Origin of the sequence: Nonomuraea sp. 3-1Str, assembly GCF_031570565.1 — a bacterium.
GTDB lineage: Bacteria > Actinomycetota > Actinomycetes > Streptosporangiales > Streptosporangiaceae > Nonomuraea.
The window spans coordinates 1-40,891 of the sequence record NZ_JALHBK010000047.1; the positions used below are offsets into that span (position 1 = coordinate 1).

At 72.7% G+C, this 40,891-nt stretch carries 40 protein-coding genes; 16 read left to right on the forward strand and 24 right to left on the reverse strand.

Annotated features, from left to right (window positions below; genetic code table 11):
• From MTP10_RS40395 to MTP10_RS40425, 7 genes are all read right to left on the reverse strand, one after another.
• On the reverse strand, positions 1–466 hold a 466-nt coding region (locus MTP10_RS40395; RefSeq protein ID WP_310717101.1), incomplete at its 3' end, for a hypothetical protein.
• Between the two features lie 123 nt (positions 467–589).
• Complete coding sequence (locus tag MTP10_RS40400) at positions 590–2,197, reverse strand: phospholipase A2 (RefSeq protein ID WP_310717103.1); 1,608 nt, start codon at positions 2,195–2,197, stop codon at positions 590–592.
• Between the two features lie 424 nt (positions 2,198–2,621).
• Positions 2,622–3,896 (reverse strand): cytochrome P450, encoded by a 1,275-nt coding sequence (locus MTP10_RS40405; protein WP_310717105.1) that lies wholly within the window; start codon positions 3,894–3,896, stop codon positions 2,622–2,624.
• Entirely contained in the window at positions 3,893–4,501 is a 609-nt protein-coding gene (locus tag MTP10_RS40410) for an ATP/GTP-binding protein (protein WP_310717107.1), read from the reverse strand. Before MTP10_RS40410 ends, MTP10_RS40405 begins: the two co-directional genes overlap by 4 nt.
• Positions 4,482–4,838, reverse strand: coding sequence for a DUF742 domain-containing protein (locus tag MTP10_RS40415; RefSeq protein WP_310717109.1), 357 nt, complete (start codon positions 4,836–4,838; stop codon positions 4,482–4,484). The genes MTP10_RS40410 and MTP10_RS40415 overlap by 20 nt, the downstream gene beginning before the upstream one ends.
• A complete protein-coding gene (locus MTP10_RS40420; RefSeq protein ID WP_310717111.1) occupies positions 4,838–5,254 on the reverse strand; it encodes a roadblock/LC7 domain-containing protein in 417 nt (138 codons plus the stop codon). Before MTP10_RS40420 ends, MTP10_RS40415 begins: the two co-directional genes overlap by 1 nt.
• Complete coding sequence (locus MTP10_RS40425) at positions 5,251–6,609, reverse strand: ATP-binding protein (protein WP_310717113.1); 1,359 nt, start codon at positions 6,607–6,609, stop codon at positions 5,251–5,253. The genes MTP10_RS40420 and MTP10_RS40425 overlap by 4 nt, the downstream gene beginning before the upstream one ends.
• Positions 6,610–6,871: 262 nt before the next feature.
• Here MTP10_RS40425 and MTP10_RS40430 point away from each other — a divergent pair, with 262 nt between their 5' ends.
• On the forward strand, positions 6,872–7,645 hold the full coding sequence (locus tag MTP10_RS40430) for a glucose 1-dehydrogenase (protein WP_310717115.1): 774 nt from the start codon (positions 6,872–6,874) through the stop codon (positions 7,643–7,645).
• 9 nt (positions 7,646–7,654) lie between these two features.
• Here the strand turns inward: MTP10_RS40430 and MTP10_RS40435 are convergent, their stop codons facing one another.
• Complete coding sequence (locus MTP10_RS40435) at positions 7,655–8,419, reverse strand: SDR family NAD(P)-dependent oxidoreductase (protein WP_310717117.1); 765 nt, start codon at positions 8,417–8,419, stop codon at positions 7,655–7,657.
• Complete coding sequence (locus MTP10_RS40440; protein WP_310717120.1) at positions 8,416–9,051, reverse strand: GntR family transcriptional regulator; 636 nt, start codon at positions 9,049–9,051, stop codon at positions 8,416–8,418. Before MTP10_RS40440 ends, MTP10_RS40435 begins: the two co-directional genes overlap by 4 nt.
• Positions 9,052–9,098: 47 nt before the next feature.
• Here MTP10_RS40440 and MTP10_RS40445 point away from each other — a divergent pair, with 47 nt between their 5' ends.
• Together MTP10_RS40445 and MTP10_RS40450 are read left to right on the forward strand one after the other, a co-directional pair.
• Entirely contained in the window at positions 9,099–10,289 is a 1,191-nt protein-coding gene (locus MTP10_RS40445; protein WP_310717123.1) for an aminotransferase class V-fold PLP-dependent enzyme, read from the forward strand.
• 51 nt (positions 10,290–10,340) lie between these two features.
• A complete protein-coding gene (locus MTP10_RS40450; protein ID WP_310717125.1) occupies positions 10,341–10,955 on the forward strand; it encodes a helix-turn-helix domain-containing protein in 615 nt (204 codons plus the stop codon).
• Between the two features lie 28 nt (positions 10,956–10,983).
• On the opposite strand, the gene MTP10_RS40455 is transcribed toward MTP10_RS40450, so the two are convergent.
• Positions 10,984–11,667 carry an SDR family oxidoreductase gene (locus MTP10_RS40455; protein ID WP_310717127.1) on the reverse strand — a complete coding sequence of 228 codons (684 nt, stop codon included), beginning with the start codon at positions 11,665–11,667 and terminating at the stop codon, positions 10,984–10,986.
• 235 nt (positions 11,668–11,902) lie between these two features.
• Between MTP10_RS40455 and MTP10_RS40460 the strand changes: the two genes are divergently transcribed.
• The gene (locus tag MTP10_RS40460; protein WP_310717129.1) at positions 11,903–12,505 is read left to right on the forward strand and encodes a class I SAM-dependent methyltransferase; all 603 of its coding nucleotides are present in this window, start codon (positions 11,903–11,905) and stop codon (positions 12,503–12,505) included.
• 24 nt (positions 12,506–12,529) lie between these two features.
• On the opposite strand, the gene MTP10_RS40465 is transcribed toward MTP10_RS40460, so the two are convergent.
• The 7 genes from MTP10_RS40465 to MTP10_RS40495 form a co-directional block, all read right to left on the reverse strand.
• Entirely contained in the window at positions 12,530–13,486 is a 957-nt protein-coding gene (locus MTP10_RS40465) for a sensor histidine kinase (protein WP_310717131.1), read from the reverse strand.
• Positions 13,483–14,466, reverse strand: coding sequence for an MEDS domain-containing protein (locus tag MTP10_RS40470; protein WP_310717133.1), 984 nt, complete (start codon positions 14,464–14,466; stop codon positions 13,483–13,485). Before MTP10_RS40470 ends, MTP10_RS40465 begins: the two co-directional genes overlap by 4 nt.
• An 88-nt stretch (positions 14,467–14,554) precedes the next feature.
• Positions 14,555–15,418 carry a sugar phosphate isomerase/epimerase gene (locus tag MTP10_RS40475; protein WP_310717135.1) on the reverse strand — a complete coding sequence of 288 codons (864 nt, stop codon included), beginning with the start codon at positions 15,416–15,418 and terminating at the stop codon, positions 14,555–14,557.
• The gene (locus MTP10_RS40480; protein WP_310717137.1) at positions 15,415–16,578 is read right to left on the reverse strand and encodes a dihydrodipicolinate synthase family protein; all 1,164 of its coding nucleotides are present in this window, start codon (positions 16,576–16,578) and stop codon (positions 15,415–15,417) included. The genes MTP10_RS40475 and MTP10_RS40480 overlap by 4 nt, the downstream gene beginning before the upstream one ends.
• Positions 16,575–17,720, reverse strand: coding sequence for a Gfo/Idh/MocA family oxidoreductase (locus MTP10_RS40485; protein WP_310717140.1), 1,146 nt, complete (start codon positions 17,718–17,720; stop codon positions 16,575–16,577). The genes MTP10_RS40480 and MTP10_RS40485 overlap by 4 nt, the downstream gene beginning before the upstream one ends.
• 74 nt (positions 17,721–17,794) lie before the next feature.
• The gene (locus MTP10_RS40490; RefSeq protein WP_310717142.1) at positions 17,795–19,069 is read right to left on the reverse strand and encodes a ribonuclease D; all 1,275 of its coding nucleotides are present in this window, start codon (positions 19,067–19,069) and stop codon (positions 17,795–17,797) included.
• Positions 19,070–19,114: 45 nt separating this feature from the next.
• Positions 19,115–19,711, reverse strand: a complete 597-nt coding sequence (locus MTP10_RS40495; protein ID WP_310717144.1) for a DUF3000 domain-containing protein — start codon at positions 19,709–19,711, stop codon at positions 19,115–19,117.
• A gap of 588 nt (positions 19,712–20,299) precedes the next feature.
• On the opposite strand from MTP10_RS40495, the gene hemE reads away from it, so the two are divergent.
• Positions 20,300–21,322, forward strand: a complete 1,023-nt coding sequence (gene hemE / locus MTP10_RS40500; RefSeq protein ID WP_310717145.1) for a uroporphyrinogen decarboxylase — start codon at positions 20,300–20,302, stop codon at positions 21,320–21,322.
• 17 nt (positions 21,323–21,339) lie between these two features.
• On the opposite strand, the gene MTP10_RS40505 is transcribed toward hemE, so the two are convergent.
• Positions 21,340–22,338 carry a DUF4349 domain-containing protein gene (locus tag MTP10_RS40505; protein ID WP_310717148.1) on the reverse strand — a complete coding sequence of 333 codons (999 nt, stop codon included), beginning with the start codon at positions 22,336–22,338 and terminating at the stop codon, positions 21,340–21,342.
• Between the two features lie 170 nt (positions 22,339–22,508).
• On the opposite strand from MTP10_RS40505, the gene hemG reads away from it, so the two are divergent.
• From hemG to MTP10_RS40520, 3 genes are all read left to right on the forward strand, one after another.
• Positions 22,509–23,915 carry a protoporphyrinogen oxidase gene (gene hemG, locus MTP10_RS40510; RefSeq protein WP_310717150.1) on the forward strand — a complete coding sequence of 469 codons (1,407 nt, stop codon included), beginning with the start codon at positions 22,509–22,511 and terminating at the stop codon, positions 23,913–23,915.
• A 4-nt stretch (positions 23,916–23,919) separates the two neighbouring features.
• The gene (hemQ, locus tag MTP10_RS40515) at positions 23,920–24,621 is read left to right on the forward strand and encodes a hydrogen peroxide-dependent heme synthase (RefSeq protein WP_310717152.1); all 702 of its coding nucleotides are present in this window, start codon (positions 23,920–23,922) and stop codon (positions 24,619–24,621) included.
• Between the two features lie 98 nt (positions 24,622–24,719).
• Positions 24,720–26,165: a hypothetical protein gene (locus MTP10_RS40520; protein ID WP_310717154.1), complete on the forward strand. Its 1,446-nt coding sequence runs from the start codon at positions 24,720–24,722 to the stop codon at positions 26,163–26,165.
• A 213-nt stretch (positions 26,166–26,378) separates the two neighbouring features.
• Here MTP10_RS40520 and msrB read toward each other — a convergent pair whose 3' ends face one another.
• Positions 26,379–26,780 carry a peptide-methionine (R)-S-oxide reductase MsrB gene (gene msrB / locus MTP10_RS40525; RefSeq protein ID WP_310717156.1) on the reverse strand — a complete coding sequence of 134 codons (402 nt, stop codon included), beginning with the start codon at positions 26,778–26,780 and terminating at the stop codon, positions 26,379–26,381.
• Between the two features lie 359 nt (positions 26,781–27,139).
• On the opposite strand from msrB, the gene ligD reads away from it, so the two are divergent.
• Positions 27,140–28,147: a non-homologous end-joining DNA ligase gene (gene ligD, locus MTP10_RS40530; RefSeq protein ID WP_310717158.1), complete on the forward strand. Its 1,008-nt coding sequence runs from the start codon at positions 27,140–27,142 to the stop codon at positions 28,145–28,147.
• A 261-nt stretch (positions 28,148–28,408) separates the two neighbouring features.
• Here the strand turns inward: ligD and MTP10_RS40535 are convergent, their stop codons facing one another.
• Both MTP10_RS40535 and MTP10_RS40540 read right to left on the reverse strand, forming a co-directional pair.
• Positions 28,409–29,323 (reverse strand): tetratricopeptide repeat protein, encoded by a 915-nt coding sequence (locus MTP10_RS40535; RefSeq protein ID WP_310717160.1) that lies wholly within the window; start codon positions 29,321–29,323, stop codon positions 28,409–28,411.
• Positions 29,324–29,341: 18 nt separating this feature from the next.
• Positions 29,342–30,781, reverse strand: coding sequence for an aldehyde dehydrogenase family protein (locus MTP10_RS40540; protein WP_310717163.1), 1,440 nt, complete (start codon positions 30,779–30,781; stop codon positions 29,342–29,344).
• Between the two features lie 129 nt (positions 30,782–30,910).
• On the opposite strand from MTP10_RS40540, the gene pgeF reads away from it, so the two are divergent.
• The 3 genes from pgeF (at position 30,911) to glgX (ending at position 34,416) form a co-directional block, all read left to right on the forward strand.
• On the forward strand, positions 30,911–31,618 hold the full coding sequence (gene pgeF, locus MTP10_RS40545) for a peptidoglycan editing factor PgeF (protein ID WP_310717165.1): 708 nt from the start codon (positions 30,911–30,913) through the stop codon (positions 31,616–31,618).
• A gap of 189 nt (positions 31,619–31,807) precedes the next feature.
• On the forward strand, positions 31,808–32,233 hold the full coding sequence (locus MTP10_RS40550; protein WP_310717168.1) for an OsmC family protein: 426 nt from the start codon (positions 31,808–31,810) through the stop codon (positions 32,231–32,233).
• Between the two features lie 59 nt (positions 32,234–32,292).
• The gene (glgX, locus tag MTP10_RS40555; protein ID WP_310717171.1) at positions 32,293–34,416 is read left to right on the forward strand and encodes a glycogen debranching protein GlgX; all 2,124 of its coding nucleotides are present in this window, start codon (positions 32,293–32,295) and stop codon (positions 34,414–34,416) included.
• A gap of 10 nt (positions 34,417–34,426) precedes the next feature.
• Here the strand turns inward: glgX and MTP10_RS40560 are convergent, their stop codons facing one another.
• Entirely contained in the window at positions 34,427–34,828 is a 402-nt protein-coding gene (locus MTP10_RS40560; protein WP_310717173.1) for a hypothetical protein, read from the reverse strand.
• Positions 34,829–34,971: 143 nt separating this feature from the next.
• On the opposite strand from MTP10_RS40560, the gene MTP10_RS40565 reads away from it, so the two are divergent.
• The 3 genes from MTP10_RS40565 (at position 34,972) to MTP10_RS40575 (ending at position 37,276) form a co-directional block, all read left to right on the forward strand.
• Positions 34,972–35,697 (forward strand): pyrimidine reductase family protein, encoded by a 726-nt coding sequence (locus tag MTP10_RS40565; RefSeq protein WP_310717175.1) that lies wholly within the window; start codon positions 34,972–34,974, stop codon positions 35,695–35,697.
• 106 nt (positions 35,698–35,803) lie between these two features.
• Positions 35,804–36,871, forward strand: a complete 1,068-nt coding sequence (locus tag MTP10_RS40570; protein WP_397334588.1) for an ATP-dependent DNA ligase — start codon at positions 35,804–35,806, stop codon at positions 36,869–36,871.
• Positions 36,872–36,934: 63 nt separating this feature from the next.
• Positions 36,935–37,276 carry a hypothetical protein gene (locus MTP10_RS40575; RefSeq protein WP_310717180.1) on the forward strand — a complete coding sequence of 114 codons (342 nt, stop codon included), beginning with the start codon at positions 36,935–36,937 and terminating at the stop codon, positions 37,274–37,276.
• Between the two features lie 112 nt (positions 37,277–37,388).
• Here the strand turns inward: MTP10_RS40575 and MTP10_RS40580 are convergent, their stop codons facing one another.
• Entirely contained in the window at positions 37,389–38,750 is a 1,362-nt protein-coding gene (locus tag MTP10_RS40580; RefSeq protein WP_310717182.1) for an ankyrin repeat domain-containing protein, read from the reverse strand.
• 83 nt (positions 38,751–38,833) lie between these two features.
• The gene (locus tag MTP10_RS40585) at positions 38,834–39,412 is read right to left on the reverse strand and encodes a TetR family transcriptional regulator (RefSeq protein WP_310717183.1); all 579 of its coding nucleotides are present in this window, start codon (positions 39,410–39,412) and stop codon (positions 38,834–38,836) included.
• 79 nt (positions 39,413–39,491) lie between these two features.
• On the opposite strand from MTP10_RS40585, the gene MTP10_RS40590 reads away from it, so the two are divergent.
• Positions 39,492–40,712 carry a cytochrome P450 gene (locus MTP10_RS40590; protein WP_310717185.1) on the forward strand — a complete coding sequence of 407 codons (1,221 nt, stop codon included), beginning with the start codon at positions 39,492–39,494 and terminating at the stop codon, positions 40,710–40,712.
• The last annotated feature ends 179 nt before the right edge of the window (positions 40,713–40,891 follow it).

Below are 40,891 nucleotides of genomic sequence, written 5' to 3' on the forward strand. Positions count from 1 at the left end.
TCTTGCCCGCGGCTCTGGTCTTGTCGGCGCCGATCAGTGGGACGCTTTCGGCCAGTACCGGCGGGACCGGCCGGTCCTCGGTCACGCTGACCACGCTGGGCAGTTTGGCCAGGCGGTCCAGTCCGGCTTGGTCGACGTGCAGGGGGAGCATGGGGAGGCGGGACAGTTGCTGGATCACCTGGCCGCCGGCGGCCGCGTCCGGCAGGTCGGCGCGGGTTCTGCTGACGACGTTGACTCTGATCGTGCCCGCCGCGGCCGCCCGCTCGCTCAGCCGGGGCTCGATCCAGGGCGCCGCCGGGGTGGCCTGCTGCGAGGTCGAGGCGGTGGCAGCGGTCGCAGCGGTCGCAGCGGTCGAAGCGGTCGCTGCGGGCGTCGTGGGGGAGGGCTCCGCCGCGTGGACCGGCCCGGTCGCGATCACCGTGGTCGCCAGGGCCGCGATGACACAGGATAAGACTCGTAATTTCATGACGTACCGCGCCTTACATTAAGGGCATGAGGGGTGGCCGGACGGCGGTCGGAGCCGCCATCCGGCCGAGGGAAGTCCCCGAAAAAGTCAGAGCTCAGGTGTCACGTCGGGCCGGCGCCGTTCTCATGGGTTGCCGTACTTTTTGACGAACTGGTAATACGTCCACGCCAATGCCCTGCAGTCCGGCCGGACCAGGATGAAGTAGCCGCCGCACACCTTGTCGCGCAGGGTGATGTAGAACCGGTTGTCCACATCAAGCTTTCGCGTACGGGTGTTGTCGAGGTAGTACTTGTAATGCTTCTTCCGGTTGGCTATCAGGCCGTATCCGTAGTCGTGGGAGTCACAGGCCGGCCGGAAATCGAAACTGTGAGGCTTGTCCGGGGACGACGTGCAGTGGTCGTAGTAGATGCCCCTGACCTTGAAGCCGCTGGCGGTCCGCTTCCAGTCGGGCTTGCGCCATTTGCCGCCGTGAAATGCCCAGGCCGAGCAGCCCGACTTCGTGTACCACATCCAGGTCACGGCGGTGCTGCACTTCTTCGGGTAGGACTGCGGGGGATCCACGCCGTCCGGCAGGAAGTCACTGGCCGGCGGCTCGGTCGCGTCGGGGTCGTCCAGCCCGGCCGCGCCCTCGGTCGTCCCGCCGTTGGCCGGCATGTCGGTGCCCGTGGCGGTCACCTGGGGAGCCGCGACGCCCGCCGGGAAGCTGAGCTGCCACCCGCCGTTGGTGACGGACTCGATCGACGACAGGCGTCCCACCGCGTCGTAGGCGTAGGTCCCCTGGACGGCGCCGACGCTGGGATCGCTCACGGTGCGCAGCAGGCCGTTCGGGTCGTAGGCGTAGCTCGCCTCGATCTGCGGCGCCTCGGTCCCGTAGGTGACCGCGACCTCCTTGAGCCGGCCCGCGTAGTCGCCGTTGGAGGTGCCGGAGGCCGTGGTGGTCGTGGCGTAGGTGAACTTCGTGACCGATGCGGGGTCCGTGGCGCCGGCCGGCTCCTTCACGGTGCTGACGCGGCCCTGGGTGTCGTAGGTGATCGTGGACTTGCCGAGGGCGGTGCTGCCCACATCCGTCACCCGCCAGGGGTCGGCGCTCGGCGCACCGGCCGGCCGGGCCCAGGCGTAGGTGAGCTGGAGGTCGCCGTTGTTGATCGGGGTGCCGTCGGCGGTGACGAAGGTGTCGTCGCCCGCCTCCACGGGGCCCGGATCCATCGGGATCGTCTCGATCGTCGTGGTGCGCATCGCTCCGACGTTCGCGTCCCACTTGGTGGTTTCGGTGATCTTGGATCCGTTGTCGGCCTGGTACGTCTGGATGCCGCCGCCGTCGGGGAAGGAGACGCTGCTCTTCAGGGGATAGCGCGTCGACGTCCCTCCCTCGAGCTCCGTGACGACGATGGTGCCGTTCTGGTTCTCCAGTTTCCGGTTGATCTCCCCGCCGGCGAACTCCGCCTGCCAGCCGGGCCCGAAGACGCCGAGCTCGGGGCGGGTGGCCGGGGCCGACTGCGGCCGGGCCAGATCGCCGGCGGTCAGGGCCACGCCGTGCTTACGGCTGATCGCGCCTGCGGACACGTCCAGCTCGGTGAGCTTGAAGGTCTTGGTGTCGGCGGAGTACTGGCCGGGGCCGATCTCCTGCACGTCGGCCGGCGGCGGATCGGTCAGCGCGGCGGCGGAGACGTCCGGGGCCAGGAAGGGGAGGAGCATGGCCGCGAGGGCGGCGGACAGAGGTAATCGGCGCACGTGGTGCCTCCAGGGTGAAGAGAGAAAGTGATCTGATCACCTGGAGAGTAAGTGCTGATAAATCCCTTGACAAGATATGGACAATTCCGTGGAGTGGTGCTCCAATCGCGTATGGAGCTGCGTCCCCGCTGCCATCCCCTCGTATGAAATGTGCAGGCCGCGAAGGCAGTTCGGCGAATGCTGCCGAATTTATACAGAATTTATGGCGACAGTTCGGTGGCCTGCGAAAAAAAGAGAATCGCCGGCCCGCCGGTGCTCTTCCGCGCCGACTTGGAGGTCGAAGTGCATAGGAATCAGCGGTGGCAACGCCTCGACGTCAACGAATTTCGATTTCACGGCGGCCCGTAGCGGCAGGCCGGCGCACCGCGGCGGCGCGAGAGGGCCGGACGGCACCCCGGCGAAGAGCGCCGCCGCGGGCCCGTGATCACATCGGATAGCCGGGCGTGAACTCGACCGGCAGCGACTCCAGGCTGCGCATCTGGATCGACGACCGCCACTCCAGCGACTCCGGCGGCACCGCCAGCACCACGTCGGGCAGCCGGTCGAGCAGCATCTCCACCGCGATGTGCGCGATGACCTCCGCGAGCTCCGGCGCGGGGTGCGGGCAGCCGTGCGCGCCGTACCCGAACGACATGTGCGCGTGATTGCTCACGGAGTCGCCGTAGAGGTCCGGGCGTACCTGGGGGTCGAGGTTGGCGGCGGCCAGGCCGCAGACGAGGAGGTCGCCGGCCTTGATGCGGCGGCCGCTGAGCTGGGTGTCCATGACCGGCCACCGGCCGATGGCGATCTGCCCGGGCGCCTCCTTCCACAGCACCTCGTTCAGCGCCTGGCCGATGCTGCGCCGGCCGCCCGACAGCGTCATGGCGAACCGGTCGTCCGTCAGCATGAGCTGGATCGTGTTGCCGATCCAGGTGGCCGTCGGGTCGTGGGCCGCGGTCAGGGTCAGCAGCAGGTCCTGGGTGAGCTCCTCGTCGGTGAGCCCGGCGGGGTGGGCGAGCAGCCGGGAGGGCATGTCGGGCCCCGGGTACTGCCGTTTCATCTCCAGCAGCCGGCTCATGATGGCCTGTACCCGCTGGTACGCCTCCATCGCGGCCGGCCCGCCGTTCAGGGTCGTGGCCACCTCGCCGACCAGCGCGCGGGTGTCCGGGTCCGGCAGGCCGAGCATCGAGGCGAGGACGAGCAGCGGGATCGGGTTGGCGTACTGCGCCATCAGGTCCGCCCGGCCGGAGCCGATGAAGGTGTTGATCAGCCCCTCGGCGACCCGCTCGCAGCGCGCCCGCAGCTCGAACTGGTCGGCCGCGGCGAGGGCGTCGCTGACCGCGCCCGCCCGGCGCTCGTGCGCCGCGCCCACCTCGAACAGCATGGACGGCTGGTAGGCGACGTACGCGTTGAGGGGCCAGTCGGGCGGGATGTTCTTCCACTGGTTCCAATGGCGCGAGTCGCGGACGAACAGCTTGGGATTGCTGAGCACGTAACGCAGCTCCCGGTAGCCGAGCACCAGCCAGCCGGGTACGTCGCCCTCCAGCAGGATCGGGACCACGGGGCCCTGCTTGCGCATCTCCTCGAAGGCGCGGGCGGGGTTTCGGTGGTACTCCCTGCCGTACATGGGGAAGGCGCCCTCGAACGCGCTCCGCTCAGGGACCGTGGGAGGGGCGGCGAACCAGTGGACGGGTTCGGAGGAATGCGTGGCGTCGGTCATGAGGTCACCTGCCGGGCGGAGGACAGAGCATAGAGGTGGTTGACCAGCGTGATCAGCACGGCCTTGCTGGACTCCCGCTGCCGCGCGTCGCACGCGATCAGCGGCACGTCGCTGGAGAGGTCGAGCGCGTCACGGATCTGGTCGAGCGTGTGGGTGGACTCGCCGAACCGGTTGTGGGCCACGATGAACGGCATGCCGTGGTGTTCGAGCCGGTCGATGGCGTACCAGGAGTCGGCCAGGCGACGCGTGTCCACCAGCACGACGGCGCCCAGGGTTCCGGTGAACAGGCGGTCCCACAGGAACCAGAACCGCTCCTGACCCGGCGCGCCGAACAGGTAGAGCACCAGCTCGGCGTTCAGGCTGATCCGGCCGAAGTCGAACGCCACCGTGGTGGTGGACTTCGCCTCCACCCCGCGCGCGTCGTCCACCCCGATCCCCGCCCGCGTCATGGTCTCCTCGGTGCTCAGCGGTCGTATCTCGCTGACCGATTTGACCAGGGTCGTCTTCCCCACGCCGAAGCCGCCGACGATCACGATCTTGAGTCCGGTGGTCGCGGAGCTCGGCAACGGGGTGCGCGCGACCGATTCAGAGGTTCTGGAGTCCAACGAGTACCTGCTTCAGCATGTCGGGATCGGGCAGACGCGTCGCGGCAGGCGCCGGACGCGGGTTCCTGGCGGTGATGCGTCCGGTGTCCAGCAGGTCGCACAGCAGGATGCACACGACGCTGACCGGCAGCCGCAACTCCGCCGCGATCTCCACGACCGCCGTCGGGCTCCTGCAGAGCCGGAGAATGCGGGCATGCTCGGACTGCATGCCCGGAGTGGGATCGCACTCACTCACGATCAGCGTGACCATGTCGAAGGCGTCGTCCGTCACGCTGCTGCGCCCGCCGGTCACCATGTAGAGGCGGTCCGGATTCTCGTCCTCCAGGCGCGGCGACATCAGAGCCGGCTGCTCTGCTGCGGTGCGCGGGGTGGCGCGGTCAGGTGTTCGCCGATCTGCTCCACCAGCTCGTTCATGTTGTGGCCGATGACCCCCGGATCGGCGTCCTCGCCGGCCACCACGGCGAGGTGCGCGCCCTCTCCCGCCTCCACGATGAACAGCAGCCCGCCGTGGAACTCGGTCATGGACTGCCGCAGCCCTCCCGTGCCGTCGCCGAACTCGATGGACGCGCCGTACGACAGGCTCTGGATACCGGAGGCGATCGCCGCGAGCTGGTCGGCGCGGTCCACGGTGAGCGCGGCGGTGTGGGAGAGGCGCAGGCCGTCTCTCGACAGCACCAGCGCGTACCGGGTCTGCGGGGTCCTCTCCAGGAGGTTCTCCAGCAGCCAGCCGAGTTCCTGATCTGAGCTTCTCATCGAGGTCCGTCCTCTCCAATCTGTCGTGCCCTGCTCGCCTGGTGGAAGGCCGCGAACTTGGCTGCGGCGTCGGAAGGTGGCCGCGTGGGCCGGGGCTCGGGGCCGGCGGCCGGCGCCGGCGACGTGGGTGCGGCGGCCGCGAGCGTCTGCCCCCGGCGGCGTCGCGGCAGCCCGTGCAGCTCCTCGTCCTGCTCGGGGGCCGCCGGCGGCGCGGCCTGCCGGCCGTGCGGGGCCGCCGCGGGGGAGTGCGTCACCCGCGGGGCCGGGATGTTGTGACTGATGAGCTGCTGCGGGATCATGACGACCACGCCGGTGCCGCCACGCGAGGACGGGCGGAAGGACACGGTCAGACCGTGCTTGCGGGCCAGGCAGCCGACGACCGCCAGCCCGAGCCGGGAGCCGGACAGCGTCGTGAAGTCCAGCGGCTCGGCGGACACGGCGCGCTCCGCCCGGGCCAGCGCGGCGGGGCTCATCACCAGGCCGCAGTCCTCGATCGTGATCACGATCCCCGTGCTCACCTCCTCCACGTACACGTGGACCTCTTCGGTGGGCGGGGAGAAGCTGGTGGCGTTGTCCATCAGCTCGGCGAGGGCGTGCATGACGCCCTCCGCGGCGTGCCCGGCGATCGCGACGGTGCTGACCGAGTGCACCCGGACCCGCTGGTAGGCGCTGATCCTGCCGATCGCCCCCCGCAGGATGCTCTCCATCACGATCGGCTTGGTCCAGCGCCGCCCCGACCTCGCCCCGGTCAGCAGGGCGATGCTGTCGGCGAGCCGGCCGGCCTGCGCGGTCGTGTGGTCCAGCTTCAGCAGGTCGCCGAGGGTGATCCGGTCGTGCCGGTCCTCCATCTCACGCAGGTCGGCCAGCATGCTGGTGGCCAGGGCCTGCACCCGCCCGGCGGCACTGGCGCACGCGGACGTCGTGGCGGCGCGTACCCGCTGCTCCCGGCTGACCTCGTTGACGAAGACGTACAGGAGGTGCTGCTGGGCGGTGCTCGCCGGCCGGGGGATGCCCGCGAGCACGGACTCCGCCGACATCCCCTCCCTGATCCGCGCCACCGTTCCGGGCATCGTCTCCGTGGCCATCCGGATGAGCTCCGCGTCGCCCGCGGCGAGGCGGCTGCGCAGCTGCCGGATCTGCTGGCTGCCGTACGTCGCGAACGTGACCGAACCGCACACGAGGACGGCCGCGACACCGAGGGTCCAGGCCAGGAATGTCCGGGCCGAGAGGGGGGCGGTGAGCACGGCCGTCAACGACGCGGCCCCCGTGATGACGGCCGTGGCCGCCAGGACGACCAGGGATTCCCCCAGCGGCAGGCGCGCCGCGCGGTGGCGTGTTGGTACCTGTACTGACATCGATGAGCTCCTCGTCGGCGAGTGGAGCCCGGTCATCGCGAACGCGACGCGACCGGGGCCGAACGCGCGACGACGGACCTGTTCCGGCCGATCTCCTTGATCGCTGGGCGAGCGACAAAAGATCTTACAGCACTTTACTCTGCGTCATAAGACCGCATCTGACGGCAACGCGTCAGATCCTTCCGAAACTCGACACGTTGATCAACCCTCCAGTACGGTGCCAGTTCCTATCGCCTTGACACAGGACGGGAGTCGGCTCTCCATGGCTGGTTCACTACTCGATGGCAAAGCGGCGTTGATCACGGGCGCCGGATCGGGCATCGGAGCCGCCACGGCGGTGGTGTTCGCCCGGCACGGGGCCAGGGTGGTGGTCGCCGACATCAACGAGGAGGGCGGCAAGCGCACGGTCGCCGAGGTCGAGGCGGCGGGCGGCGAGGCGGCCTTCGTGTGGGTGGACGTGCGGCGGTCCGACGCGGTCAAGGACATGGTCGACTTCACGGTCGAGCGGTTCGGCCGCCTGGACTGCGCGGTCAACAACGCGGGCGTGGACACGGCGGGCGACGGCCGGCTCCACGAGGTGGGCGAGGAAGCCTGGGACGCCTCGATCGGGGTCAACCTCAAGGGCGTCTGGTGGTGCATGAAGCACGAGCTCGTCCAGATGCTGGAGCAGGGCTCGGGCTCGATCGTCAACGTGGCCTCGGTGGCCGGCCTGGTCGGCATCGAGGCGCCCTTCGTCTCGCCGTACGTCGCCGCCAAGCACGGGGTGGTGGGGCTGACCAAGGCGGCCGCCCTGGAGTATGCGACCTCGGGGATCCGCGTGAACGCCGTGTGCCCCGGCGCCGTGCGCACCCAGATGGTGGACGACCTCATCCAGCAGGGGATCATGACGCTGGACCAGACCGCCGCCTACCATCCGGTCGGGCGGTACGCCAACCCTCCGGAGATCGGCGAGGCGATCGCCTGGCTCAGCTCCGACGCCGCCTCGTTCGTGACCGGCCTGCCCATGGCCGTGGACGGGGCCATGACCGCCCGCTGACGGGGCTGCTCAGTGGGCGGTCCAGCCGCCGTCCACCGGAAGGATCGCGCCCGTGATGTACGACGCGGCCGGGCTCGCCAGCAGGAGCGCCGCCGCGGTCAGCTCGGTCGTCTCGGCCCAGCGTCCGGCGGGGACCTGGTGGTCCAGGAAGTCGCGCACGCGGGGGTCGTCGTCGGCGCCCTCGTTCAGCGGCGTGCGGAACGGGCCCGGAGCCAGGGCGTTGACGCAGATGCCGGTGCCGGCCAGCTCGACCGCCAGGCTCCGGGTGAGCTGCACGACGGCGCCCTTGCTGGCGGCGTACCCGGCCCGGCCCGCCGCGCCCACGAGGCCCAGCGCGCTGGCCAGCGTGACGATGCGGCCGTACCCGGCGGCCCGCATCACCGGGACGGCGGCCTGGCAGGCCAGGAACGTGCCGACGACGTTGACCTCCAGGCAGCGCCGGAGGTCCGCGGCGGTGAGGTCGGCGAGCGCGCCGCGGGCCTGGACCCCGGCGCTGGTCACCAGGACATCCAGCCGGCCGTGCCGGTCGACGGCCTCGTCCACCATCCGGCGCACCCCGGCGTCGTCGGCCACGTCGCAGGCCAGCGCCAGGGCGGGACGGCCGGTGAGGGCGGTGATCCGGCCGGCCGCGCTCTCGGCGGTCTCCCGTCGCCGCCCGGCCACCGCGACGGTCGCGCCCGCCCGCGCGAGGGCGAGCGCGATGGACTCGCCCAGGCCGGACGAGCCGCCGGTGACCAGGGCGACCTGCCCGTCGAGATCGGTTCCCGGAATCATGGCTGCTCGCCCAGGTATTCGGCTCCGTTGACCCAGTTGCGGGTGAGCCAGCGCGCGGCCTCGCCGAGATCGTCGTCGCGGATGGCGGCGACGATGCGCCGGTGCTCGGCGAGGCTCTGCTCCGCTCGTTCCCGGCCGCCGAAGTAGAGCACGTCGTACCGCTTGACCAGGGGCTTGGTCTGGGCGATGAGCCGCATCAGGTGGTCGTTGGCGCAGGCCGACAGCAGCAGCGCGTGCCAGGCGTCGTCGAGCGCGGCCAGGTCGCCTCCGGTGTCGAGGGCGGCGCGCATGTCGTCGTTGAGCCGTTCGAGCCGGTCCGTGACGCCGTGGAGGGCCTGCGGCGGGGACCAGCGCAGCGCGAGCGCCTCCAGCTCGCCCACCAGCGGATAGAGCTCGCGAGCCTCAGCCGGGTCGAGGGGCGGCACGCGGAAGCCGCGCCGGGGCTCGGACACCAGGAGACCCCGGTCGGTGAGCTCCACCAGCGCCTCCCGCAGGGGAGTGCGGCTGACGCCCAGCTCGGCGGCCAGACGGACCTCGTTGACGCGCGCGGTCGCCGGGAACCGGCCGTCCAGGACGCGCGCCGTGATCTGCTCGGCCAGGTCCCGGCGGAGAGGACTCGCGTTGTCTGTCACACTCGCATCCTATTGCATGCAATCGCCAATTTCTGTATTCAGTTTCTATGAACTGCATGCAAGACGTGGACGTCGGGCGGGCGCGGGCGGAGACTCCCGGGTGCGCCCGGGTGACCCACCTCGACAACGCGGGGGCCGCGCTCCCGCCCGCGATCGTGACCGACACGGTGATCGCCCACCTGCGCGAGGAGGCCTTGCGCGGCGGCTACCGGGCGGCGGCCGAGGCCGCGCCGCGGCTCGACGCCGTACGGGAGTCCGTCGCCACCCTGCTGCACGCGCACGGCGACGACATCGCACTGACCGACAACGCCACCCGCGGCTGGCAGGCGGTGTTCTACGCCCTGCCGTTCGGTCCCGGCGATCGCATCCTGACCAGCCGGGCCGAGTACGCCAGCAACGTCATCGCGTTCCTCCAGGTCGCCGAGCGGACCGGGGCGCGCGTGGAGGTGGTCGACGACGACCCGAGCGGGCAGCTCGACGTCGAGGACCTGCGGCGCCGCCTGGACGAGCGGGTGCGGCTCATCGCCATCACCCATGTCCCCACCCAGGGCGGCCTGGTCAACCCCGCCGAGGAGGTGGGCCGGATCGCCGCGGACGCCGGCGTGCCGTACCTGCTGGACGCCTGCCAGTCGGCCGGGCAGCTCGACCTCGACGTCGAACGGCTGCGCTGCGACGCGCTGAGCGCCCCAGGCCGCAAGTACCTGCGCGGTCCCCGGGGCACCGGCCTGCTCTACGTCCGGCCCCGGCTGCGCGAACGCCTCACGCCCGCCGTCCTCGACCTGCACGCCGCCACCTGGACCCATCCGGACCGGTACGAGGTGGAGGAGACGGCGCGGATGTTCGAGACGTGGGAGCGCGACGTCGCCGCCATCCTCGGGCTGGGCGCCGCCGTCGACCACGCGCTGTCGTGGGGCCTGCCCGCCATCGAGCGGCGGGTCGGCACGCTGGCGGGGCGGCTCAGGGACGCGCTGCGGGAGGTGCCGGGCGTGCGGGTCCACGACCAGGGGGTGCGGAAGTGCGGCATCGTCACGTTCACGGTGGAGGGAAGACCCGCGGCCGAGGTCCACGGCCGGCTGGCCGCGAGGGGCGTCAACACGTCGGTCTCGCTGCGGCGCCACGCCCGCTACGACCTGCCCGCGCGCGGCCTGCCCGACCTGGTCCGGGCCTCGGTGCACTACTACAACACCGAGGAGGAGCTGCACCGGCTCGTCGAGGCGGTCGGCGGGATGAGCCGGTGACGCGCCGGCAGGGTGGTTCACCTCGGCGATGAAACGGACTATAGTCCGGCTATGGCGCGCGATAACAACGGACCGCAGTCCGATTCTGCGAGGCCGCTGGAGCTGCTGCTGAGCCGCCCGCCCAAGGAGCGGGCCGACGCCTCCCGCAACCGCGCCACCGTGCTGGACGCCGCCGCGCGGCTGTTCGCCGCGCACGGGGTCGAGGCGGTGTCCATGGACCAGGTCGCCAAGGCGGCCGGCGTCGGCAAGGGCACGCTGTTCCGGCGCTTCGGCGACAAGTCGGGGCTGGCGGCGGCGCTGCTGGACGCCCGGGAGCGGGTGTTGCAGGAGGCGATCCTGTACGGGCCGCCGCCGCTGGGGCCCGGGGCCGGGCCCGCCGAGCGCCTGGCCGCCTTCGTGGACGCCTACCTCGACTACCTGCTGGAGCACCTGGCGGTGATCCGCATGTCGGAGACCGGCTCCCCCGGCGCCCGTTACCGGATCGGGGCGTACCGGTTCTGGCACCGCCACGTGGCGATCCTGCTCGGCGGCACCCCCGACCCCGACCACTCCGCCCATGCGCTGCTCGCCGCCCTGTCGGCCGTGCACGTGACGGCGCTGCTCCCGGAGCTCGGCGAGCGGCGCATCCGCGCGGGGGTCCTCCGTCTGGCCCGCTCGCTGGGGTGACCCAGGCGTTCCCTGCCGAGAGGCGCGCTCAGGCGGCCGGCGGCGCCGCCAGGTCCCGCTTCGCCGCGCGGCTCAGCTCGTCGGCGAGGATCTCCGGCCGGCCCGCGGCCAGCCCGTCCAGGGCCGCGGCGGCCACCTGCGCCGGATCCACTTTCTGCCCCGGGTCCACGTAGGACGCCATGTCGGTGTCCATGTAGCCGACATGCACGCTGGTCACCCCGATGCCCCGCGGGGCGAGCTGCTGCCGCACCGCGTCGGTCATCGCCCACGCCGCGGCCTTGCCCGCGCTGTAGGCGCCGTAGTCGGGCACGTGCACCCACGACAGCACGGACAGGACGTTGATGATCCCGCCCCCGCCGTTCGCCTCGATGACCGGTGCGAAGGCGCGCGTGACGGCCAGCGGGCCGAAGAAGTGGGTCTCCATCTCCAGGCGGATCAGGTCGAAGTCGCCGCCGAGCAGAGTGGCGTGGGTGGAGATGCCGGCGTTGTTGACCAGCACCGTCGTGTCCGTGGCGACCCGGGCCGCCTCGGCCACCGACTCCGCGTCGGTGATGTCCAGCCGCAACGGCACCGCGCCGGGCACGTCCACCTGCCCGGGATCGCGGGCGGCGGCGTACACCTTCGCGCCGCGCTCGAGGAGCTGGGTGACGAAGTGCCTGCCCAGCCCGCGGTTCCCGCCGGTCACCACCGCGACCGCGTCCTTGAGGTCCATACCTCCAGGGTGCCCCGCTGGTCACGGCGGGAGCCGGACGGTAAAGCAAAAGGGCCCGGCGGCAGGCTGCCCCTTTGTGAGGAGCGCGTAGCAGCAGTGGCGGGGAGACCGGGTCAGGGGGGTACGTCGGCGTCCGCGCCGAGGGCCGTCGCGCAGGCCCGCCGCCTTTGCGGTCGTCGTGCCGGGCGGAGCTGTCCGGATCGCCTCAGCGAAGCGTGTCCGGCAGGATGATCACATGACGGCCGAGGACAGCAGGCGATGGAACCACAACATCCATTACCACCCCCGCATCCTGAGCTCGATCCCTGAGGGAGCCAGGCGCGCCCTCGACGTCGGCTGCGGCGAGGGGATGCTCGCCCGCGAACTCCGGCGGACCGTGCCGCACGTCACCGGCATCGACCTGCACGCGCCCAGCATCGAGCAGGCCCGCTCACACCCCGACGACGTCGGCTACGTCGTCGGCGACTTCCTCACCCACCCCTTCGAGCCCGCCTCGTTCGACGTCGTCGCCTCCGTGGCCACCCTGCACCACATGGACGCCGCCACCGGGCTGGCCCGCATGCGCGACCTGCTGCGCCCCGGCGGCGTCCTGGCCGTCGTCGGCCTCGCCCGCAGCACCATGCCCGGCGACCTGCCGCGCGTCCTGGCCGGCGTCGCCGTCGGCACCTTCCACCGCGCAGTGAAGGGCCTCTGGCAGCATGCGTCGCCCACGGTGTGGCCGCCGCCGGTGAGCTACCCGCAGATGCGGGAGCTGGCCGCCGAGATCCTGCCCGGCTCCGAGTACCGCCGCCACCTGCTGCTGCGATACAGCATCACCTGGCGCAAACCGCAGGACTGAGCCGGCGGCGCTCCGGGAGCGGCGTCAGCCGAGCACGAAGTGCAGGCGGGTGGTGGTGCCGGCGGCGTGGTCGTGGCGGCGCACCAGATCGCTGAGCTCGTTGACGAGGATCAGCCCGTGACCGCGCGACTGCAGGTCCACCGGCGGGATCCGCCCGGCCATCGGCTCGACGAAGTGACCGGCGTCGTCGATCTGGTACACGAGCGTCGCGGTCTCGGTCCACACGGTGATCGTGCAGCCGCCCGCGGTGTGCTCGAAGGCGTTGGTGGCGACCTCGTTGACCGCGAGCACGGCGCGTTCGACGCGGGCGTCGGGCAGGCCCGCCGAGCGGGCGAGACCGGCGGTGAAGGAGCGCACGTCCTGCAGCTCGCCGACGGTCTTGAACGTCCGCTGGTGCGCGGTGAGTGGGGGAGTGGGAAGGGGCTGGTCGAACATCGCTGCGGTGTCCAAGGGATCGGCGTAGAGGCCGCTGGCCCAGGTGCGGTCTGCCTCGGCCATGACGGGATGGGTGCGATAGGAGTCCTCGACCGCTCGCGCGCCGAGGGCGGCCGTGTCGTACGGGCACAGGATCGCCGCGTCGCGGCCGGCGAAGGCGGCGTTGATGAGCGCCTCGTGCGCCGCGCAGGCGGGGTACTCGACCTCGCTGCGGCCCGCCCAGATCGGCTCACCGATGATCCACACGCGCTGCCCGGAGTGGCGGCGGGCGAAGTCCAGCAGGACGCGGGGGATGATGCGGCCGGGATTGCGGCCGGCCACCGCCATGTCGGCGAAGACCACCCGGGAGGCGGCCCCGCCCAGACGGGACCGGATGAGGTCGCCGTTGCCGCCCGGCACGGCCACCATGGCCGGCTCGCCGGCGTCGAGCGCCCGCCGCAGGAACGCGGCGCACCCCTCGGCGTAGGCGTCGGGCGTGTCGTAGAGCAGCCCGATGTGCTCGAACGGATCGGCGACGGACCCGGAGGGGGCGGTCGTGACGCTCATACCGTGCTCCCGGTGACGCACCGCGCGTGGGCCTGGCCCGGGTCGATCACGGACAGCATCTCGTGCAGCGTCGGGCGGACGCCCCGCAGGAGGAGCCGGCCCCGCGCGGCGGCGACCGCGCCGGCCAGCAGGCGGGCGATGGCCGTGTCGGCGAACGTCAGGTCCGCCACGTCCACCACCAGCGGGGCGGCACCGTCGGCGATGCGATGGGCGTCGGCCACGACATGGCGCAGCGTGGCCTCCAGGGCGTCGCTGTTGCTCCGGTCGGCCGCGCCCGTCAGCGCGAGCCCCTCGAAGGTGCGCCGGATCCGCAGCATCGGCGCCCACTCCTCGTGGCTGCCCGCCCCCGCCCGCGCGGTCGCCGGGTGGGCGGCGCCGACCCGGTCCAGCTCGGCGCTGGTGAACAGCCGCCGGTCGTAGCAGCACAGCGCCATCGCGTAGCCGTCGGAGAAGATCTGGTTGACCTGCGCCTCGTACCAGGCCAGCCGCTCGACGCCGGGAGTGGCGCGGACCGTCCAGCCCATGTCGGCCGCCACCCGCAGCGCGCTGTAGCCCTGGCCGCGCGCCTCGCCGATGGCGGTGTGCCAGCCCGCCAGGGCACGCTCGGCGTCGAACGTGCCGCCCGCCAGGTAGGACTCCTCGGCGGTGGTCACCTGAAGCTGTCCGGTGCGCTCGGGCTCGCGCACCTCCAGACCGTACGCCTGCGCCGCCGCGAGGAAGGCGTCGGGCAGGAAGGTGTCGGTGAAGTACAGGACCTGCTCACCCCGCTCGAGACCTCCGCGAAGGTAGCGAATCAGGGCCGACAGATGCCGTTCATGGTCGTCGAATGTCCAGCAGACGTGATCCCCTGGGAGGAGATGGTCCACTGTGGTGGGATGTGCCATGTACCGCTTCTCGTCTTCGGGGATGCGGCAGGAGGTCCAGGCGTCGAGGGAGTCGAGGGGCGCCGCGCGTTCCTGCCCGCTCTTCCACAGTAACAACTTCTCCCGGCTCCGCGCCCTTTCGCGGTGACCCCCGTCACAGACGCGGGCGCCGTCCCCGCGGGACGGCGCCCGGAGAACGGGGCGGTCAGGAGGGCACGACCACCTCGGCGTAGCGGGCCTTCATGGTGGCCAGCACCTCGTCCGGATCGGCGGCCCACACGTCGGCGTTGAAGATCTCGACCTCCACGTCGCCGGTGTAGCCGGCCGCCAGCACGGCCCGGGTGATCGGCGCGAAGTCGATCACTCCGTCGCCCATCATGCCGCGCCCCAGCAGCACGTCGGCGGGCAGCGGGTGCAGGAAGTCGCACACCTGGTAGGAGGCGATCCGCTCGCCGGCGCGGGCGATCTGCTCGAACAGCCGCGGGTCCCACCACACGTGGAAGGTGTCGACCACCACCCCGACCTGCTCCACCGGATACGGCAGGCTGAGGTCCACCGCCTGCTCCAGGGTGGAGATGACCGCCCGGTCCGCGCAGTAGACCGGGTGCAGCGGCTCCAGCGCCAGCTTCACGCCCCGCTCACCGGCGTACGGCGCGAGCACGGCCAGGCCCTCGGCCACCCGCTCCCGAGCGACGGCGAGATCCTTCGACACGGCGCCCGACAGCGGCTCGCCCGGGACCACGCCCGGCAGCCCGCCGACCACCATCACCAGGCAGGCCGCGCCCAGCTCGGCGGCCTCGTCGACGGCCCGCCGGTTGTCCTCCAGCGCCGCCGCGAACGCCCGGCGGCCGTCCTCGCCGGGCCCGCCCGCCGTGAGGAAGCCGCCCCGGCACAGTGACGACACCCGCAGGCCCGCCTCGCGCACCAGCTTGGCCGACTCGGCCAGGCCCTGCTGGGCGACCTCCTGCCGCCACAGGCCGATGGCCTCCAGGCCGTGCCGCACGCAGCCGTCGACGGCCTCGGCCACCGTCCAGCGCCTGGTGGTCCACTGGTTGAGGGAGAGACTCACAGGCCGTTCACCGCCAGCAGCGCCTGCATGCGGCGGACCGCCAGCTCCTGGTCGGCCAGCAGTCCGGCCCGGTCGGCCAGGCGGAACACCTCCGACAGGTGGACCAGCGAGCGGGCCGACTGGGCGCCGTTGACCATGGCGAACGCGTCCTGGTGGCCGTTCAGCCAGGCCAGGAAGACGATGCCGGTCTTGTAGTTGTACGTCGGCGTCTCGAAGATCTTGCGCGACAGCGCCACCGTCGGCGCCAGGATCTCGTCGTAACGGGCGAGCATCCGGTCACGGCCGGCGTCGTCGGAGGCGGCCTCAGCGGCGTCGAGCGCCTGCAGGGCCGCCGCCGCGGCGGGCGCGATCGCGTCGAAGATGCCGAGCAGCGCGTGCGAGCCGCTCCTGATCAGCGACGGGTAGTTGAAGTCGTCGCCGGTGTAGAGCCGGACGCCCTCGGGCAGCGCGGCCCGCAGGCCGATCTCGTGCTCCTCGTCCAGCAGCGACACCTTCACGCCGTCCACCTTCGGCGCGTGGGCGTGGATCAGCTCCAGGAACGCCTCGGTGGCCGCCGCCACGTCGCGCGAGCCCCAGTAGCCGGCCAGCTGCGGGTCGAACATCTCGCCGAGCCAGTGCAGCACCACCGGCCGGTCGGCCAGGCCGAGCAGCTCGCCGTACACCTGGTGGTAGTCCTCCGGGCCGGCCGCCACCCGCGCGAGCTGGCGCGAGGCCATGACGATCACGCCGGCGCCGGCCGCCTGCACGGTCTCGATCTGCTCGGTGTACGCGGCGGTGATCGCCTTCAGGTCGTCCGCGCCGGGGGCGTGGTCCGTGCCGGCGCCGCAGGCCACCAGCTCGGCCGGGTCGCCGAACGCGCGCGCCTCGTCGGCGCTGCGCCGGATGAGCTCCCTCGTGGCGGCCCAGTCGAGGCCCATGTTGCGCTGCGCGGTGTCCATCGCGTCGGCCACGCGCAGCCCGTGCGACCACAGGTGGCGGCGGAAGCGCAGCGTGGCGTCCCAGTCCACGGCCGCGGGGGAGCCGGGCGTGTTGTCGCCGAGCGGGTCGGCCACCACGTGCGCCGCCGCGTACACGACGCGGCTGACCGCCGGGCCGTCCGGCCGCGGCCACGTCACCGGCTCGCGCAGCTCGTACGCGCCGCCGGGCAGGTCGATCCTCACAGCTCCGGCACCTCGATCCTGCGGCCCTCGGCCGACGAGCGCAGGCCTAGCTCGGCGAGCTGCACGCCGCGGGCGCCGGCGGCGAAGTCGTACGGGAACGGCGCGTCCTCCAGGACATGCCGGACGAACAGCTCCCACTGGATCTTGAAGCCGTTGTCGAACTCGGCGTTGTCCGGGACCTCCTGCCAGCCGTCGCGGAAGCGCGCGGTGACGGGCAGGTCGGGGTTCCACACGGGCTTGGGCGTGGCGGCGCGGTGCTGGACGCGGCAGTTGCGCAGGCCGGCGACTGCGCTGCCCTCCGTGCCGTCCACCTGGAACTCCACCAGCTCGTCGCGGTTCACGCGCACGGTCCAGGAGGAGTTGATCTGCGCGATGACCCCGCCCTCCAGCTCGAACACGCCGTACGCGGCGTCGTCGGCCGTGGCCTGGTAGGCGTGCCCCTGCTCGTCCACCCGCCGCGGCACGTGCGTCACGGCCTGCGCGTAGACCGAGCGGACCCGGCCGAACAGGTTCTCCATGACGTAGTGCCAGTGCGGGAACATGTCGAGCACGATGCCGCCGCCGTCCTCGGCCCGGTAGTTCCACGACGGGCGCTGCGCCTCCTGCCAGTCGCCCTCGAACACCCAGTAGCCGAACTCCCCGCGCACCGAGAGGATCCGGCCGAAGAACCCGCTGTCGATCAGCCGCTTCAGCTTCAGCAGGCCCGGCAGGAACAGCTTGTCCTGCACGACGCCGTTCTTCACGCCCCGCGCCGTCGCCGCCTCGGCCAGCGCCACGGCCTCCTCGACCGACTCGGCCGTGGGCTTCTCGGCGTAGATGTGCTTGCCCGCCTCGATCGCCTTCAGCACGGCCTTCACCCGGGCGGAGGTGACCTGGGCGTCGAAGTAGACGAGGTTGTCGTCGTCGGCCAGCGCGGCGTCCAGCTCGGTCGTGTAGTCGGGGATGCCGTGGCGGTCGGCGAGCTCGGCCAGCTTGGCGGCGTTGCGGCCGACCAGGACGGGGCGCAGCTTGACCCGGCTGCCGTCGGAGAGCGTGACGCCGCCCTGCTCGTTGATGGCCAGGACGGATCGGACCAGGTGCTGGCGATATCCCATTCGTCCGGTGACGCCGTTCATCACGACGCCGATGGTGCGCACGCTCATGGGGATCCTTTCACGGAAAGCGCTTTCCCGAACGGTAAGGCCGAGCCGCCGGAGGCGTCAAGTGCCGGTCGTGCCTAGAGCTCGCCCTTGGTCTCCAGCCTGGCCAGGGACCTGGCCAGCGGGTGGGCGGTGAGGGCGAGCTGCCAGTCGCGGGCGCCGAGCTCGCGCAGCCGCTCGGCCACGGTCTCGTCGGTGATCTGCTTCGGCGGCTCCCAGGTGAGCCTGCGCACGGCGTCGGGCTGCAGGAGGTTCTCCGTCGGCATGCGGTGCTCGTCGGCCAGCGCCGCGATCACGGCACGGGCCGCGGCCAGCCGCTTGGCGGCGGCCGGGTCGCGGTCGGGCCAGCGGTTGGCGGGCGGCGGGCCGTCGCCGGGCGTGCTCGGCTGCGGCAGCTGCACGTCGGGCAGCGCGCGCGCCCGGCTGACCGCGCTCAGCCACTCGCTCATGTAGCGGCGGGCGCTGCGCCCGGTGAACGGCGCGATCTCGGTCAGCGCCTTCTTCGTGCGGGGCACGTCGAGGGCGGCGGCCACGATCGCCGAGTCGGGCAGGACCCGGCCGGGCGCCAGGTCGTTCTCGCGGGCGATCCGGTCGCGCATCAGCCACAGCTCGCGCACGATCGCCAGCGCGCGCACGTTGCGCACCTTGTGGATGCCGGACGTACGCCGCCACGGATCCGACCGGGGGACGGCGGGCGGCGTGCCGAGCACGGCGGCGAACTCCTCGCGCGCCCACTCCAGCTTGCCCGCCTCCTCCAGCTCGGCGTGCAGCACGTCGCGCAGCTCGACCAGCACCTCCACGTCGAGGGCGGCGTAGCGCAGCCAGTCTTCCGGCAGCGGCCTGGTGGACCAGTCGGCGGCCGAGTGACCCTTCTCCAGCCGCAGCCCGAGCACGGTCTCCACCATCGTGCCCAGCCCCACGCGCTCGTAGCCGAGCAGCCGGCCGGCCAGCTCGGTGTCGAACAGCGCGCGCGGCCGGAACCCGACCTCCAGCAGGCACGGCAGGTCCTGCGAGGCGGCGTGCAGCACGACCTCGGCGTCCGCCACCGCCGCGTCCAGGCCCGACAGGTCGGGACAGGCGATCGGGTCGATCAGCGCGGTGCCCGCGCCGGCCCGGCGCGCCTGCACCAGGTAGGCGCGGTTGCCGTAGCGGTAACCCGAGGCGCGCTCGGCGTCGACGGCGACCGGGCCGCTGCCGCGCGCGAACGCGTCGACCACCCCGGCCAGCGTGGCCGCGTCCGCGACGACCGGCGGGATGCCCTCGCGGGGCTCCAGCAGCGGCACGACCGGGCGCTCGCCCGGCTCCGCGCCGTCGGCCACGGTGCCGCCCTGCACGGTTCTTTCTTCTGTCATGAGTTCACCGCTCTCATGACGCGGATGACGTCTCGACTGGTGCCCTCACTTCGTACGGTCACTCTCCGGATCTTCGCGCCTGCGGGGCAGGGACGCCACATCGGGCGGCAGCGGCGGGATCCCCGCGGCCACGCACATGAGGTCGCACCAGGCGGCCACGTGACCGGACAGGTCTTCCTGGGCGGGGGACCAGGACGCCCGCAGCTCCAGCTCGGTGGTGACCGGATCATCGGCCTTGTTGCCGAAGCCCTCGGACACCGCTCTTGTCACGGTACCGCCGGCCGCCGAGTAGTCGGCGTGGTGGGCGTCCAGAGCCTCCGTCAGCCAGCTCCAGGCGACCGGGCCGAGCAGCGGGTCGGAGGTGATCTCCGGCTCCATGTCGGCGCGCACGTACGCCACCAGCCGGAACGGGCCGTCCCAGCCGCGCTGGCCGTCGGGGTCGTAGAGCAGGATCAGCCGGCCCACGGCCAGCTCGTCGTCGTCACGGTAGACCGACGCGCCCACGGCGGCGGAGTAGGGGGCCAGCCGCTGCGGCGCGGGCAGGTCCTCCAGCTCGATCTCCGGCCTGACCTCGGCCGGGCGCAGGCTCTCGGCCGCGCGCCTGAACGCCGGGGGAGCCGGCGGCCGGTCACTCGAGGTCATGGTCGCAGCGTAGGCCGCAGCCTCGGGGAAGGGGACCACGGGGGTGCTCATCGTGCCTGCTCAACCCGCTGCCGCAACCCGCTGGCGGGCGGACGCGAACGGCACGGCACGGCACCCGTCACGAGTCCCGTCATGAGTCGTGCCAGGAGTCCGGGAACGAGTCCCGCAAGGAGCCGCGGTACGGGTCGCGGGAGCGGTCACAGGCCGGGGCACGGCACTGAGCGCGGCGCCTGCGGCGGCGCCTGTCGTCGCACCTGTCATCGCAACGGGGCCTTTCTTCGGATCGTGGCTCCGACGTTGGCACGCCTCACCGACAATTCCCCGCAACGCGCTCGGCGTGTCCCGAAAGTGGATGCTGAATCGGTGCCGCGCGGTCGCTTGGCGAACATTTGGTCCAGTCAAGACCGGCTTTCTGGTCGCCCATGGGGTGTGTTCGACCCGCGTGAGCGCCGAGGGCCGGGTCGGCCGGTAAACCTCCATCCGACTATTCGATCATGATTTGGGGTGTTCAATGCATACTTTTCCGACACCTCGTGCCGATGCGGCGCCGATGAGGGGACCGGCGGGAGGTCATGGCACCCTGGGAGGGTGAATCTCGCCGACTCAGCGTTCCTGCGCGCCTGCCGCCGTCAGCCCGTCCCGCACACCCCCGTCTGGTTCATGCGGCAGGCCGGCCGGGCACTGCCCGAGTACCTCAAGGTGCGCGAGGGCGTGCCGATGCTCCAGGCGTGCGCCACGCCGGACCTCGCCGTCGAGATCACCATGCAGCCGGTCCGCCGCTACGGCGTCGACGCGGCCGTCTTCTTCAGCGACATCGTCGTGCCGCTCAAGGCCATCGGCGTCGATCTCGACATCAAGCCCGGCGTCGGGCCGGTCGTCGCCCAGCCGATCCGCGAGGAGGCCGACCTCGACGTGCTGCGCCCGCTGGAGCCCGACGACGTCCCCTACGTCACCGAGGCGATCCGGGCGCTGACCGGCGAGCTCGGCGGCACGCCGCTCATCGGCTTCGCCGGCGCGCCGTTCACGCTCGGCGCCTACCTCATCGAGGGCGGCCCGTCCCGCAACCACGATCACACCAAGGCCATGATGTACGGCGCGCCGCGCCTGTGGCACGCGCTGATGGACCGCCTGGCCGGCATCGTCCTGGCCCACCTGCGCCTCCAGGTCGAGGCGGGCGCCTCGGCCGTCCAGCTCTTCGACTCCTGGGTGGGCGCGGTCGCCCCCGCCGACTACCGCGAGTACGTGCTGCCCCACACGCGCCGCATCTTCGAGGGCCTGGCCGACCTCGGCGTGCCGCGCATCCACTTCGGCGTCGGCACCGGCGAGCTGCTGGGGCTGCTCGGCGAGGCGGGCGCCGACGTGGTGGGCGTCGACTGGCGGGTGCCGCTCGACGAGGCCGCCCGCCGGGTGGGCCCCGGCAAGGCGCTGCAGGGCAACCTCGACCCGGCCATCCTGCTGGCCCCGTGGGAGGCGGTCGAGCGCAAGGCCCGCGAGGTGCTGCGGGAGGGACGGCAGGCGGAGGGCCACGTGTTCAACCTCGGGCACGGCGTGCTGCCCTCCACCGACCCCGACCAGCTCAAGCGCCTCACCGACCTGGTCCACGAGGCCTGACCCGGCCGGCTCGCCGGTCATGACTGGGCGGGCGCCGGGGGCTGGGGCGGTTCGCCGGCTCCGGCCGGTGGCACGGTCCTGGCCGGCGGGGCGGGCCGCCGGCGCGCGTTCCGGCGCGTCAGCCACACGATCAGCGCGGCCACCGGCGCCAGGATGAGCATCCAGGGCAGCAACACGCCCACCACGGTCAGCGCCACCTTCACGAACGCCACCAGCCCCGACCACCCCTTGGCCAGCCCGCCGAGGAACCCGGCGGGCTCCTCCGACGGCGGCGTCACGACCGTGACCGGCCCGACCACGGTCAGCGTGAGCGTGGCCATGCTGACCTGTCCCGCGAGCTCCTTCTGCTGGGCCTGCAACGACTCCAGGTCCGCCTCGCGGGTGGAGATCTCCCGCTCCACCTCCAGCACGTTGCCGATGGTGTCGGCCTTCTTCAGCAGCGTGCGCAGCGAGTCGAGCGCCTGCTGGGCCGACTTGATCCGGCTGTTGACGTCGGCCACCTGCGCGGTGACGTCCTCGGTGCCCTGGTTGAGCGAGATCTGCTCGCCCAGGTCCCTGCCCATGCTCGCGAGCACGTCGGCGTACCGAGCCGGCGGGATCTTGAACTCCAGCTCGGCCGAGCCCTCGCCCCCGTCGGAGGAGCTGGACTGCTCCTTCGACAGGTAGCCGCCCGCGCCGCCGACGATCTGCTTGGCCTTCTGGGCCGCCGCCGTGACCTCCTTGGCCCGTACCGTCATCCTGCCGACGTAGATGACCTGCCGGTCCTGGGCGGTGACCGTGACGTCGGAGGCGATGTTCTTCCCGGCGGTCCTGCCCGCGGCGTCCTGGGCCGAGGGCTGACGCCGCGCCTTGGCGCCCGCGGAGTCCTGAGGCGCCAGGGCGGGCGCTCCCGCCTGCGCCGACTCGCCGCGGGAGGCGGATTGCACCTCCGCCCCGCCGCCGCATCCCGTCAGGCCCCCTAAGAGCAGGGCCGCGCAGGCGGCCGACAGCGCCGTGCCGTACTGGAATCTCCTCATGCCCTTACGACGGACCAGGACCTGGAGGGGTTTGATCGGATCCGTCACGGTACGGTCACGTGCGGATGTCGGCGGCCGGAGCGCCCGCGACCCGGAACGCCGTGCCGGCCCCGCGCGGGACCGCGCCCCGGGCGGCCGGGCGGGCCGCGGAGACGGTAGCGTCTGGAGGCGTGGAAGGGAAAAGGGCGCACGTGGTCGTCGTCGGGGGCGGGATCTCTGGTCTGGCCGCGGCGTGGCACCTCCGCCAGGCGGGCGGCGATCGGATCAGGGTGACGGTCCTCGAAGGCGGCCCGCGCATCGGCGGCAAGCTGCACGCCTCCGAGGTCGCCGGGGTCAGAGTCGACGCAGGAGCCGAGGCCGTGCTGGCCAGGCGGCCCGAGGGCACGGAGCTGGCCAAGGCGGTCGGTCTCGGCGACGACCTGGTCAGTCCCAGCTCCGCGCGGTCGGCCATCCTCAGCAGGGGCTCGCTGCGCCAGATGCCCAAGGGGCAGGTCATGGGCGTGCCCGCCGACCTCACCGAGCTGGCCAAGTCAGGCATCGTCTCGCCCGGCGGGCTGCTGCGGGTGCCGATGGACCAGATCCTGCCGCCCACCCTCGTCCGCACCGACGTGTCCGTCGCCGCCTACATCCGCGCCCGCATGGGCGGCGAGGTGCTCGAACGGCTCATCGAGCCGCTGCTCGGCGGCGTCTACGCGGGCCGCTCCGACCGGCTGTCGCTGGAGGCCACGATGCCCCGCGTGGCCGCCGCCGCCCGCTCCGAGCGTTCGCTGTTGAGCGCCGCCCGGCAGATCCTGCACGAGGCGCCCAGCGCCGGCGGACCGGTGTTCGCCACGCTGCGCGGCAGCCTCGGCAGCCTGCCCGAGGCGGTCGCCAAGGCGTCGGAGGCCGAGATCCGCACCGGGGTGACCGTGCGCGAGCTGCACCGCACCGCCGAGGGGTGGCGGCTGGTGACCGGCCCCGTGCCCAGGCCCGAGGTGATCGAGGCCGACGCCGTGATCGTCGCCACGCCCGCTCCCTCCGCCGCCCGGCTGCTCAAGGGCGAGGCGCCCAAGGCGTCGGCCGAGCTGGCGCGCATCGAGTACGCCAGCATGGCCATCGTCACGCTCGCCTACGCCGCCGACGCGTTCCCCGAGCCGCCCGGCGAGAGCGGCTACCTCGTGCCGCCCGTCGAGGGCAGGCCGGTCAAGGCCGTCACGTTCAGCTCCGTCAAGTGGCCCCACCTGGCCGGCGACGGCCTCGTGCGGCTGCGCTGCTCCATCGGCCGGGTCGGCGAGGAGCACCTGCTCCAGCGCGACGACACCGAGCTGGTGGCCCTCGCGATGGCGGAGATGGCCGGCGTCATGGGCGTGCGCGGGCTGCCGATCGACACCCGCGTCACCCGCTGGGGCGGCTCCCTGCCGCAGTACAACGTGGGCCACCTCGACCGCGTGGCCCGGGTGCGCGCCGCCGTCGCCGTGCTGCCGGGGCTCGCCGTGTGCGGGGCCGCCTACGACGGGCTGGGCGTCCCCGCCTGTGTCGCCACGGCGCGCACGGCCGCCGCCCGGATTCTGGACCACCTGTCGCTGCGGGGAGAATAGGGGCATGACAGAGGGCGCACCGCGGCTCAAGGCCCGCGATCTCAACCAGGTGATCCGCTACACGATGTGGTCCGTCTTCCGGGCGACCGGACCGCTGCCCGCCGACCGCGAGAGTCTCGGCGCGGAGGTCGGCGAGCTGCTGGAGCAGGCGGCGCTCAAGGACGTGGTCACCCGCGGCCTGTACGACGTGGCCGGGTTCCGCGCCGACGCCGACTACATGTTCTGGTGGCACGCGCCCACCTCCGACGACCTGCAGGACGTCTACTCCCGCTTCCGCCGCACGGCCCTGGGCCGCCACAGCGAGCCCGTCTGGTCGGCCATGGCGCTGCACCGGCCGGCCGAGTTCAACAAGTCGCACATCCCGGCGTTCCTCGCCGAGGAGGAGCCGCGGGCGTACGTGAGCGTCTACCCGTTCGTCCGCTCCCTGGAGTGGTACCTCCTGGAGGACTCCGAGCGGCGCGCCATGCTGGCCGAGCACGGGCGCATGGCCCGCGAGTACCCCGATGTCCGGGCCAACACGGTCGCCTGCTTCTCGCTCAACGACTACGAGTGGATGCTCGCCTTCGAGGCCGACGAGCTGCACCGGATCGTCGACCTCATGCGCGAGCTGCGCGGCGCGCAGGCCCGCCGGCACACCCGTCTGGAGATCCCGTTCTACACCGGCGCCCGCAAGCCGGTGACCGAGCTGGTCGCCGCCCTGCCGTAGAACGGTCAACGGGAAGTCCGCGATCCCTCCGCATTGATCTACCTGCTTTGTCACACTCGGTGGTGACGGCGGGTTGTCACGTTCCAGGGGGGACCATCGTGACCGCGGACTCGGGCAGGCACGGAAGGCATCCGTACGGTGACGGTCCGTGGGAGGACTTCCCGTACGGGCTCATGCCGGAGGATTTCCCGTACGGGGACGACGAGGCGGTGGCCCGCGCCTGGGAGCACCTCACCCTGGGCTGGGAGGGGTCAGCCGCCCGTACGGCCGCGCCTTACGGCGGCCCGGACGGCGTCGCGCACGGTGCCCCGGACGGTGCCCCGGACGGTGGCGCGCCCGACGTCCCGCGCGGTGGTGCGCAGGAGGGGCCGCACGGAGACGTGCCGGGGCCGGACGGTGCGGCGGGGCGACACGGGCGGCCGGGCACGGGCCGCGTCGGCGGGCGCGTCGCGGGCCGGCTCTCCCGGCGTGCCGCGGGCCGGGCCTCCCGGCGGATCGCCGACCGCATCTGCAGGAGGATCGCCGAGCTGGGGCCCCGAGGACGCGGGATGCACGCCGGCGACGATTGGACCTCCGGCCGTGACGGGCACGCGGCCCGCGGTGGGCACGCGGCCGACCGGGGAGGGCGGCCGGAGCGGCGGCACGCGCGGGTGCCCGAGTCGTGGATGCGGCGGAGCGCGGCGCACAAGGCGTGGCTCGTGTGGGTGTCGGCCGGCTCGGTGGTGCTGGCGGGCGGAGTGGCGCTGCTCGGTGGCGGTCCCGTCGGCGGGATGTTCTCCGCGGCCGGAACGGCCGGTCCAGGGGGATCGGGGGGATCGGGTGAGTCCGGGAGATCGGCTGGTACGTCCGCAGAGGCCGGCGGGAGCTACAAGGGGGTCGGGGAGGCCGGCGTGACCCGTACCGAGGTACGCGCCGAGGGCGTCACTCCCGGCGCCGTACGACCGCCGGCCCACCCCCCGGCCGATCCGGCTCACCCCCCGGCCGATCCGGCTCACGCGCCGGCCGACTCCATGCCCCGGTCCACGACCGATCCGGCGACTGACTCCACGCCCCGGTCCACGACCAACCCCGCGCCCCAGCCCACGCTCCTGCCCACGCACCGGTCCGCGCCCCGGCCGAGCGGTGGTTCGGGGGCGCCGGTCGGGCGCCCGGGTGACAGCGGGACCGGAACCGGGGCGAGGGGCGCCACCGGAGCCGCCGGGGCGACCGCAGCAGCAGGAACGTCCCGGGACGCCGAGCTCACCGCGGTCGAGTACTTCCGCGCCCGCTGGGGCTCCGGTGACGGCGCGATGCGCCATGTCAGGGATGTCCGCACCATCGGTGGATATCTGCGTATCTACACGGATCTGCCGGAGTCGGCGGCCAACTCCGCCGACGCCCTCACCCTCTGCCGGCGCGGCCTGGAGTACCTCCGCCGGGACGGCGCCGCGCACCCCGTGGTGTTCGTCCAGGCGAGGTTCGGCGAGAACGGGAACCCCGTGCTCGCCAACATCCTCGGCCCCGCCGACACGAGCTGCCGCGTCACGCACCCGGACCCCGGATGACCAGGGCCCGGGGCTCGGCCCGGCCCGGGACATGCCGGAAACCGGACGCGCGGGACTAGCGGACGCGGACGCGGGTCTTCCGGCACAGCCGGCAGCGCTGCGTGATGACCCGGCCGATCGCCTCGACCGTCACCCACCGGTGACGGAGATGCACAAGGCTCACCCGCCGCTCCTACCCGTGGCGACCGGCCGGTACGCGCTGTCGCCGCCCGTTCACTCCTTGGGGAGGAGCCGCAGCGAGACGGAGTTGATGCAGTAGCGGTCGTCGGTCGGCGTGGGATAGCCCTCGCCGTGGAAGACGTGGCCGAGATGCGAGTCGCAGCGGGCGCAGCGCACCTCGGTGCGGACCATGCCGAGGGTGCGGTCCTCGATCAGCCGCACCGCGTCCGACTCCGACGGCTCGAAGAAGCTCGGCCACCCGCAGTGGGACTCGAACTTCGTGTCGGACCGGAACAGCTCGGCGCCGCACGCGCGGCAGGAGTACACGCCCTCGGTCTTGGTGTCGACGTACTCCCCGGTGAACGGCCGCTCGGTGCCGGCCTCGCGGAGCACGTGGAACTCCTCCGGGGAGAGCTCGACCCGCCACTCGGCATCGCTCTTGACCACCTTGTCCATGTATCCAGCGTACGAGATGTGGCAAAAAGAGATCTCCGTCGGGGGAAGCATCCCTTCTGGGGGAAATTCGCGTCTTTGTAGGCAAGGAGGCGTCATCGCCTCCTGCTCAGGGTGGGATCACTCGCCGGATCGCCCGAGCGGCACAGCCCACGCCCGTGCTGGCGCCGCGCGGGGGCGGTCCGCGGGTCGTCCGGGTGGCGCGCCAGCGCCCGTGCGAGCCGCGCAGGCGGGTGGTCTTCAGGTCCGTCCCGTCGAGCCCTCGGTACCGCCACCGAGGCGCGCTCCGGGACGGACCCGCCCACCCGGGGCCCGCCCCGGGGTTCCCGGGATTGTCGGTCGTCCGGGGTAGGTTCGAGGGCATGGCATCGCCGTTCATAGAGCTCGAGGTGGGGGAGCGGACCGTCAAGGTCACGAACCCCGACAAGGTGTACTTTCCGGAGATCGGCGTCACCAAGCGTGAGCTGGTCGAGTACTACGTGAGCGTCGGCGACGGCGTGCTGCGGGCGCTGCGGGACCGCCCGACCAACCTCAAGCGCCACCCCGACGGCATCCACACCGAGGCGATCTACCAGAAGCGCATGCCGCCCAAGCACCCCGACTGGCTGGAGACCGTGACGGTCACCTTCCCCAGCGGGCGCAAGGCCGACTCGCTGCGGGTCACCGAGGTCGCCGCCGTCGCGTACTGCGCCAACCTCGGCACGGTCGACTTCCACCCGTGGCAGGTGCGCGCGGCCGACGTGGAGCACCCGGACGAGCTGCGCATCGACCTCGACCCGCAGCCGGGGCTCGGGTTCGACGCGGCGCGCCGGGCCGCGTTCCTGACCCGTGAGGTGCTCGCCGACCTCGGCATGACGGGGTTCGTGAAGACCTCGGGCAACCGCGGCGCGCACGTCGCGGTCCGCATCGAGCCGCGCTGGGACTTCGTCGAGGTCCGGCACGCGGGCATCGCCCTCGCGCGGGCCGTGGAGGAGCGCGCCCCCGATCTGGTGACCACCGCGTGGTGGAAGGAGGAGCGGGGCGAGCGGGTGTTCGTGGACTTCAACCAGAACGCCCGGGACCGCACGGTGGTCAGCGCCTACTCGGTGCGGGCCAAGCCCACCGGGCCCGTCTCGGCGCCGCTCACCTGGGAGGAGCTGGAGGACGCCGACCCGGCCGACTTCGACATCCGCACGATGCCGGCCCGCTTCGCCAAGGTGGGCGACGTGCACGCGGCCATCGACGACCGGGCGTACTCCATCGAGCCTCTCCTGGAGCGGTACGCGGCGGACGGCAGGGGCGACATGCCCTATCCGCCGAACTATCCGAAGATGCCCGGCGAGCCGCGGCGCGTGCAGCCCAGCAAGGCCCGTCCGGACGGCGACGCCTGAGGAACTGCGCGCTCGCCGTCCCGCAGGGCGGCGCCTGAGGAGGAGCTTCACGCTCGCCGTCCCGCACGGCCGGCCCCCTCCGATCACCGGGGCGTTCGGCATCCACCGGCCGTGCGGCCTTTCCGCCGTGCCCGGAGTGCGGGCACGTGCCTGGAACGTAACCCGGAGTCAGGGGTTACGGAGGTTCGCCTGGGTTGAAAGAACTTCTACCGAGGAGGGCAATCCTTGTCCGCTTGGGGGAGGATTCTTCCACCCGGTGGTTCAGGAGTCGCCGAACTCCAGCCGCAGCGCCCGGGTGAAGTCCGCGACCGCCTCCTCGTGGCGGTCCAGGTCCTGGAGGACCTCGCCGCGCACCCGGTACGCCCAGACGTACTCCGGGTCCAGCTCGATGGCCCGGTCGAGGTCGCGCACGGCCGCCTCGTCGTCGCCCAGCTCGCTCAGCACCGCGCCCCGGCTGCCCAGCGCCCGGTCGTTGTCCGGGTCCAGCTCGATCGCGCGGTTCAGGTCGGCCAGGGCCTCGTCGTAACGGTCGATCATGCGGTACGCCTCGCCGCGCCTGCTGAGCGCCCGCACGTAGCCGGGGTCCACCCCTAGGGCCCGGGTGTAGTCGTCGATGGCCTCGGCGTACAGGTTGACCCGCTGGTAGAGCTCCGCCCTGGCCAGCCACGGGTACGCCTGGCCCTCGTTGAGCGCGATGATGCCGGCGTGCACGTCCAGCGCCTCGTCCAGCCGGCCCAGGTCGGCCAGGGCGTCCGCCTTGCCCTCCAGGACCCAGAACGACTCGGGCGTCAGCGTCAGCGCGTGGTCGAAGTCGGTCAGCGCCTCCTCCAGCCGGCCCAGCGCCGCGTACACCTGGCCGCGCGAGCCCAGGGCGTACGCGCTGTCGGGCTCCAGACGCAGCGACTGGTCGAAGTCCGACAGCGCCGCGTCGTACCGCTCGATCAGCCGGTGGCTCTCACCCCGCAGCCGCCACGCGCGGGCGCTGTCCGGTGCCAGGGCGATCGCCTCGGTCAGGTCCGCGATGGCCGCGTCGTAGCGTGACAGCGCCACGTACGACTCGGCCCGGCTGCGGAGCACGGACGCCCGCGACTGCGCGGCCTCCTCGGACAGCGCCGGCAGGGCGGACGCGCCGGCGGGTTCGTCGCCGATCTCCTCGCTGATGATCCCCTCGCTCATGGCCGGGAATCTATCCGACTAGATCTGAATGACGGCAGCCTTTTCCCGGGTGTACTCCAGGACGCCGTCGTGCCCGTAGCCGCTGTCCTTCACGCCGCCGAACGGGAGCCCCGGCGGCATCTGCCGGAAGGTGTTCACCCATACGGTCCCGGTCCGCAGGTCCCGCACGAACCGGTGCGCCCGTCCCAGGTCACGCGTCCAGACGCCGGCCGCCAGCCCGTACGGGGAGTCGTTGGCGATCCGCAGCGCCTCCTCGTCCGTCTCGAACGGGATCGCCACCGCGACCGGCCCGAAGATCTCCTCCTGGCAGACGCGCAGCCCGTTGTCGCTCGTCGTGTACAGCGTGGGCGACACCCAGTAGCCGCCGGGCAGGCGCGGCACCACCTCGGCGCCCCGCCGGCCGCCGAAGACCAGCTCGGCGCCCTCCTTCTCGGCCAGGTCCAGGTACGACGTGACCCGCTCGTACTGCCCGCGCGACACGATCGGCCCCATCGTGGTGTCCAGGTCGAGCGGGTCGTCGAGCACCAGCCCGGCGGCGATGCGCTCCATCCGCTCCAGCATCTCGTCCCAGACCGACCGGTGGATCAGCATCCGGGAGCCGGCCACGCAGACCTGTCCCGCGTTGCCCGTGTAGACGGAGTTCACCGTGAGGCCCAGGGCGGCGGCGTCGAGGTCGGCGTCGGGGAAGACGATGTTCGGCGACTTGCCGCCCAGCTCGAACGTCATCGGCTTGAGCGTGTCCGCCGAGGCCCTGGTGATGACGCGGGCCGTCTCCGTCGAGCCGGTCAGGCTGATCTTGTGCACGCCGCGGTGCCGTACGAGGGCGTCGCCGGCCTCCTCGCCCACGCCGCTGACGATGTTGAGAACGCCGGGCGGGAGCACCTCGGCCAGCAGCTCGCCCAGCCGCAGCACCGACACGCTCGCCTGCTCGGCGGGCTTGACGATCACCGTGTTGCCCGCCGCCAGGGCGTAGGCGGCCTTGGCGGAGAAGGTCGAGATGGGGGAGTTCCACGGGATGACGCACAGGGCCACGCCGTACGGCTCCCGCCGGGTCATCCCGAGCGCGTCGGGGCCCAGGATGACGGTGTCGCCCCTGACGGCGTCCAGGCACTGGCCGGCGGCGAGCTGCCACAGGTGCGCCATGCCGGGCAGGTCCTTGGTGAGGGTGTCGCGCAGGATCCGGCCGTTGTCGCGGGTCTCCAGCCGGGCCAGCTCGTCGGCGTGCTCGGTGAAGACGGCGCTTACCTGGCGCAGGACGTGCGCGCGGGCCAGGGCGGGCAGGGCCGACCAGCGGGGGAACGCCTTCCCCGCCGCCTCGACGGCCGCCTCGGCGTCCTGCGGGCCGCTCGCGGGGACGCGGGCCCACACCTCCCCGGTGGCGGGGTTGACGGAGTCCATGGTCCGGCCGCCGGCCGCCGGGACCAGCCGGCCGCCGATCAGGTTGCGATAGTCGGTCACGCCACCAAGCATATGCTTGCTTGACATGCGAGATCCAGCGAGAGCCGGCGAGATCCAGTGAGATCCAGCTAGAGCCGGTGGGTGCCCGGCGTCCCGGGAGCGGGCCCGGCTCCCCCTAGGATCAGGGGCATGGAGCTGGCCCCGGGTGTCCACGTCGCCGTCACCGACCGTCACGGGGGTGTCAGCGCGCCGCCGTACGGGTCCCGCAACCTCGGCGGACTGGTGGGGGACGACCCCGCGGCCGTCCGCGCCAACCGCGACGGGGTCGCCGCCGAGCTGGGCGTGCGGGCCGTGGTGTTCATGCGCCAGGTCCACGGCGCCGACGTCGCGTACGTGAGCGAGCCGTTCGGCGACGACCCGCCCCCGCTGGACGGCGTCTTCACCACCGAGCCGCGCCTCGCCCTGGCCGCACTCGGCGCCGACTGCCCGGCGGTGCTCGTGGGCGACCCCGTGGCGCGGATGGTGGGCGCCGCCCACTCCGGCCGCCCCGGCACCGAGCTGGGCGTGGCCGCGGCGCTGGTCGAGGCCATGGCCGCCAAGGGCGCGTCGCCGGAGCGGATGGCGGCGCTCGTCGGGCCGGGCGCGTGCGGCCGGTGCTACGAGGTGCCCGCCGAGCTGCGCGAGCGCGTCGCCGCCCGGGTGCCGGAGACCTGGTCCACGACCTCCTGGGACACTCCCGCCCTCGACCTGCGCGCCGGCATCGAGGCCCAGCTCCGCGCGGCGGGCGTCGCGGACGTGCGCCACGACGCGCGCTGCACGATCGAGTCCGCGGAGCTCTACTCGCACCGCAGGGAGCAGCCCGGCGGGCGCTTCGCCGGCCTCGTCTGGCTGGCCTAGCCGTCATCGTCCGGCAGCGGTCGCGCGCGCAGGCCGGCCCCGGTCCTCCGGGGCTTCGCGCGCAGGCCGGCCCCCGGTCCGCCCGGGCTTCGCGCGCGCAGGCCCAGGTCCGGTCCGGGCAGCGGCCGGACGAGGGTGTCCGGGCTCACGGTAGGGTCGAAGTCCAACCGACCAGAGGGAGGAACCGTCATGGCCACCACCCGCACCGCCACCACGCAGTGGAAGGGCGCCCTGCTCGACGGCTCGGGCACCGTGTCGCTCGACACGTCCGGCGTCGGCACGTTCGAGGTCTCCTGGGCGTCACGCGCCGAGGCGGCCAACGGCAAGACCTCGCCCGAGGAGCTCATCGCCGCGGCCCACTCCTCGTGCTTCTCGATGGCGCTCTCCCACGGCCTGGCCGGCGCCGGCACGCCGCCCGAGTCGCTGCGCACCAGCGCCGACGTGACCTTCCAGCCGGGCGAGGGCATCACCGGCATCGTCCTCACCGTGCAGGGCCAGGTGCCGGGCATCACGGCCGAGCAGTTCCAGGAGGCCGCCGAGACCGCCAAGGCCAACTGCCCGGTGAGCAAGGCGCTGGCCGGCACGACGATCACGCTGAACGCTCAGCTCCTCTAGCGAGATCGTGATCGCGATCGCTCTGGTGTGATCGCGATCGCGTGGGACACTTGAGTCACATGCGAGATGTCTGGCCGGGCGAGCCGTATCCACTCGGCGCCACCTGGGATGGTGTGGGCACCGGATTCTCGGTGTTCTCCGAGGTGGCCGAGCGGGTCGAGCTCAGCCTCTTCCACGATGACGGTTCCGAGGAACGCGTCGACCTGCCGGAGGTCGACGGGTTCGTCTGGCATGCCTACTTTCCCGGCATCGTGCCGGGACAGCGCTACGGCTACCGCGTGCACGGGCCCTACGAGCCCTCCCGCGGCCACCGGTGCAACCCCGCCAAGCTGCTGCTCGACCCCTACGCCAAGGCCATCGACGGCGACCTGACGTGGAACGAGTCGTTGTTCTCGTACGAGTTCACCGACCCGGCACGGCTCAACCTGGCCGACAGCGCGCCGTACATGCCGAAGAACGTGGTGGTCAACCCGTTCTTCGACTGGGGCAACGACCGGTCGCCGCACACCCCGTACCACCAGACGGTGATCTACGAGGCGCACGTGCGCGGCCTGACCATGCGGCACCCGGCGGTTCCCGAGGCGCTGCGCGGCACCTACGCGGGCGTGGGACACCCCGCGATCATCGACCACCTGCTGTCGCTCGGGGTGACGGCGGTCGAGCTGATGCCGGTCCACCACTTCATGCCCGAGCACTTCCTCGTGGCCCGGGGGCTGACCAACTACTGGGGCTACAACACGATGGCCTATCTCGCCCCCCACGGCGGCTACTCCAGCGCCGGCACGCGCGGCGAGCAGGTGCTGGAGTTCAAGGCCATGGTGCGGGCGCTGCACGAGGCGGGCATCGAGGTGATCCTCGACGTGGTCTACAACCACACCGCCGAGGGCGACCACATGGGGCCGACGCTCGGCTTCCGCGGCATCGACAACTCCGCCTACTACCGGCTGCACGACGGCGACCGCCGCTACTACCTCGACTACACCGGCTGCGGCAACTCCCTCAACGTCCGCTCGCCGCACGCGCTCCAGCTGATCATGGACTCCCTGCGCTACTGGGTGCTGGAGATGCACGTCGACGGCTTCCGGTTCGACCTGGCCTCGGCGCTGGCCCGGGAGCTGCACGACGTCGACCGGCTGAGCGCCTTCTTCGACCTCATCCAGCAGGACCCGGTGATCTCGCAGGTCAAGCTCATCGCCGAGCCGTGGGATGTCGGGCCCGGCGGCTACCAGGTCGGCAACTTCCCGCCCCTGTGGACCGAGTGGAACGGCAAGTACCGCGACATCGTGCGCGACTTCTGGCGGGGAACGCACTCGGCGCTGCCCGAGTTCGCCTCGCGGCTGACCGGCTCGGCCGACCTGTACGCCACCTCCGGGCGCCGGCCCGTGGCCTCCATCAACTTCGTCACCTGCCACGACGGGTTCACGCTCGCCGACCTCGTCTCGTACGACCGCAAGCACAACCTCGCCAACGGCGAGGACAACCGGGACGGCACCGACGACAACCGCTCCTGGAACTCCGGCGCCGAGGGCCCGGTCGAGGACCCGGAGATCGTCCGGCTCCGCCACCGCCAGCGGCGCAACTTCCTGACCACGCTGTTCCTGTCGCAGGGCGTGCCGATGCTGTCCCACGGCGACGAGCTGGGCCGCACCCAGCGCGGCAACAACAACGCCTACTGCCAGGACAACGAGATCGCCTGGATCGACTGGTCGCTCCTGCACACCGAGGACGACCTGCTGGAGTTCGTCCGGACGCTGTCGCGGCTGCGGCGTGAGCACCCGGTCTTCCAGCGGCGCCGCTTCTTCCACGGCCGCCACCCCGAGAACGGCCGGCGGGACCTGGTGTGGCTCACCCCTGGCGGAGCGGAGATGACCGCCGGCGACTGGCACACCGGCTACGCCAAGTCGCTGGGGGTCTATCTCAACGGCGAGGCCATCACCGAGCCGGGGACGCGCGGCGAGCGCATCGTGGACGACTCGTTCCTGCTGCTCATCAACGCCCACCACGAGGACATGACGTTCACGCTGCCGGGCGAGGAGTTCGGCCCGGTCTGGCTGCCGGTGCTCGACACCAGCCACGACACCCGCCAGGACGAGCCGTTCCCGGACGAGCGGTGGCAGCCGGGCGCGCTGGTGGCCGTCACCTCCCGCTCCATCCAGGTGCTGCGCCAGCCGCGCGGGTCCTGACGCCCGCGGGTCATCGGCCGGTGAGGGCCGCGGCGGCGAGCGCGAGCGCGAACGTGACCACGCCGCCGAGGCCGTGCAGCGCCACGGCCAGCACGGGGAAGCGGCGCTCGGCGCCCCGGGCGTGCCGCCCCCCGCCGAGCCAGCGGGTGAACATGGTGAAGCCCAGCAGCGCCGCCACGGCCAGCACCCCGAACGCCGTCCACGCCAGCGCCCTGACGCCCGTCACCAGGTGGGCCACCCAGCAGGCCAGCGCAGCCGTGGCGAGCACGGGATGGGAGAAGATCAACGTCACCGGGAAGCGGGTCACCTTGGTGGCCTGCTGCCTGAGGCCGCCGCCCGAGAGCCACAGGTAGAGCAGATAGATGCCCACGATCGCGGTGCACGTCCACGTCACGGCTGTGGCCAGCCCCACCCGGGCCTCCTTCGGTCACCGATCCCTGACGACACGTTAGGCGCATCACTCCATGTATGCCATTGGTTACCGCAAAGTGCTGTGTCTCCGGGCAAAGGCCGCCGTCACGGCGGGTTGTCGGAGGCGTGTGCCAAGGTAGAGGAGTGCGTCGCATCTACCCGGACATACAGGACGAACCACCCATCGAGCAGGCGTACGCCTATCCGGCCGGCCGGCCGTGGCTGCGCGTCAACATGGTCGCCAGCGCGGACGGCGCCGCCTGGGTGAACGGCCTGTCGGGCGGGCTGTCGAGCAAGGCCGACCGGCGGATCTTCGGCGTGCTGCGGGGGCTCGCCGACGTGGTCGTCGCCGGCGCCGCCACCGTGCGCGCCGAGGGCTACGGCCCCGCCCGGCCGCGCGAGTCGTGGCGGGCACTGCGCGAGGGGCGGCCCGAGACGCCGCCCGTCGCGGTGGTCAGCCGCAGCCTCGACCTCGACTTCGACGGCCCGCTGTTCGCCGAGGCGATCGTCCCCACGATCGTCGTCACCTGCGCCTCCGCGCCGGCCGACCGCCTGGCCGCCGCCAAGGCCGTCGCCGACGTGGTGGTCGCCGGGGACGAGGTGGTCGACCTGGCGGCGGCGGTGCGGGGGCTGCACGAGCGGGGGCTGACCCGGGTGCTGTGCGAGGGCGGGCCGCGGCTCAACGCCCAGCTCGCCGCGGCCGGGCTGCTCGACGAGCTGTGCCTGACGATCAGCCCGCTGCTGCTCGGCGGGGGCGCGGCGCGCATCCTGAACGGCGAGGCGGCGCACGTCGGCCTCGGCCTCAGCCAGGTGCTGGAGGAGGACGGCGTCCTCTTCTGCCGGTACACGAGGGAGCCGAACCATGTCTGACCCCATCGACCCGACATCCGCCGAGCCTGTACGGGCTGCGGGGCCCGAGGTCGAGGCCGAGCCGGAGCCAGTGCCCAACCTGCCGGTCCGCCCGCCCGTGGCGCCCATGCTGGCCAAGCCCGTCAAGGCCATGCCCAAGCAGGACGGCACCCTGCTCTACGAGCCCAAGTGGGACGGCTTCCGCTGCATCGTCTTCCGCGACGGCGACGAGGTCTACCTCGGCAGCCGCAACGAGCGGCCGTTCACCCGCTACTTCCCCGAGCTGGTCGAGGCCGTCAAGGCCGAGTTGCCCGAGCGGGTCGTGGTCGACGGCGAGATCGTGCTGCCGCGCGGCTCCCAGCTCGACTTCGACGCCCTCCAGCAGCGCATCCACCCGGCCGCCTCGCGGGTCAAGATGCTGTCGGAGGAGACGCCGGCCGCGTTCGTCGCCTTCGACCTGCTGGCGCTCGGCGACGAGTCGTACCTGGACCTGCCCTTCTCCGAGCGCCGCGCCCGCCTGGAGGGCATCTTCGGCAAGGCCGGCCACTCGGTGCGGCTCACGCCCGTCACGCGCGACGACGGGCAGGCGGGGGAGTGGTTCGAGATGTTCGAGGGCGCGGGGCTCGACGGCATCATCGTCAAGCCCGGCGACCAGCCGTACGTCCCGGACAAGCGCACCATGTTCAAGGTCAAGCACGAGCGCACCGCCGACGTGGTGGTGGCCGGCTACCGCGAGCACAAGACCGGCCCGATCGTCGGCTCGCTGCTGCTCGGCCTCTACGGGCCCGACGGGCGGCTGCACCACGTGGGCGTGGCGGCCTCGTTCCCGATGGCGCGCCGGGCCGAGCTGGTGGAGGAGCTCCAGCCGTACGTCGCCGACCTCGGCGAGCACCCCTGGGGCCACTGGGCCGAGCAGGCGGTGGCCGGTGCCGGCCGGCCGGCCGCCGGACCGGCGACGGGCGGGCAGCGGGTGCCCGGCGCGATCTCACGGTGGAGCGCGAAGAAGGACCTGTCGTTCATCCCGCTCCGGCCGGAGCTGGTCATCGAGGTGGCCTACGACCAGATGGAGGGCGACCGGTTCCGGCACACCGCCCACTGGCGCCGCCTGCGGCCCGACCGCACCCCGGAGTCCTGCACGTACGAGCAGCTGGAGCGGCCGGTCTCGTACAACCTGGACGACATCCTGGCCCGCTGAGCAACCCATCCGTGCTCGTGCTGTGCCTTGCCGCGGCGGTCAGGACACGCTATATCTCGACACATGAGCACCGGTGATGAGCTCCGAGCCGCCGTGTCCGCCCGCCGCGACCTCGGCCCCGACTACGAGGACGCGCTCATCGAGTCGTTCCTCGACAAGATGGGCCAGGAGGTCGACCGGCGGGTGGACGAGCGCCTCGCCGCCGTCCCGAAGGCCAAGGACCTGGCCAAGCGGTCCAGGGCGGCCGACGGGCAGCGGCTCGCGCTGGCGATCGTCTCGCTGGCCCTGGGCACGGTGGCGACGATCGCGCTGAGCGTCGGGAACGTCTCGGGGTGGGTCATCCCGGTGATCTGGTTCGCCATCGTCGCGGTCAACGGCATCTTCGCCACCGAACGCCGCCCCTGACGCGCCGGACCCCAGGGCCGTCCTTCAGGGCCGATCTTCAGGGCCGATCTTCAGGGCCGGGCTTCGGGGCGGGGCGCCCCTGACGCCCGGCCCTGAAACACGGTCCCCGGTGTCAGGAGTCGGGGGTCAGCTTGGCGCGGGCCTCCGTGACGAGGTCGCGGGCGTAGTCGTCGTCGCTCTCGGCCAGCACCCGCTCGACGCCCCGTGCCCCCCGGGCGTCCCCGCGCTCGGCCAGGCCGCGCGTGGCCTCGGCGACCGTGCGCAGGTCCGTGTCGTCCAGGCGGGCGGCCAGCGCCTCGCGGATCTCCGGCGTGTCGGCGGCCAGCCCGGCCAGCCCCGAGGTGGCCCAGTCGCGCACCTCGTCGTCGGCGTCGCCGGTCATCGAGATCAGCACGGCCAGCCCCTCGGCGTGGTCGGGCGGCAGCACGTCGGCCAGCGCGATCGCGTCCGTCATCGTCCGCTGGTGTCCCTCCCTGCCGATGATGCCGAGCACCTGCGGCAGCGCGCGCGGGTCACCCTGGTGGCCGAGCGCCGACAGCACCGACCGCAGCACCTGCGGGTTGCTCTCGGTGGTGGCCATCCGCTGGAGCAGCGGCAGCGTCCGCTCCAGGTACGGCTTGCCGTCCTCGGTCACGCCGAACTGGGCGATGGCGTCCACGCCGAACTCCCGCTCCCGGGCGTCCTCACTGGCGCACAGCCTGGCCAGCGCCTCGTACGTCTCGTCGTCGCCCCGCCGCGCCAGCGAGTCGGCCACGATCCACCAGGTCTCGGCGTCCTCGTCCGTGTCGCGGTGCGCCAGCGCCCGCGCCACCAGCCGGTCGACCGGGGTGTGCGCCCCGGTGGCGTCCTCCAGCAGCGTGACGATGGCCGCGTGCCCCCGCTGCGCCTGGACCTGCTCGGTCTCCGAGCCGTCGGCGGAGCGGCCCGCCACGGTCACCAGCTCGGTGCCGTCCTTGGCGAACTGCCGGGCCACCACGTACTCCCAGTCGTCCTGCCCGATCTGGTCGAGCAGCGCGCTCTCCAGGTGCACGCCCACCCAGTCGGCCGCCACGTCGAGCGGGGTGTCGCCGTCGCCGTCGGACTTCTGCGGGTCGGCCCCGCCGCTCAGCAGCACCTGCACCACGCCGAGCGCGCCCCGCCGGGCGGCCAGCGTGAGGGGCGTGTCACCGTCGTCGTTGGCGGCGTCGACCTCGGCCCCGGCCTCCAGCAGTAGCCCAGCCGTGTCGGCGTGGCCGTTGGCCGCCGCCCACAGCAGCGCCGTCCAGCCGCCGCCCTCCCGGCCGTTGACGTCGGCTCCGGCGGCCAGCAGCGTCTGGGCGGCCTCGACCCGGTCCCAGGCGGCGGCCGCGCACAGCGGCAGGCCCTCGTCCTCTCCTTCGCTCGGCCGGTTGGGGTCGGCGCCCCCGGCGAGCAGCTCGCTCACGGTCTCCGACTCGCCGTTCAACGCGGCCCGGTAGAGCTTCTCCTCATGCATGCAAGGGACACTAGCCCAGCTCAGCCCCCACCCCGGCCATCCCTGCCGCCACCGGCCGGGACGCGCGCCCCCGGCCGGTGCCCTCACATGCGCAGGCCCGACTCCAGATGCGCCAGCGCCTCGTCGAGCTCGGCGGGCCCGTCCATGGACGGGTCGCGCGCCCACTGCAGCCAGACCAGGGTCACGACGCCGAAGACCGCCCCCATGGCGTTGCGCAGGCGCGGATCGTCAGCGTCGTGGCCCGTCCTGCCGGCCAGCAGCTCCCCGACCTCCCGCAGGAAGCCGGACGCCTTGCGCAGGTTGGCCGCCACCAGCTCCGGGACGGTCGCCGCGAACACCTCCCGTGCGTGCCCCGCCGCGATCTCCTCGGCGGTCAGGGAGGCGAACGCCGTGCGGAACGCGCCACGCAGCACGGTGACCGGCGCGCCCGGCGGCTGCGCGGCCAGCGCCTCGACGAGCGGAGGAAACCGGTCGAGTGCGACCAGGTCCTCCTTTGCCGGGAAATAGCGGAAGAAGGTGGCGGGGGAGACCTCGGCGGCCTCGGCGATCTGCTCGGTGGTGGTGGCGTGGTAGCCGCGCTCCCGGAAGAGCCTGAACGCCTCGCGCAGGATCGTCTCCCTGGTCCTGGCCTTCTTGCGCTCGCGTAGCCCGCCGTTCCCCATGCGCTCATTCTGCCGTACCAGAAACTGATGGTGTACTCTCAAAAGATAGTAAACCTTCAGATTGTCAGGAGCCGATCCGATGAGCGACCAGAACGCCGAGACGCCGGTGACCCTGCCCACCCGGCGTGACCCCGGATGCCCGTTCGCGCCGCCCCCCGAGCTGGAGCGGTACCGCGACCGCCGTGCGCCGGTCCGCCTGGCCTTCCCCGACGGGCACGTCGGATGGCTGGTCACCGGCTACGACCTCGCCAGGGCGGTCCTGTCGGACCCGCGCTTCACCGCCCGGCCGGAGCTCCGGCACTCGCCGCTGCCCCGCCCGAACGTCCGCCCCGGCGGCCACGACGCGCCTGCCGCGCCCGGCTGGTTCCCCGCCATGGACGCGCCCGAGCACACCAGGTACCGGCGCCTGCTCGTCGGCCAGTTCACCGTCCGCCGGATGAGGGACCTCGAACCGCGCATCGCCCAGATCGTCGCCGACCGGCTGGAGGCCATGGCCGCGGCCGGGCCGCCCGCCGACCTCGTACGGGCGTTCGCGCTCCCCGTCCCCTCCCTGGTGATCTGCGAACTGCTCGGCGTCCCCTACCGCGACCACGCCTTCTTCGAGGACCTGACCACCGTGATCGTGGACATGGACAACAGCGCGGCGCGGGCCCTGACCGCGATGGGCGACCTGGCCGGCTACCTGGGCGAGCTGGTGCGGCACAAGCGCGCCCACCCGGCCGACGACCTGCTCGGTGGGCTGATCGCCGGCAGTGACCTGAGCGACGAGGAGCTGACCAACATCGCCCTGCTGCTTCTGGTCGCCGGACACGAGACCACCGCCAACATGCTCGCCCTGGGCGTCTACGCCCTCCTGCGGCACCCCGGGCAGCTCGACGTCTTCCGCGGCGACCCCACGCTCACCGACGGCGCGGTCGAGGAGCTGCTGCGCCACCTCAGCGTCGTCCATCTGGGCGCGCCCAACCGCGCCGCCCTGGAGGACGTCGAGCTGGGCGGCACGCTCGTCCGCGCGGGCGAGACCGTGGTCATCGGGCTGCCCGCGGTCAACCGTGACCCGGGGCGCTTCGCCGACCCGGGCGTCCTGCGGCTCGACCGGGCCGAGGCGAGGCACCACCTGGCCTTCGGGCACGGCGTCCACCAGTGCCTGGGGCAGCAGCTCGCCCGCATCGAGATGCGCATCGGCTACCGCGCGCTGTTCGAGCGCCTCCCCACGCTGCGCCTGGCGGTCACGGAGGAGGAGGTCCCGCTGCGCGAGAGCGCGATGGTCTACGGGGTGTGGCGGCTTCCGGTCGCCTGGTGAGAGTGCTCCGAAATGAGCAGGGCGAGGACTGTTCTTCCTCCCGCGGGAGGAGGAACCGGGCGCGGAAACGCGATATGTTGCGTCATATGACTGACCCTGGCGAGGTCCGCGCGTCCGACGCGGAGCGCGAGGCCGTCGTGGAGCAACTGCGCGTGGCCTCCGTGGAAGGCCGGCCCCCG

Coding starts and splice junctions, on each gene's coding strand:
- ligD (WP_310717158.1), top strand. CDS start 27,140: ATGGCATCGCCGTTCATAGAGCTCGAGGTGGGGGAGCGGACCGTCAAG.
- MTP10_RS40590 (WP_310717185.1), top strand. CDS start 39,492: ATGAGCGACCAGAACGCCGAGACGCCGGTGACCCTGCCCACCCGGCGT.
- MTP10_RS40580 (WP_310717182.1), bottom strand. CDS start 38,750: ATGCATGAGGAGAAGCTCTACCGGGCCGCGTTGAACGGCGAGTCGGAG.
- MTP10_RS40495 (WP_310717144.1), bottom strand. CDS start 19,711: ATGACCTCGAGTGACCGGCCGCCGGCTCCCCCGGCGTTCAGGCGCGCG.
- MTP10_RS40460 (WP_310717129.1), top strand. CDS start 11,903: ATGACGGCCGAGGACAGCAGGCGATGGAACCACAACATCCATTACCAC.
- MTP10_RS40405 (WP_310717105.1), bottom strand. CDS start 3,896: ATGACCGACGCCACGCATTCCTCCGAACCCGTCCACTGGTTCGCCGCC.
- MTP10_RS40435 (WP_310717117.1), bottom strand. CDS start 8,419: ATGATTCCGGGAACCGATCTCGACGGGCAGGTCGCCCTGGTCACCGGC.
- MTP10_RS40550 (WP_310717168.1), top strand. CDS start 31,808: ATGGCCACCACCCGCACCGCCACCACGCAGTGGAAGGGCGCCCTGCTC.
- MTP10_RS40420 (WP_310717111.1), bottom strand. CDS start 5,254: ATGAGAAGCTCAGATCAGGAACTCGGCTGGCTGCTGGAGAACCTCCTG.
- MTP10_RS40425 (WP_310717113.1), bottom strand. CDS start 6,609: ATGTCAGTACAGGTACCAACACGCCACCGCGCGGCGCGCCTGCCGCTG.
- pgeF (WP_310717165.1), top strand. CDS start 30,911: ATGGAGCTGGCCCCGGGTGTCCACGTCGCCGTCACCGACCGTCACGGG.
- MTP10_RS40455 (WP_310717127.1), bottom strand. CDS start 11,667: ATGGACCTCAAGGACGCGGTCGCGGTGGTGACCGGCGGGAACCGCGGG.
- MTP10_RS40415 (WP_310717109.1), bottom strand. CDS start 4,838: ATGTCGCCGCGCCTGGAGGACGAGAATCCGGACCGCCTCTACATGGTG.
- MTP10_RS40445 (WP_310717123.1), top strand. CDS start 9,099: ATGAACTGCATGCAAGACGTGGACGTCGGGCGGGCGCGGGCGGAGACT.
- glgX (WP_310717171.1), top strand. CDS start 32,293: ATGCGAGATGTCTGGCCGGGCGAGCCGTATCCACTCGGCGCCACCTGG.
- MTP10_RS40585 (WP_310717183.1), bottom strand. CDS start 39,412: ATGGGGAACGGCGGGCTACGCGAGCGCAAGAAGGCCAGGACCAGGGAG.
- MTP10_RS40430 (WP_310717115.1), top strand. CDS start 6,872: ATGGCTGGTTCACTACTCGATGGCAAAGCGGCGTTGATCACGGGCGCC.
- MTP10_RS40450 (WP_310717125.1), top strand. CDS start 10,341: ATGGCGCGCGATAACAACGGACCGCAGTCCGATTCTGCGAGGCCGCTG.
- MTP10_RS40570 (WP_397334588.1), top strand. CDS start 35,804: ATGCTGGCCAAGCCCGTCAAGGCCATGCCCAAGCAGGACGGCACCCTG.
- msrB (WP_310717156.1), bottom strand. CDS start 26,780: ATGGACAAGGTGGTCAAGAGCGATGCCGAGTGGCGGGTCGAGCTCTCC.
- MTP10_RS40535 (WP_310717160.1), bottom strand. CDS start 29,323: ATGAGCGAGGGGATCATCAGCGAGGAGATCGGCGACGAACCCGCCGGC.
- MTP10_RS40465 (WP_310717131.1), bottom strand. CDS start 13,486: ATGAGCGTCACGACCGCCCCCTCCGGGTCCGTCGCCGATCCGTTCGAG.
- MTP10_RS40485 (WP_310717140.1), bottom strand. CDS start 17,720: ATGAGCGTGCGCACCATCGGCGTCGTGATGAACGGCGTCACCGGACGA.
- MTP10_RS40490 (WP_310717142.1), bottom strand. CDS start 19,069: ATGACAGAAGAAAGAACCGTGCAGGGCGGCACCGTGGCCGACGGCGCG.
- hemQ (WP_310717152.1), top strand. CDS start 23,920: ATGACAGAGGGCGCACCGCGGCTCAAGGCCCGCGATCTCAACCAGGTG.
- MTP10_RS40575 (WP_310717180.1), top strand. CDS start 36,935: ATGAGCACCGGTGATGAGCTCCGAGCCGCCGTGTCCGCCCGCCGCGAC.
- MTP10_RS40505 (WP_310717148.1), bottom strand. CDS start 22,338: ATGAGGAGATTCCAGTACGGCACGGCGCTGTCGGCCGCCTGCGCGGCC.